This is a genomic window from Phenylobacterium sp. (genome assembly GCF_046291545.1).
Classification (GTDB): Bacteria; Pseudomonadota; Alphaproteobacteria; order Caulobacterales; family Caulobacteraceae; genus Phenylobacterium.
On the sequence record NZ_JBKBSM010000013.1, the window covers coordinates 1 to 53,495 of the forward strand.

At 70.4% G+C, this 53,495-nt stretch carries 58 protein-coding genes and 4 tRNA genes (1 of these 62 running past the window's edge); 43 read left to right on the forward strand and 19 right to left on the reverse strand.

The features are described 5' to 3' along the window. The 7 genes from ACK4YQ_RS17585 to ACK4YQ_RS17615 form a co-directional block, all read right to left on the reverse strand. The coding region (locus ACK4YQ_RS17585) for a hypothetical protein (protein WP_409613144.1) at nucleotides 1-235 on the reverse strand (235 nt) is incomplete at its 3' end. 5 nt (nucleotides 236-240) lie between these two features. Beyond that, nucleotides 241-2,295 carry a TonB-dependent receptor domain-containing protein gene (locus tag ACK4YQ_RS17590; protein WP_409613146.1) on the reverse strand — a complete coding sequence of 685 codons (2,055 nt, stop codon included), beginning with the start codon at nucleotides 2,293-2,295 and terminating at the stop codon, nucleotides 241-243. 166 nt (nucleotides 2,296-2,461) lie between these two features. Then, the gene (locus ACK4YQ_RS17595) at nucleotides 2,462-3,982 is read right to left on the reverse strand and encodes a Ppx/GppA family phosphatase (protein ID WP_409613148.1); all 1,521 of its coding nucleotides are present in this window, start codon (nucleotides 3,980-3,982) and stop codon (nucleotides 2,462-2,464) included. Further along, nucleotides 3,963-6,173 carry an RNA degradosome polyphosphate kinase gene (locus tag ACK4YQ_RS17600; RefSeq protein WP_409613150.1) on the reverse strand — a complete coding sequence of 737 codons (2,211 nt, stop codon included), beginning with the start codon at nucleotides 6,171-6,173 and terminating at the stop codon, nucleotides 3,963-3,965. The genes ACK4YQ_RS17595 and ACK4YQ_RS17600 overlap by 20 nt, the downstream gene beginning before the upstream one ends. A 66-nt stretch (nucleotides 6,174-6,239) precedes the next feature. Then, nucleotides 6,240-6,848 carry a chromosomal replication initiator DnaA gene (locus ACK4YQ_RS17605; RefSeq protein ID WP_409613151.1) on the reverse strand — a complete coding sequence of 203 codons (609 nt, stop codon included), beginning with the start codon at nucleotides 6,846-6,848 and terminating at the stop codon, nucleotides 6,240-6,242. Between the two features lie 186 nt (nucleotides 6,849-7,034). Beyond that, entirely contained in the window at nucleotides 7,035-7,802 is a 768-nt protein-coding gene (locus ACK4YQ_RS17610; RefSeq protein ID WP_409613153.1) for an arginyltransferase, read from the reverse strand. Nucleotides 7,803-7,890: 88 nt separating this feature from the next. After that, complete coding sequence (locus tag ACK4YQ_RS17615; RefSeq protein ID WP_409613155.1) at nucleotides 7,891-8,796, reverse strand: flagellar motor protein MotB; 906 nt, start codon at nucleotides 8,794-8,796, stop codon at nucleotides 7,891-7,893. A gap of 88 nt (nucleotides 8,797-8,884) precedes the next feature. Between ACK4YQ_RS17615 and ACK4YQ_RS17620 the strand changes: the two genes are divergently transcribed. Next, a complete protein-coding gene (locus tag ACK4YQ_RS17620; RefSeq protein WP_409613157.1) occupies nucleotides 8,885-9,742 on the forward strand; it encodes an NAD(P)-dependent oxidoreductase in 858 nt (285 codons plus the stop codon). Beyond that, the gene (locus tag ACK4YQ_RS17625) at nucleotides 9,739-10,263 is read left to right on the forward strand and encodes a GNAT family N-acetyltransferase (protein ID WP_409613158.1); all 525 of its coding nucleotides are present in this window, start codon (nucleotides 9,739-9,741) and stop codon (nucleotides 10,261-10,263) included. Before ACK4YQ_RS17620 ends, ACK4YQ_RS17625 begins: the two co-directional genes overlap by 4 nt. A gap of 5 nt (nucleotides 10,264-10,268) precedes the next feature. Here the strand turns inward: ACK4YQ_RS17625 and ACK4YQ_RS17630 are convergent, their stop codons facing one another. From ACK4YQ_RS17630 to ACK4YQ_RS17640, 3 genes are read right to left on the reverse strand one after another with little or no spacing between them, the layout of a single operon-like run. Continuing rightward, nucleotides 10,269-10,661 (reverse strand): NUDIX hydrolase, encoded by a 393-nt coding sequence (locus ACK4YQ_RS17630; protein ID WP_409613160.1) that lies wholly within the window; start codon nucleotides 10,659-10,661, stop codon nucleotides 10,269-10,271. Between the two features lie 10 nt (nucleotides 10,662-10,671). Beyond that, complete coding sequence (gene hemB / locus ACK4YQ_RS17635) at nucleotides 10,672-11,688, reverse strand: porphobilinogen synthase (protein WP_409613162.1); 1,017 nt, start codon at nucleotides 11,686-11,688, stop codon at nucleotides 10,672-10,674. Further along, nucleotides 11,685-12,164: a DUF4870 family protein gene (locus ACK4YQ_RS17640; protein WP_409613164.1), complete on the reverse strand. Its 480-nt coding sequence runs from the start codon at nucleotides 12,162-12,164 to the stop codon at nucleotides 11,685-11,687. Before ACK4YQ_RS17640 ends, hemB begins: the two co-directional genes overlap by 4 nt. A gap of 110 nt (nucleotides 12,165-12,274) precedes the next feature. On the opposite strand from ACK4YQ_RS17640, the gene ACK4YQ_RS17645 reads away from it, so the two are divergent. From ACK4YQ_RS17645 to hemA, 5 genes are all read left to right on the forward strand, one after another. Then, on the forward strand, nucleotides 12,275-13,414 hold the full coding sequence (locus ACK4YQ_RS17645) for an isobutyryl-CoA dehydrogenase (RefSeq protein WP_409613166.1): 1,140 nt from the start codon (nucleotides 12,275-12,277) through the stop codon (nucleotides 13,412-13,414). Beyond that, complete coding sequence (locus ACK4YQ_RS17650) at nucleotides 13,411-14,460, forward strand: enoyl-CoA hydratase/isomerase family protein (RefSeq protein ID WP_409613168.1); 1,050 nt, start codon at nucleotides 13,411-13,413, stop codon at nucleotides 14,458-14,460. The genes ACK4YQ_RS17645 and ACK4YQ_RS17650 overlap by 4 nt, the downstream gene beginning before the upstream one ends. 52 nt (nucleotides 14,461-14,512) lie before the next feature. After that, a complete protein-coding gene (locus ACK4YQ_RS17655; protein ID WP_409613170.1) occupies nucleotides 14,513-15,274 on the forward strand; it encodes a class I SAM-dependent methyltransferase in 762 nt (253 codons plus the stop codon). A gap of 9 nt (nucleotides 15,275-15,283) precedes the next feature. After that, the gene (mmsB, locus tag ACK4YQ_RS17660; RefSeq protein ID WP_409613172.1) at nucleotides 15,284-16,174 is read left to right on the forward strand and encodes a 3-hydroxyisobutyrate dehydrogenase; all 891 of its coding nucleotides are present in this window, start codon (nucleotides 15,284-15,286) and stop codon (nucleotides 16,172-16,174) included. Nucleotides 16,175-16,317: 143 nt separating this feature from the next. Further along, nucleotides 16,318-17,547, forward strand: coding sequence for a 5-aminolevulinate synthase (gene hemA / locus ACK4YQ_RS17665; protein WP_409613174.1), 1,230 nt, complete (start codon nucleotides 16,318-16,320; stop codon nucleotides 17,545-17,547). A gap of 2 nt (nucleotides 17,548-17,549) precedes the next feature. Here hemA and ACK4YQ_RS17670 read toward each other — a convergent pair whose 3' ends face one another. Then, nucleotides 17,550-17,984 carry a MucR family transcriptional regulator gene (locus tag ACK4YQ_RS17670; RefSeq protein WP_409613175.1) on the reverse strand — a complete coding sequence of 145 codons (435 nt, stop codon included), beginning with the start codon at nucleotides 17,982-17,984 and terminating at the stop codon, nucleotides 17,550-17,552. A 193-nt stretch (nucleotides 17,985-18,177) separates the two neighbouring features. Between ACK4YQ_RS17670 and glyA the strand changes: the two genes are divergently transcribed. From glyA to ACK4YQ_RS17715, 9 genes are all read left to right on the forward strand, one after another. Beyond that, nucleotides 18,178-19,467: a serine hydroxymethyltransferase gene (gene glyA / locus ACK4YQ_RS17675; protein WP_409613252.1), complete on the forward strand. Its 1,290-nt coding sequence runs from the start codon at nucleotides 18,178-18,180 to the stop codon at nucleotides 19,465-19,467. Between the two features lie 31 nt (nucleotides 19,468-19,498). Next, on the forward strand, nucleotides 19,499-19,972 hold the full coding sequence (gene nrdR, locus ACK4YQ_RS17680; RefSeq protein WP_409613177.1) for a transcriptional regulator NrdR: 474 nt from the start codon (nucleotides 19,499-19,501) through the stop codon (nucleotides 19,970-19,972). Continuing rightward, complete coding sequence (locus ACK4YQ_RS17685) at nucleotides 19,962-20,633, forward strand: RibD family protein (protein ID WP_409613179.1); 672 nt, start codon at nucleotides 19,962-19,964, stop codon at nucleotides 20,631-20,633. The genes nrdR and ACK4YQ_RS17685 overlap by 11 nt, the downstream gene beginning before the upstream one ends. After that, entirely contained in the window at nucleotides 20,634-21,224 is a 591-nt protein-coding gene (locus tag ACK4YQ_RS17690; RefSeq protein ID WP_409613181.1) for a riboflavin synthase, read from the forward strand. A gap of 36 nt (nucleotides 21,225-21,260) precedes the next feature. Next, nucleotides 21,261-21,725, forward strand: a complete 465-nt coding sequence (gene ribH / locus ACK4YQ_RS17695) for a 6,7-dimethyl-8-ribityllumazine synthase (protein WP_409613183.1) — start codon at nucleotides 21,261-21,263, stop codon at nucleotides 21,723-21,725. Then, nucleotides 21,722-22,177 (forward strand): transcription antitermination factor NusB, encoded by a 456-nt coding sequence (gene nusB / locus ACK4YQ_RS17700; RefSeq protein WP_409613185.1) that lies wholly within the window; start codon nucleotides 21,722-21,724, stop codon nucleotides 22,175-22,177. Before ribH ends, nusB begins: the two co-directional genes overlap by 4 nt. Continuing rightward, entirely contained in the window at nucleotides 22,164-23,162 is a 999-nt protein-coding gene (thiL, locus tag ACK4YQ_RS17705; protein ID WP_409613186.1) for a thiamine-phosphate kinase, read from the forward strand. The genes nusB and thiL overlap by 14 nt, the downstream gene beginning before the upstream one ends. 44 nt (nucleotides 23,163-23,206) lie before the next feature. After that, nucleotides 23,207-23,647, forward strand: a complete 441-nt coding sequence (locus tag ACK4YQ_RS17710; RefSeq protein WP_409613188.1) for a hypothetical protein — start codon at nucleotides 23,207-23,209, stop codon at nucleotides 23,645-23,647. Between the two features lie 182 nt (nucleotides 23,648-23,829). Then, entirely contained in the window at nucleotides 23,830-25,959 is a 2,130-nt protein-coding gene (locus ACK4YQ_RS17715) for a sodium-translocating pyrophosphatase (RefSeq protein WP_409613190.1), read from the forward strand. 105 nt (nucleotides 25,960-26,064) lie between these two features. Here the strand turns inward: ACK4YQ_RS17715 and ACK4YQ_RS17720 are convergent, their stop codons facing one another. Then, on the reverse strand, nucleotides 26,065-26,553 hold the full coding sequence (locus ACK4YQ_RS17720) for an outer membrane protein assembly factor BamE (RefSeq protein ID WP_409613192.1): 489 nt from the start codon (nucleotides 26,551-26,553) through the stop codon (nucleotides 26,065-26,067). A 143-nt stretch (nucleotides 26,554-26,696) separates the two neighbouring features. Between ACK4YQ_RS17720 and ACK4YQ_RS17725 the strand changes: the two genes are divergently transcribed. From ACK4YQ_RS17725 to ACK4YQ_RS17755, 7 genes are all read left to right on the forward strand, one after another. Then, complete coding sequence (locus ACK4YQ_RS17725) at nucleotides 26,697-27,227, forward strand: ubiquinol-cytochrome C chaperone family protein (protein WP_409613194.1); 531 nt, start codon at nucleotides 26,697-26,699, stop codon at nucleotides 27,225-27,227. Beyond that, a complete protein-coding gene (locus tag ACK4YQ_RS17730; RefSeq protein WP_409613196.1) occupies nucleotides 27,224-27,757 on the forward strand; it encodes a YceD family protein in 534 nt (177 codons plus the stop codon). Before ACK4YQ_RS17725 ends, ACK4YQ_RS17730 begins: the two co-directional genes overlap by 4 nt. Before the next feature lie 119 nt (nucleotides 27,758-27,876). Further along, nucleotides 27,877-28,932, forward strand: coding sequence for a phosphate acyltransferase PlsX (gene plsX / locus ACK4YQ_RS17735; RefSeq protein WP_409613197.1), 1,056 nt, complete (start codon nucleotides 27,877-27,879; stop codon nucleotides 28,930-28,932). Next, complete coding sequence (locus tag ACK4YQ_RS17740; protein ID WP_409613199.1) at nucleotides 28,919-29,914, forward strand: beta-ketoacyl-ACP synthase III; 996 nt, start codon at nucleotides 28,919-28,921, stop codon at nucleotides 29,912-29,914. Before plsX ends, ACK4YQ_RS17740 begins: the two co-directional genes overlap by 14 nt. A 90-nt stretch (nucleotides 29,915-30,004) precedes the next feature. Then, nucleotides 30,005-30,313 carry an integration host factor subunit alpha gene (locus ACK4YQ_RS17745; RefSeq protein WP_409613201.1) on the forward strand — a complete coding sequence of 103 codons (309 nt, stop codon included), beginning with the start codon at nucleotides 30,005-30,007 and terminating at the stop codon, nucleotides 30,311-30,313. Nucleotides 30,314-30,316: 3 nt separating this feature from the next. Then, nucleotides 30,317-30,739 carry a MerR family transcriptional regulator gene (locus tag ACK4YQ_RS17750; RefSeq protein WP_409613203.1) on the forward strand — a complete coding sequence of 141 codons (423 nt, stop codon included), beginning with the start codon at nucleotides 30,317-30,319 and terminating at the stop codon, nucleotides 30,737-30,739. Between the two features lie 63 nt (nucleotides 30,740-30,802). Beyond that, nucleotides 30,803-30,879, forward strand: a tRNA-Pro gene (locus ACK4YQ_RS17755). A gap of 15 nt (nucleotides 30,880-30,894) precedes the next feature. Here ACK4YQ_RS17755 and ACK4YQ_RS17760 read toward each other — a convergent pair. Then, entirely contained in the window at nucleotides 30,895-31,092 is a 198-nt protein-coding gene (locus tag ACK4YQ_RS17760; protein ID WP_409613205.1) for a DUF2842 domain-containing protein, read from the reverse strand. 64 nt (nucleotides 31,093-31,156) lie between these two features. Next, the gene (locus tag ACK4YQ_RS17765; protein ID WP_409613206.1) at nucleotides 31,157-31,405 is read right to left on the reverse strand and encodes a GlsB/YeaQ/YmgE family stress response membrane protein; all 249 of its coding nucleotides are present in this window, start codon (nucleotides 31,403-31,405) and stop codon (nucleotides 31,157-31,159) included. A 141-nt stretch (nucleotides 31,406-31,546) separates the two neighbouring features. On the opposite strand from ACK4YQ_RS17765, the gene ACK4YQ_RS17770 reads away from it, so the two are divergent. Further along, entirely contained in the window at nucleotides 31,547-32,578 is a 1,032-nt protein-coding gene (locus tag ACK4YQ_RS17770; protein WP_409613208.1) for a COX15/CtaA family protein, read from the forward strand. A 6-nt stretch (nucleotides 32,579-32,584) separates the two neighbouring features. Here the strand turns inward: ACK4YQ_RS17770 and ACK4YQ_RS17775 are convergent, their stop codons facing one another. Next, nucleotides 32,585-34,000, reverse strand: coding sequence for an alkaline phosphatase PhoX (locus ACK4YQ_RS17775; RefSeq protein WP_409613210.1), 1,416 nt, complete (start codon nucleotides 33,998-34,000; stop codon nucleotides 32,585-32,587). Nucleotides 34,001-34,236: 236 nt separating this feature from the next. Here ACK4YQ_RS17775 and rplM point away from each other — a divergent pair, with 236 nt between their 5' ends. From rplM to msrB, 5 genes are all read left to right on the forward strand, one after another. Continuing rightward, entirely contained in the window at nucleotides 34,237-34,710 is a 474-nt protein-coding gene (rplM, locus tag ACK4YQ_RS17780; RefSeq protein WP_409613211.1) for a 50S ribosomal protein L13, read from the forward strand. Between the two features lie 3 nt (nucleotides 34,711-34,713). Continuing rightward, nucleotides 34,714-35,184 carry a 30S ribosomal protein S9 gene (gene rpsI / locus ACK4YQ_RS17785; RefSeq protein WP_409613213.1) on the forward strand — a complete coding sequence of 157 codons (471 nt, stop codon included), beginning with the start codon at nucleotides 34,714-34,716 and terminating at the stop codon, nucleotides 35,182-35,184. Nucleotides 35,185-35,274: 90 nt separating this feature from the next. Then, a complete protein-coding gene (gene argC, locus ACK4YQ_RS17790) occupies nucleotides 35,275-36,264 on the forward strand; it encodes an N-acetyl-gamma-glutamyl-phosphate reductase (RefSeq protein ID WP_409613215.1) in 990 nt (329 codons plus the stop codon). Nucleotides 36,265-36,325: 61 nt separating this feature from the next. Then, a complete protein-coding gene (locus tag ACK4YQ_RS17795; RefSeq protein WP_409613217.1) occupies nucleotides 36,326-36,823 on the forward strand; it encodes an N-acetyltransferase family protein in 498 nt (165 codons plus the stop codon). Between the two features lie 36 nt (nucleotides 36,824-36,859). Continuing rightward, nucleotides 36,860-37,357, forward strand: coding sequence for a peptide-methionine (R)-S-oxide reductase MsrB (msrB, locus tag ACK4YQ_RS17800; protein ID WP_409613219.1), 498 nt, complete (start codon nucleotides 36,860-36,862; stop codon nucleotides 37,355-37,357). A 6-nt stretch (nucleotides 37,358-37,363) separates the two neighbouring features. Here the strand turns inward: msrB and phaC are convergent, their stop codons facing one another. Continuing rightward, nucleotides 37,364-39,385, reverse strand: a complete 2,022-nt coding sequence (gene phaC, locus ACK4YQ_RS17805; protein ID WP_409613220.1) for a class I poly(R)-hydroxyalkanoic acid synthase — start codon at nucleotides 39,383-39,385, stop codon at nucleotides 37,364-37,366. A 190-nt stretch (nucleotides 39,386-39,575) separates the two neighbouring features. Here phaC and ACK4YQ_RS17810 point away from each other — a divergent pair, with 190 nt between their 5' ends. The 13 genes from ACK4YQ_RS17810 to ACK4YQ_RS17870 all read left to right on the forward strand — a co-directional run bounded on the left by ACK4YQ_RS17810 (nucleotide 39,576) and on the right by ACK4YQ_RS17870 (nucleotide 49,571). Continuing rightward, on the forward strand, nucleotides 39,576-39,932 hold the full coding sequence (locus ACK4YQ_RS17810) for a hypothetical protein (RefSeq protein WP_409613222.1): 357 nt from the start codon (nucleotides 39,576-39,578) through the stop codon (nucleotides 39,930-39,932). Nucleotides 39,933-40,043: 111 nt separating this feature from the next. Beyond that, the gene (locus ACK4YQ_RS17815; RefSeq protein ID WP_409613224.1) at nucleotides 40,044-41,264 is read left to right on the forward strand and encodes an LL-diaminopimelate aminotransferase; all 1,221 of its coding nucleotides are present in this window, start codon (nucleotides 40,044-40,046) and stop codon (nucleotides 41,262-41,264) included. 8 nt (nucleotides 41,265-41,272) lie between these two features. Beyond that, nucleotides 41,273-42,550: a homoserine dehydrogenase gene (locus tag ACK4YQ_RS17820; RefSeq protein ID WP_409613225.1), complete on the forward strand. Its 1,278-nt coding sequence runs from the start codon at nucleotides 41,273-41,275 to the stop codon at nucleotides 42,548-42,550. Nucleotides 42,551-42,608: 58 nt separating this feature from the next. Further along, nucleotides 42,609-43,562 (forward strand): class II fructose-bisphosphatase, encoded by a 954-nt coding sequence (gene glpX, locus ACK4YQ_RS17825; protein WP_409613227.1) that lies wholly within the window; start codon nucleotides 42,609-42,611, stop codon nucleotides 43,560-43,562. A 43-nt stretch (nucleotides 43,563-43,605) separates the two neighbouring features. Next, on the forward strand, nucleotides 43,606-45,408 hold the full coding sequence (gene recJ / locus ACK4YQ_RS17830) for a single-stranded-DNA-specific exonuclease RecJ (protein ID WP_409613229.1): 1,803 nt from the start codon (nucleotides 43,606-43,608) through the stop codon (nucleotides 45,406-45,408). A gap of 88 nt (nucleotides 45,409-45,496) precedes the next feature. Continuing rightward, nucleotides 45,497-45,571 (forward strand) — tRNA-Glu (locus ACK4YQ_RS17835). Between the two features lie 144 nt (nucleotides 45,572-45,715). Further along, nucleotides 45,716-46,318 carry a cold-shock protein gene (locus ACK4YQ_RS17840; RefSeq protein ID WP_409613231.1) on the forward strand — a complete coding sequence of 201 codons (603 nt, stop codon included), beginning with the start codon at nucleotides 45,716-45,718 and terminating at the stop codon, nucleotides 46,316-46,318. 67 nt (nucleotides 46,319-46,385) lie between these two features. Then, nucleotides 46,386-46,859: a DUF192 domain-containing protein gene (locus ACK4YQ_RS17845; RefSeq protein WP_409613233.1), complete on the forward strand. Its 474-nt coding sequence runs from the start codon at nucleotides 46,386-46,388 to the stop codon at nucleotides 46,857-46,859. Then, the gene (locus ACK4YQ_RS17850) at nucleotides 46,852-47,283 is read left to right on the forward strand and encodes a PaaI family thioesterase (RefSeq protein ID WP_409613235.1); all 432 of its coding nucleotides are present in this window, start codon (nucleotides 46,852-46,854) and stop codon (nucleotides 47,281-47,283) included. The genes ACK4YQ_RS17845 and ACK4YQ_RS17850 overlap by 8 nt, the downstream gene beginning before the upstream one ends. A gap of 74 nt (nucleotides 47,284-47,357) precedes the next feature. Beyond that, nucleotides 47,358-47,434 (forward strand) — tRNA-Pro (locus ACK4YQ_RS17855). A 31-nt stretch (nucleotides 47,435-47,465) separates the two neighbouring features. Next, complete coding sequence (locus tag ACK4YQ_RS17860; protein ID WP_409613237.1) at nucleotides 47,466-47,771, forward strand: ETC complex I subunit; 306 nt, start codon at nucleotides 47,466-47,468, stop codon at nucleotides 47,769-47,771. A gap of 10 nt (nucleotides 47,772-47,781) precedes the next feature. Then, nucleotides 47,782-47,858, forward strand: a tRNA-Arg gene (locus tag ACK4YQ_RS17865). 75 nt (nucleotides 47,859-47,933) lie between these two features. Further along, the gene (locus ACK4YQ_RS17870) at nucleotides 47,934-49,571 is read left to right on the forward strand and encodes an AMP-binding protein (protein ID WP_409613239.1); all 1,638 of its coding nucleotides are present in this window, start codon (nucleotides 47,934-47,936) and stop codon (nucleotides 49,569-49,571) included. A gap of 51 nt (nucleotides 49,572-49,622) precedes the next feature. On the opposite strand, the gene ACK4YQ_RS17875 is transcribed toward ACK4YQ_RS17870, so the two are convergent. From ACK4YQ_RS17875 to metC, 3 genes are read right to left on the reverse strand one after another with little or no spacing between them, the layout of a single operon-like run. After that, nucleotides 49,623-51,029 (reverse strand): aldehyde dehydrogenase family protein, encoded by a 1,407-nt coding sequence (locus ACK4YQ_RS17875; protein ID WP_409613241.1) that lies wholly within the window; start codon nucleotides 51,027-51,029, stop codon nucleotides 49,623-49,625. Between the two features lie 55 nt (nucleotides 51,030-51,084). Then, on the reverse strand, nucleotides 51,085-51,969 hold the full coding sequence (locus ACK4YQ_RS17880) for a kinase (RefSeq protein ID WP_409613243.1): 885 nt from the start codon (nucleotides 51,967-51,969) through the stop codon (nucleotides 51,085-51,087). Nucleotides 51,970-51,979: 10 nt separating this feature from the next. Beyond that, nucleotides 51,980-53,143 (reverse strand): cystathionine beta-lyase, encoded by a 1,164-nt coding sequence (gene metC, locus ACK4YQ_RS17885; RefSeq protein ID WP_409613244.1) that lies wholly within the window; start codon nucleotides 53,141-53,143, stop codon nucleotides 51,980-51,982. 84 nt (nucleotides 53,144-53,227) lie between these two features. Between metC and ACK4YQ_RS17890 the strand changes: the two genes are divergently transcribed. Next, nucleotides 53,228-53,495, forward strand: the beginning of a protein-coding gene (locus tag ACK4YQ_RS17890; RefSeq protein ID WP_409613245.1) for an amino acid ABC transporter substrate-binding protein. It continues 839 nt past the right edge of the window; the window shows 268 of its 1,107 coding nt (coding positions 1-268); the start codon lies at nucleotides 53,228-53,230; its stop codon lies off the right edge, out of view.

Sequence of the window (53,495 nt, forward strand, 5' to 3'; positions counted from 1 at the left end):
GGTGCGGCGGCGGGGCGGGGTCCCGCGGCGGCGTGGAGGGGACCACAGCCGCCGCGGGGAGGCGCGCGGGGAGGTCCGACCCGCGCACCCGAACCAGCGTCGCTGAGACGACGATCTCCTGCGGCGCGACCGCCGGCGACGCCTGGCTCCACCCCTGCAGGGCCAGGCCGATGGCCGCCCCGTTGATCAGGATGGAGGCGCAGGCCGCTCCGAGCGTGCGGGCGGGGACCGTCATGGCCTCTAGAAGGTCTTGGCCAGGGTCAGCTTGAAGGTCCGCCCCTCGGCGTCCAATGCGGCCAGGTGGCGGCGGAAGGCCTTGTCGAACAGGTTGTCCACCGCCGCCCGGACCTCCAGCCCGTCCAGCGCCCCCGCCTGGGGCTTCCAGGTGAGGAAGAAATTATGCACCCCATAGCCCGCCGTGCGTTCGCTGGCCGTCGAGACCTCGTCCTGGTCGGCGGCGAACTCTCCGCGCCAGCCGGCGGTCAGGTTGAGGTCGTCGAAGCGGTAGCCGACGGTCAGGTCCAGCTCGTCGGCGGCGATGGTGTTGAGCGGGACGCCGGTGGTGCGGTTCTCGCCTTCGGGGAAGCTCAGGCCGGCGCGGACGAACAGCCCGCGGGAGGCGTATTCGGCCTCGATCTCGACCCCCTGGAAGCGCGACTCGCCGATGTTGATGAAGTAGGGGCTGGTGGAGGCGCCGCGGACGATCAGGTTGCTGACGTCGTTGCGATAGGCCGTGGTCTTGACCCGCAGCGCATCGCCCCGGGCGATCAGGCCGTCGAACGCCAGGCTGACGCCGAACTCGTAGTTGTCCGACTCCTCGGGCTCCAGGTTCAGGGCGAAGTTGGAGGCCGTGGCGCTGGTGCGGCTGTAGATCTCGTCCAGCACCGGCAAGCGCGCGGTGTGGGCGACCGAGCCGAAGACCGACAGATGGTCGTTGACGGCGAAGATGGCGGCGATCTTCGGCGAGACCGCATCGTCCTCCACCACCTGGGTGGTGGTCACGCCCAGGCCCGGCTCCAGGCGGGTGCGGTCGTAGCGCACGCCTGGGATCACCGTCAGGCGCTCGGTCCACATCAGTTCGAGCTGGGCGAAGGCGCCGTACTTGGTCATGTCGCCTTCGGGGTGGGTCGTGGCGCCGTGGTTGACCGAGCCGCTGGTGGTCACGCGCGGATTGCGCCGCTCCTGGCGGCTGGCCTGGACGCCGACGGTGAGGAAGCCGGTCCAGTCTTCGCCCCAGTCGAACCGGGTGGCGTTCTCCAGCCGGCCCTGCCAGGTCCGGTAGGAGAACTCCGAATAGGTGACGCCGGAGAGGAAGGTGGTCTCGCGCTGCTCGACCGTGGAGTCGACGTAGGAGACCTGGGCCTTGAGGTCGAACAGGTTCGATCCGCCGAAGTCGTTCTCGTAGCCGAAGGTGGCGGTGGTGTCGTCGACCTTGCGGCGCACCGGCGTCGTGCCGAAGCCCTCCGACTGGTCGTAGATCTGGGTGCTGTCGGAGAGCCAGTTCTGGTAGCTGGCCCAGAGGTTGTGGCCCCTGTCGCCCCCCACGTAGTAGCGCGCCTTCAGCAGCCAGGAGCTGGAGGTGACGTTGGAAGGCACGACCTCCTCGCCGTCGCCGTTCTCATAGTGGTCGGCCTCGCGGGCGTTGTAGGCGGCCAGGAGGTCGAGGTTGTCCAGCGGGCGCAGGGCCAGGATGGCCGATCCGAGCCGGCCGTTGGCGTTGGTCTCGTAGCCGGCCTTCAGACGCAGGGCGAAGCGGTCGTCGCCGGCGAGGAAGTCGGAGGCGTCCTTGGTGGTGAAGTTGACTACGCCCGCCAGGGCGCCCGCCCCATAGAGGGTGGAGGAGGCGGGGCCGCGCAGCACCTCGGCGCGCTTGTAGAGCTCCGGCTCGCTGAAGAAGGCGCCCATCCGGTACTGTTCGAAGAACTTGGTCGCCCCGTCGATCTGCATGAGGATGCGGCTGTCGGAGTCGGCGAGGCCGGTGCCAAGGCCGCGGATGTTGAAGCCCTGGCCCAGGGCGCTGACGCCGCCCATGGCGCTGACGCCGGGAACGCCCTCGATGATCTCGGACATGGTGGAGGCCTGGGTCTGGTCGATGTCTTCCTGGTCCAGGACCGTCACCGCCTGGGGCGTGTCGGCGGCCACCTTCTCGGCGCCGGCGGAAACGACGATCCGATCCAGCGAGAGCTGGGCGGCCTGCGCCTGATCGACGCCCTGGGCGGCGGCCGCGCCGGCCGTCGCCAGGAGCGAAGCCCCCGCCAAGAGAGCCGCGCGGCCCGTGGTCCTGAAACGCCCCATGGAAGACTCCAGTGATAAGAGTGCGACGCAGTCGCAATATTGATCCCCAGCTCGCCGCAAGGCCGAGCATGGCGGTTGCATGACGCAGCCCGCGACTAAATGCAAGTGACTCGCAATTGCGATACGTGTGTGCGGCCGAGGCGCCTAGCGGAATCCCGCAGGGGCTTCAGGTCAGACTGAGATCCACGCGCAGGGCCGCCGCCAGGGTGGCCGCGCGCTTGGCCGTCTGTTCCCCCAGCAGCATGTCGGCGAAGCCGGGATCGGCGGTCAGCTTCAGGGTCTCGCCCTCGATCGCCAGGGTGGTCCGCCCCAGCAGGGCGGCGTTGCGGCCGGACAGGTCGCAGCCGAGCCGGATGGCCGAGCCCAGGGCGCGGGCGCGTTGGCGGCGTTCGGCGGAGAGGATCTTGCCGATCGTCTCGGGCTCCGGCGTCGTCAGGGAGCCGGAATGGCGCGCGAAGGCGGCGCTGGCCAGATAGGCGCGCTCGGCGTGGTTCATCCCCGCGATCGGCGCGCGCAGCACCTGGTCGAAGACCAGGGTGGCGCGATGGTCGGGGTGCAGGCGCGAGCCCAGGTCCGCCAGGCGGCAGGCGGCGGCCAGGAGGATCGGGTCGCGCCGGCCGAAGAGCGGAGGCAGGTGCGCGAAAGAGGGCGCCAGCCAGCGCTCGAGGGCCGGCGCCAGCTCCGGCGACAGGCCGCGGCCCCCGTGCAGGGCTTCGCAGCCTTCGAGCAGCGGTTCGCGCTCACGCACCTCCGGGGGCATGGCGTCGAGCAGCAGGCCCTCGCGCAGGCCGTAGGCGCTGACCACGATGCGTTCCAGCCGCAGATGATCGATCAAGGCTTCCAGCGCCAGGGCGGCGTAGGGGAGGGTCTCCATGCGCTTCTTGGAGAGGCCTTCGATGCCTTCCAGCGAGTGGCGCGACTGGCGCGCGACGAAGCGGGCGACGTCGATGGCGTCGGCGCGGCTGATCTCGTACTGGTGAGCGACGCGCAGCGGATAGCCGGCCATCGCCATGTGCAGCAGAGCCAGGTTGCGCCAGGCGCCGCCGACGGCGTGGAACTCGTTGGCGCGGAACCGCTTGGCGACCCGTTCCAGGCGCTCGTCAATGGCGCGGCGCACGCGGTCCACGACCAGCGGCTTGGGGGCGCCCAGGGCGAAGGGGCCGAGCGGCAGGGTCACGCCCTCGCCCGGGCCGAGGGCCTCCAGGCGCACCAGCTCCAGGCTCGCCCCGCCCATGTCGCCCACCACGCCCTGAGCGTCGGGCTGGCCGGCGATGACGCCGAGGGCGGCGAAACGCGCCTCTTCCTTGCCGGAGAGCAGGCGAACGGTCAGGCCGATCTCCTGGCGGACGCGGCGCAGGAAGTCGGGGCCGTCCTTGGCCTCGCGCACGGCCGCGGTGGCGACGACATGCATGTCGGGCGCTGGCCAGCCGTCGAGCACCGCGCGGAACCGGCGCAGGGCGGCGATGGCCACCTCCACGCCCTCCGGCGAGAGCCGTCCGGTCGAGGGCAGGTCGCGGCCCAGACCGGCCAGGGCCTTCTCATTGAAGACGGTCCAGAGCGCTCGGCCGTCGATGCGGTAGATCACCAGGCGCACGGAGTTGGAGCCGATGTCGATGACCGCGGCCTGTCGGTTGCGCTCGACGACGTCCGGCTCGACGGCCGGGGGCCTATCCGCGTGTCGCCACATGGTCGATCGCGCGCGGCATGTCCTTCACCCGCTGTCCCCGTCCCGACAGGCTGGGGTTGGTCATGAAGTATTCGTGCGCCGAGAAGGCGCTGGGATGATCCCAGGAGGGCTCGCGGGTGTAGCGGCCCTCCGCGTCCAGGGTCCAGCTCTGGGCCTCGTCCTTCAGGTTGGCGACCATGATCTGCTGGAGGACCTGCTGGTGGACGGTGGGGTTCTCCACCGGGGTCAGGGCCTCGACCCGGCGGTCCAGGTTGCGCGGCATCCAGTCGGCCGACGAGATGAACACCCGCGCCTCGGACGAGGGCATGGGCGCGCCGTTGGCGAAGGCGACGATGCGCGAGTGCTCCAGGAAGCGGCCGACGATGCTCTTGACCCGGATGTTCTCCGAAAGGCCGGGGATGCCGGGGCGCAGGCAGCAGATGCCGCGGATGACGAGGTCGATGGATACGCCCGTCTGGCTGGCCCGGTAGAGGGCGTCGATGATCACCGGATCGACCAGGGCGTTCAGCTTGGCCCAGATGGCCGCCGGCCTGCCGGCCCTGGCGTTGGCCATTTCGATCTCGATGAGGTTGAGCAGGTCCTGCTTCATCGTCACCGGCGAGAAGGAGAGCTTCTCCAGGGTCTCGGGGCGGGCGTAGCCGGTGATGTAGTTGAAGAGCCGCGCCGAATCGCGGCCAAGGGCCGGGTCCGTGGTGAACAGCGACAGGTCCGTATAGATCCGCGCCGTCACCGGGTGGTAGTTGCCGGTGCCGAAGTGGCAGTAGGTGCGAAGGGCGTCGCCCTCGCGGCGCACGACCATCGAGAGCTTGGCGTGGGTCTTGTACTCCACGAAGCCGAAGACGACGTGGACCCCGGCGCGCTCAAGGTCGCGGGCCCACTTCAGGTTGGCCTCCTCGTCGAAGCGGGCCTTGATCTCGACCAGGGCGGTGACGTTCTTGCCGTTCTCGGCGGCCTCGATGAGGGCCGCCACGATCGGGCTGTCCGAGGAGGTCCGGTAGAGCGTCTGCTTGATCGCCAGGACGTTCGGGTCGCGGGCCGCCTGGCGCAGGAACTGGACCACCACGTCGAAGCTCTCGAACGGGTGATGGACCAGGATGTCCTTCTCGCGGATCGCGGCGAAGCAGTCGCCGGCGTGGTCGCGGATCCGCTCGGGAAAGCGCGGCTGGAACGGTTTGAACTTCAGGTCCGGGCGGTCGGCGGGGATGATCTGGGACAGCTCGTCCAGGCCCAGGAGCCCGTCGATCAGGATCACGTCGGCGGGCTGGGCGTGCAGGTTGCCGACGATGAACGCCCGCAGCTCCTCGGGCATGGCCGCCTCGATCTCGACCCGAACGACCGAGCCCAGCCGCCGCTGCTTCAGGCGGGCTTCGAACTCGCGCACGAGGTCCTCGGCCTCTTCCTCGATCTCCACGTCCGAATCGCGGATCAGCCGGAAGACGCCCTGCGCCTCCACCTGGCAGCCCGGGAACAGGTGGTCCAGGAACAGGGCCACCAGCCCCTCCAGCGACACGAACCGGCGCTCCACCTTGCCTCGCCGACCGGTCCGCACGGCCGGCAGCTCCCAGAAGCGGGCCACCTGCGCAGGGATCGGCACCAGGGCGTAGAGCAGCTTGCCGTCGGACAGGCGCCGCAGCTTCAGGACCAGCGAGAACGCCAGGTTCGGGATGAAGGGGAAGGGGTGAGCCGGGTCGATCGCCAGCGGCGTCAGCACCGGGAACAGCCGGCTGAGGAACGCCTCCTCCAGGGCGGGCCGGGCGGTCTGGGGCACCTCGGCGGCTGGCAGCAGATGCAGGCCCTGGCCGGCGAGTTCGACGCAGATCTCGCGCCAGCGGGTCTGCTGATCGGTCATCAGCAGGGCGGCTTCGGCGTTCACCCGCTCGAGCTGTTCGGCCGGCGTCAGCCCGTCCTGGCTGACCACGCGCACGCCTTCGCGGACCTGGGCCTTAAGCCCCGCCACGCGGACCATGTAGAATTCGTCGAGGTTGTTGGCGCAGATGGACAGGAAGCGCAGGCGCTCCAGCAGCGGATGGCGCGGGTTCTTGCTCTCGTCCAGGACGCGCCGGTTGAACGCCAGCCACGAGAGCTCGCGGTTGAAGAAGCGGTCGGGGGACGCGGCCAGCTCGGCGTCCCACGCCAGTGGCTGGCGCAGGGCCTCGGCCGCCTCGGCGCCGGCGGGCGCAGCATAGGTCATGGGCGCGGGCTCCCGGTCTGACGGCGGGCGTCCGTTCTGGCGCCCGCGTCCAAGGGAGACAAGGCTTCACTCGAAAAGGTCAAGATTCTCCGCCTCATCTTCAAGAATCTGTCGCGCAAGCATCCGTGAAATGGGGCGCTGCTCGTCGTCGGCGGCCTCGTCGATGCGGCGCACGAGGTCGCGGGCGTAGGGGATCGACCGCTGCATGCGGCGCAGCAGAAAGGGATAGACGTCCCGCGGGGGGCGGATGTTCCGCTCGCGGAAGAACTTGCGCAGCACCCCTTCCAGCACTTCGTCGTCCGGCTCCTCGATCTCCACCACCGGCAAGGCGTTGAGGCGCGAGCGCAGGTCGGGCAGGGCGGCGGGCCAGGCGGCCGGGGCGGTGCGTGCGGTGAGCAGGAGGCCCCCGCCTTCGCGCCCGGCCATGTTGATCAGGTGGAACAGGGCCTCTTCGTCGACGCCGCGGTCCACGTCCTCCAGCAGAGCCGGCCGGCCGGCCGCGGCCCCGACATCCGGCGCCTCGCGGTCCAGGACCACCGCGTCGTGGGCGGCGGCCCAGCCCTGCGCCAGATGGGTCTTGCCGACGCCCTCGGGGCCGACCAGGGCGAGGCAGCCCAGGTGCCAGTTGGGCCAGGCGTCGAGGCGCTCGACCGCGTGGGCGTTGGACGGGCCCACCACGAAATCCTCACGCCGGAACGAAGCCGAACGCCTGAGCCTCAGGCGAAGCTGCCGCGCCATGCCTCTGATCCGATGCGTACCATTGAGTTCAGTTTACCACGGCGGCGCTCTTGGTCGACGCGGACAAGCGACGGCCCTGGGGACAGCCGGCGGATGGCGTCGCGCCGGCTGTTGAAAAGGCGCCTACTCGGCGGCGCGGGGCGGCAGGCGGTCGCGATGCGAAAGCAGGCTCCAGCCCTCGGGGCGCAGGAGCTCGATCGGCGAGAAGCGGATCTTGTAGTCCATCTTGTCGCTGCCCCGGACCCAGTAGCCCAGGTAGACGTAGGGCAGGTTCGTCAGGCAGGCCTGGATCACGTGGTCCAGGATGACGAAGGAGCCGAGGCTGCGGCGCGTGGCGGCGGGGTCGTAGAAGCTGTAGACCAGCGACAGGCCGTCGTGCATCAGGTCGACCAGGGCGCAGGCGACCAGGTCGCCCGGGCCGCCGTCCCTGGAGCGCTGGCGGTACTCGATGACGTGGGTGCGGACCGCCGTGTCCTCGACCATGGCGACATAGTCCGGCCAGGTCATCTCGGCCATGCCGCCGTCGGCGTGCCGGGTGAGCAGGTAGCGGCGCAGCAGGTCGAACTGCTCCATCGTCGCCTCGGCCTCCACCAGATGGCGCTCGATGTCCTCGTTGCGCGACAGGGTGCGCCGCTCGGACCGGGAGAAGACGTAGTCCCGGGCGGGGATGCGGGCGGAGATGCAGGCCTGGCAGGATTCGCAGGCCGGCCGGTAGGCGATGTTCTGGGAGCGGCGGAAGCCGACCTGGGTGAGCGAATCGTTCACCGAGGCGCCGTCGGAGAGCGGCAGGTGCGCGAACACCTTGCGCTCATGTCGATCCGGCAGGTACGGACACGGCGCGGGCGCGGTCAGAAAGAACCGGAGCTGTCGCGTCGGAAAGTGTTGCGTCACGGACCTGCGGTCACCCTCGAACCAATGCGCTCTGCCGCGATTAGGCGTCATGCACGCCGGTTGCGCAAGCGCCGTGACGTCACAGGCCTCACAAGCCGTGATCCGGCGGAAGAACAGGCGCCTCGCGCAGCAGCACGATGGCGATGCGCCGGTTGCCCGGCAGGGTCGGGTCGTCCGGATAGAGGGGCTCGGAGTTGGCCTTGCCCGAGACCTGGTAGATCCGATCGGCGTCGACGCCGGCCGCCTGAAGCACCTTGCGCGAGTTGTCCGCCCGGCCGGCCGAGAGCGGCCAGTCCCCGTCGGCGCGCGCGCCGTTCAGGCTGGTGGAGGTATGGCCGGAGATGCTGATCCGGTTGGGCAGCTGATTGATCACCTTGGCGACCGCCCGCAAGAGCAGGCGCGCGCGCTCGTTGGGCTGGCTGGCGCCCTCGGCGAACATCGAGCGGCCCTCCTGGTCGACGAGCTGGATGCGCAGCCCCTCCGGGGTCTGGTCGATCAGGATGTTCTTCGACAGCTCGGCGAGTTCGGGCATGTCCTGCAGCGCCTGGCGCAGGGACTGGGCGGCCGATTCGAACGCCGCCTGCTCGCGCTTCTGAAGGGCTTCGCGCAGGGCGTCGGTGCTGGTCTCGTTGAGGGCCGAGGAGGAGGCGTCCTGGGTCTTGCCCTCGCTGGGATCGACGACCTCGGGCTGCATCTCCTCGATGATGTCCATGGAGCCGGCGGCCTTGGCCCCGTCCTGGCCCAGCGCCGTGCCGGCCAGGATGCCCCCGGCCCCGGAGGTGGTTTCCGACACGCTGGCTGGGGCGAAATAGTCGGCGATGCCGCGCTTCTGTTCGGGGCTGGTGGTGTTGATCAGCCACATCAGCAGGAAGAAGGCCATCATGGCGGTCACGAAGTCGGCGTAGGCGACCTTCCAAGCCCCGCCGTGGTGGCCATGGCCGCCGCCCTTCTTGACCTTCTTGATGACGATCGGGGCTTCGCTGCTGAGCGCCATGCTTGACTCGGTGTTAAGGCTGATGCGCCGCGCAAGTTGCGCGCGGCCTCGTTAAGATGCGGTTGCGGTAGGACGATCGGAGAAGCGTATGAAAGTGGCGTTCGCGGGCCTGGGCGTTATGGGCTTTCCCATGGCCGGCCACCTGGCCAAGGCCGGGCACGACATGGCGGTGTTCAACCGCAGTCCGCAGAAGGCCGAGCGGTGGGCGGCGGCCCACGGCGGGCGGGCTGGGCGCACCGCCGCCGAGGCGGCCGAGGGCGCGCAGATGCTGATCCTCTGCGTCGGGAACGACGAGGACGTGCGCGCGGTGGTCGCCGCGGCGCTGCCGGTGCTGGCCCCCGGGGCGGTGATCGTCGACCACACGACCACCTCCGCGCGGCTGGCGCGGGAGATGGCCGCGTTGGCGGCGCAGTCCGGATGCGCCTTCGTGGACGCGCCGGTCTCCGGCGGCCAGGCCGGGGCGGAGAACGGCCAGCTCACCATCATGTGCGGCGGCGAGGCCGAGGCCTTCGACCAGGCGGCGGGGGTGATCGGCGCCTACGCCAAGGCGATCCGGCGGATGGGCGAGGCCGGCGCCGGCCAGCTCACCAAGATGGTCAACCAGATCTGCATCGCCGGCCTGGTCCAGGGCCTGGCCGAAGCCCTGCACTTCGCTCGGCGCGCCGGGCTCGATCCCGCCGAGGTCTATGAGGCGATCTCCAAGGGCGCGGCCCAGTCCTGGCAGATGGACAACCGCTGGAAGACCATGGCCGAGGGCAAGTTCGACTTCGGCTTCGCCGTGGACTGGATGCGCAAGGACCTTGGCCTGGTGCTGGAAGAGGCCCAGGCGAACGGCGCCAGGCTCGACGTGACCGCGATGGTCGACGGCTTCTACGCCGAGGTGCAGGCGATGGGCGGGAACCGCTGGGACACCTCCAGCCTCGTCGCACGCCTGGAGCGGCCATGATCGAGGTCCGTCCCGTCCGCCTGCCCGGGGACATCGACGCCGTCGAGGCGTTGGACGCCGGCGTCGAGACCGACGCCGTGCTGGCCGCCATCCCGGGGGAGAACGGCTTCGAGTTCATCCTGATGGGCGACCGCGTCACCAAGCGCTTCCCGCTGGAGGCGGTGTTCGCCGAGGACCGCCGGTGGGACACCGCCTGGGTGGCGATCGAGGACGACGCGATCTGCGGCTTCGCCGCCTGCGCGTTCGAGCCGTGGAACCGGCGCCTGGTGCTCTGGCACATGTACGTCGACGCCCCCTCGCGCCGCCGCGGCGTTGGCTGGCGGCTGATGGAGCAGGTGCAGGCCGAAGCCAACCAGCGCGGGGCGCTGCACATCTGGCTGGAGACCAGCAACCGCAACCTGCCGGGCATCGAGGCCTACAAGGCCATGGGCTTCATGATCACCGGGCTCGACCTGACGATCTACGACGGCACCGACGCCGAGGGCGAGTTCGCGGTGTTCCTGTCGAAGATGCTGGACTGACCGCCTCAGCCGAGCGCCAGCAGCGCCGGCAGGATTCGGGTCTCCAGCAGCGGGGCGAGGGCGACCGGATAGGGCGGCGCAGGGTCGATCCACCGCATGTCGGCGATCTCGGCGGCCGCGCGCGGCGCGCCGGCGATCTCGGCGAGGTGGACGTGGCCCACCACCCGGCGGCCGGGCTCGTTGGCGGCCTCCGCCTCGAAGCGCCCGAAGGGCGTGGCGGCGGCGAGACGCACCCCCAGCTCCTCGCCAAGTTCGCGGGACAAGGCCTGCAGGTCGTCTTCACCGGGCTCGCGCTTGCCGCCGGGCAGCATGAAGCGGCCGGTTCCGGCCTTGCGCACGGCGAGAATCCGGCCATCGCCGTCGCGGATCAGGGCGGTGACGACCTCGATCGGGGCCACGGCCGCCGCGTCAGGCGCCCAGCAGGCGGGCCGCCCGGGGCGCGAAATAGGTGATGATCCCGGCCGCGCCGGCGCGCTTGAAGGCGCCGAGGCTCTCCAGGATCGAGCGTTCCTCGTCCAGCCAGCCGTTCTGAGCGGCGGCCATGATCATCGCGTACTCGCCGGAGACCTGGAAGGCGAAGGTCGGCATGGAGAACGTCTCGACCACGCGGCGGACGATGTCGAGGTAGGGCATGCCCGGCTTGACCATGACCATGTCCGCGCCCTCGGCGATGTCGAGGGCCACCTCGCGCAGGGCCTCCTCGGAGTTGGCCGGGTCCATCTGATAGGTCTTCTTGTCGCCGGGATTGTCGACCGAGCCGGTCCCGAGCTTGCCCGAGCCGATCGCCTCGCGGTACGGCCCGTAGAAGGCCGAGGCGTATTTGGCCGCGTAGGACATGATCATAACGTCTTGAAGTCCGGCGCTTTCCAGCTCGCGCCGCAGGACGCCGCAGCGGCCGTCCATCATGTCCGAGGGAGCCAGGATGTCGGCGCCGGCCCGGGCCTGCATCAGGCCCTGTTCGACCAGCCGCTCGATGGTGGCGTCGTTGAGGATCCGGCCCTCTTCCAGCACGCCGTCGTGGCCATGGTCGGTGAAGGGGTCGAGGGCCACGTCGCACATGACGCCGACCTCGGGGGCGGCGTCCTTCATGGCCTTGACGGCGCGGGCGACGAGGCCGTCCGGATCGGCGGCGGCCGAACCGAGGGCGTCCTTCCTGGCGCCGTCGATGTGGGGGAAGACCGCGATGGCGGGGATGCCGAGGGACCTGGCCTCGACCGCGGCCTTGGCGGCCTCGGCCACCGACAGGCGCTCGACGCCGGGCATGGAGCCCACCGGCACGCGGCCCTCGCCTTCGTGGACCACCATCGACCAGATCAGATCGCCCGGGGTCAGGACGGTCTCGCGGACGAGGCGGCGGATCCAGTCGGCCTGGCGCAGGCGGCGCAGGCGCAGGGCGGGGTAGGCGGCGAGGGGCGGCTGGCTCATGGCCGCGGGTGGTGGCCGATCCCTCGCTCCGATGCAAGCCTGATGAAGCCGAACGCCGGGGCCGCGATCAGCCACACGGCGGTCAGGAACGACAGCACCAGCGAGGCCACGACGAAGCCCACGATGGTCCCGTCGATCGACAGGCGCGACAGGTCGATCTGGATCGTGTCGAAGCTGTCCCAGCCGTTGGCCCGGGTGAACTCCATCAAGGCGGCCAGGCCGTTGACCAGAGCGGCCAGGAAGCAGATCCCCGCCGCCAGGGTCATGGCGAAGGCCACCCAGAAGATTCGGATCTGGAAGTCGTGGTGGCTTCGCAGGGTGGGCGTGGCCTCGTCGCGCTGGGCGTAGGCGATGATCACGGCGATCAGCGCCGGGACGCCGGCGAAGAACACCGCCGCGAACAGCAGGCCGTAGTTGACGAGGGCCAGATTGCGGGCGGTGTCGCTCGCGCGGTCGTCGCTAGAGGCCAAGGTCATTCGTCCTGCTCCGTGCGACCTGTCGTGGTTGACATGGTGCGCCAGCAAAGACAGTTCCTCAAGATGTGTCGGCAAGTCCCTGAAACGGGCGAGCCAAGGACGGGAGCTTCATGGACTTCACGCTCAGCGACGACCAGCGGGCCATCGCCGACGCCGCCAGCGCTTTCGCCGCGGCCGAGCTCGCCCCGCATTCGGCCCGGTGGGACGAGGAAAAGCACTTTCCGGTCGAGGTGCTGCGCAAGGCCGCCGAGCTGGGATTCGCCGGCATCTACGTGGGCGAGGACGTGGGCGGCTCGGGCCTGGGCCGGCTCGACGCGGCGATCATCTTCGAGGCCCTGTCGCACGGCGACGTGGCGACGGCGGCCTTCCTGTCGATCCACAACATGGCCTCCTGGATGATCGACCGGTTCGGCTCGGACCAGCTTCGCCGGCGCTATCTGCCGCGGCTGACCAGCATGGAGCTGGTCGCCAGCTACTGCCTGACAGAGCCGGGCTCGGGCTCCGACGCGGCGGCCCTGCGGACGACGGCGCGCCGGGACGGCGACGCCTATGTCGTCAACGGCTCCAAGGCCTTCATTTCCGGGGCCGGGACCTCGGACGTCTATGTCGTCATGGTCCGCACCGGCGGGGAGGGCGCCAAGGGCGTCTCGGCCCTGGTGGTCGAGAAGGACTCCCCCGGCCTGTCGTTCGGCGCCCAGGAGCGCAAGATGGGCTGGAACGCCCAGCCGACGGCCCAGGTCAACTTCGACAACGTCCGCGTGCCGGTCGCCAACCGCATCGGCGAGGAGGGCGAGGGCTTCCGCTTCGCCATGATGGGGCTCGACGGCGGGCGGCTGAACATCGCGGCCTGCTCCCTGGGCGGGGCGGCCTTCGCCCTGGAGACGGCGCAGGCCTATCTGGGCGAGCGTCGGCAGTTCGGCCGCCCGCTGGCCGACTTCCAGGCCCTGCAGTTCAAGATCGCCGACATGGCCACCGAGCTCGAGGCCGCGCGGCTGATGGTGCGGCGGGGCGCCGACGCCCTGGACCGGCGCGATCCCCAGGCGACCCGGCTCTGCGCCATGGCCAAGCGCTTCGCCACCGACGCCGGCTTCTTCGTCGCCAACGAGGCGCTGCAGCTTCACGGCGGCTACGGCTATCTGCGGGACTACCCATTGGAGCGGATCGTGCGCGACCTGCGCGTGCACCAGATCCTGGAAGGAACGAACGAGATCATGCGAGTCATCATCGCCCGCGAGCTCTTGCGCCCATGAGCGAGGGCGACGTCCTGACCGGCGTGGAGGGCCGCGTCGGCCGCATCACGCTGAACCGGCCCAAGGCGCTGCACGCCCTGACCACCGGCATGTGCATGGCGATGACCGAGGCGCTGCTGGCCTGGCGCGACGATGCGCAGGTCGAGCTGGTGCTGCTGGACCACGCCGGCGAGCGCGGCTTCTGCGCCGGGGGCGACATCCGCATGCTGGCCGAAAGCGGCGCGGGCGACGGCTACCTGGCGCGCCAGTTCTTCTTCATCGAGTACCGGCTGAACCACCTGCTCTTCGAGTACCCGAAGCCGGTCGTGGCGATCATGGACGGGGTGACCATGGGCGGCGGCGTGGGCCTGTCGGCGCCCGCGCGCTACCGGGTCGCCACAGAGCGGACCACCTACGCCATGCCGGAGACGGGGATCGGCCTGTTCCCGGACGTGGGCGGCGGCTGGTTCCTGCCGCGGATGCCCGGCCATGCGGGCCTGTGGCTGGCGCTGACCGGCGCGCGGATCAAGGCCGCCGACTGCGAACTGCTGGGGATCGCCACCGACTATGTGGAGAGCGCGCGCATCGAGGCGCTGAAGGCGGCGATCATCGCCGATCCGGGCGCGGTGGAGACCCTGCTCACCGAGTTCGAGGGCGACGCCGGCCGGCCGCCCTTCGCCGAGCACCAGGACCAGGTGGACCACCTGTTCGGCAAGGACAGCGTCGAGGCGATCGTGGCCGCGCTGAAGGCGGACGGCACGGACTGGGCCAAGGCGCAGCTCGAGGTGCTCGCCACCAAGTCTCCGCAGACCCTGAAGGTCGCCTTCCGGCAACTGAAGCTCGGCGGCGCGGCCAAGACCTTCGCCGAGAACATGAAGATGGAATACCGCATCGGCGCGCGGGTGGTGCAGATGCCCGATTTCCTGGAAGGTGTCCGGGCTGTCATTGTCGACAAGGACAACAGCCCTAAATGGAATCCGCCGACCCTGTCCGGAGTCGGCGAGGCGATGCTCGACACCATCTTCGCCCCGCTGCCCGCGGCCGAGGAATGGTCGCCTCTGGTTTGACGGACGCGAACAAGGGGCCGGCGGAGTCCGCGCCTCATCTGGGAGGTAGACCATGTCCAAGAGCCTGATGCTTGCCGCAGCGGTGCTTGCGCTTTCCGCCGGCGGCGCGTTCGCCCAGCACGATCACCACGCCGCGGCCGGCGACGCCGTCGCCAGGGCCGTCGCCGACGAGCACCGTCCCGCCGAGGACAAAGCCCGCGACGCCGACCGCAAGCCGGCCGAAATGCTGGCCTTCGCCGAGGTGCATCCCGGCGAGGTGGTGGGCGACTTCCTGCCCGGCGGCGGCTATTTCACCCGCATCTTCTCCAAGGCCGTGGGCGCCGACGGCAAGGTCTACGCCATCATCAGCGAGGCCCAGGCCAAGGCCGAGAAGCCGCCGGCCGTCAACGCCATCGCCGCCGATCCCGCCTACGGCAACGTCGAGGTGGTGGCCGCCCAGTTCCAGAGCCTCAGCCTGCCGCAGAAGGCGGACCTGATCTGGACCTCGCAGAACTATCACGACCTGCACCTGTCGCGCCTGAACCTTGACGTGGCGGCGGTGAACAAGGCGGTGTTCGAGGCGCTGAAGCCCGGCGGCTACTACGTGGTGCTCGACCATGCCGCGGCGCCGGGCTCGCCGGTCGGCGTGGCCGACACCCTGCACCGGATCGACCCGGCCATCGTGCGCAAGGAACTGGAGGCGGCGGGCTTCGTCTTCGTCGCCGAGGACCACGCCCTGCGCAATCCGCAGGACGACCACAGCAAGGGGGTGTTCGACCCTTCGATCCGCGGCCGCACGGACCAGTTCATCTACAAGTTCAAGAAGCCCGAGTGAGCTGAGCCCATGACCAGGATCGCCTTCATCGGTCTCGGCAACATGGGCGGCGGCATGGCCGCCAACCAGGCCAAGGCCGGCCACGCCGTCGCCGCCTTCGACCTGTCCGCGGCGGCCCTGGAGAAGGCGAGGGCGGCCGGCTGCACGCCGGCCGCCTCGGTCGCCGAGGCCGTCGCCGACGCCGAGGCGGTGATCACCATGCTGCCGGCCGGCCCCCACGTGCGCCAGGTCTACGGCGAGCAGGTGCTGGCCGCCGCCCCCAGGAGCGCGCTCCTGATCGACTGCTCGACCATCGACGTGGACAGCGCCCGGGCGGTCGCCGCCCAGGCCAAGGCCGCGGGGTTCCGCTTCGCCGACGCCCCGGTCTCCGGCGGCACGGCCGCGGCCGACGCCGGCGCGCTGGCCTTCATGGTGGGCTGCGACGAAGCCGACTTCGGCGCCGTGGAGGCGGTGATCCAGCCGATGGCGCGGGTGGTGTTCCGCGCCGGCGACCACGGCGCGGGCCAGGCGGCCAAGATCTGCAACAACATGCTGCTGGGCATCTCCATGATCGGCACGTGCGAGGCGATCGCCCTGGCCGAGAAGCTGGGCCTGGATCCGGCGCGCTTCTTCGAGATCTCGGCCCAGTCCTCGGGCCAGTGCTGGAGCCTGACGAGCTATTGCCCCTGGCCCGGGCCGGTGCCGGCGGCGCCGTCCAACCGCGGCTACGAGGGCGGCTTTGCGACGGCGATGATGCTGAAGGACCTCAAGCTCGCCCAGGAGGCGGCGGCCAAGGCGGGCGCGGCCACGCCGATGGGCGCCCAGGCCGAGGGGCTCTACGCCCTGTTCGAGCGGATGGGCGGCGGAGGCCGCGACTTTTCGGCGATTCTGCAAATGCTTCGCGGGAACCCGCAGGGGTAGGCGCGCGCCGTGTCGCACCCAGATTAAGTTTGATGCAGATCAAGCATCCGCGGCGAGGCGTCTTGTAGACAAGACCTGACGAGGGCGCCAAAAAGCCGTCGCAGACAAAGGGGCCCGCCGCTTTGCGGCCGGGATTTGGTTCGATGGATTATAAGGCCGCCTTCCGCAACGCCTTGGACAAGGTTCATGCCGAGGGCCGCTATCGCGTCTTCGCCGATCTGAAGCGTCATCGCGGGGCCTTCCCCCGCGCGACCTGGACGCAGGCCGACGGCAGCCAGAGCGAAGTGGTTGTCTGGTGCTCCAACGACTACCTCGGCCAGGGGCAGAACCCCGTCGTCCTGGACGCCATGCACCAGGCCATCGAAGAGGCCGGCGCCGGTTCGGGCGGCACCCGCAACATCTCGGGCACCACGCACTATCACGTCGAACTCGAGCGCGAGCTGGCCGACCTGCACGGCAAGCCCTCGGCGCTGCTGTTCACCTCGGGCTATGTGTCGAACGAGGCGTCGCTGTCGACGCTCTACAAGATCCTGCCCGGCCTGATCATCTTCTCGGACGAGCTGAACCATAACTCGATGATCTCCGGCATCCGCGCCGGGGGCCGCGAGCAGCGCCGCGTGTTCCGCCACAACGACCTGGAACACCTGGAAAGCCTGCTGGCGGCCGCCCCGGCCGATGCGCCCAAGCTGATCGCCTTCGAAAGCGTCTATTCCATGGACGGCGACATCGCCGACATGAAGGGCACCGTGGCGCTGGCCAAGAAGTACGGCGCCATGACCTACCTCGACGAGGTGCACGCCGTCGGCATGTACGGCCCCCGCGGCGCGGGCGTGGCCGAGCGCGACGGGGTGATGGACCAGATCGACATCATCGAAGGAACGCTGGGCAAGGCGTTCGGCGTCATGGGCGGCTACATCGCCGCCGACCCGCTGATCATCGACGCCATCCGCAGCTACGCCGACGGCTTCATCTTCACCACCTCGCTGCCGCCGGCCCTGGCCGCGGGCGCGGTGGCCTCGATCCGCTGGCTCAAGGCGCACAACGAGGTTCGCATCGCCCACCAGGAACGCGCCGCGGCGCTGAAGGCGCGGCTGATCCGCGCCGGCCTGCCGGTGATGCCGTCGGTCAGCCACATCGTGCCGGTGCTCGTGGGCGACCCGGTCCACTGCAAGATGATCTCGGACATCCTGCTGAGCGACTACGGGGTCTATGTGCAGCCGATCAACTATCCGACGGTGCCCCGCGGCACCGAGCGGCTGCGGTTCACGCCCTCGCCGGCGCACACCGACGCAATGATGGACGATCTGGCCGACGCGCTGGAAACGCTCTGGGCCCACTGCAACATCAAGCGCGTGGGCGGCTACGCGGCCTGAGTTCAGCTGCGGCGGCGAACGCCGCGGCCCAGGCCGATCTTCTTGGCGAAGTCCGAGCGGCGGGCCGCGTAGGCGGGCGCCACCATCGGATAGTCGGGCGGCAGGTTCCAGCGCCTGCGGTACTCCTCGGGGCTCATGTCGTAGCGCGAGCGCAGGTAGCGCTTGAGCATCTTCAGCCGCTTACCGTCCTCCAGGCAGACGATATAGTCGTGCTGCACCGAGCGGCTGATCGGCACGGCCGGGCGGGGCCTTTCCTCCGGCGGAGGCGGCGCGACGCTGCTGTTCAGGCCCGACAAGGTGTCGTGCACGGAGCGGATCAGTTCGGGAAGCGATTCGGGGGCGACCGCGTTGCGGCTGACGTAGGCGGCCACGATCTCGGAGACGAGACGAAGCTGCTCCTCGCCCGAAGGCCCTTCGGGTTCGGCGTCAGCACCCATGCAATCCCCCTTTGGACCAGACTCGACAGCAACTCGCCCGATGCGAACGCCCGGGCGCGGCGCCAAGCTTCAACGCAATCGGCGCGGCATCGTTCCCACCGATTAGTCGGCGGATTGGATCGCGCGGCCGTTGGGGGTAAAGAGCCGGCCACTGAGCCCGTCCCTCGACCGTCCGAAAGGCCCGCCCGTGACCATCCACACCTCCGCCGCGCCGTCGCCCGACGCCTTCTTCTCCGCCGGCCTGGCCGATACGGACCGCGAACTGGCCGACGTGCTGGCCCGCGAACTGTCCCGCCAGCAGGACCAGATCGAGCTGATCGCCTCCGAGAACATCGTCTCGCGCGCCGTGCTGGAGGCGCAGGGCTCGGTGCTGACCAACAAGTACGCCGAGGGCTATCCGGGCAAGCGCTACTACGGCGGCTGCGAGGTGGTGGACGTGGCCGAGACGCTCGCCATCGAACGGGCCAAGCAGCTCTTCGGCTGCGAGTTCGCCAACGTGCAGCCGCACTCGGGCAGCCAGGCCAACCAGGCGGTGTTCATGGCCACCATGCAGCCCGGCGACACCTTCATGGGCATGAACCTGGCGGCCGGCGGCCACCTGACCCACGGCATGGCGCTCAACCAGTCCGGCAAGTGGTTCCGCCCCGTGGCCTACACCGTGCGCACCCAGGATCACCTGATCGACTATGATCAGGCCGCAGAAATCGCCCTTGCCGAAAAGCCCAAGGTGATCATCGCCGGCGGCTCGGCCTACAGCCGCCACATCGACTTCGCCCGCTTCCGCGAGATCGCCGACAGCGTCGGCGCCATCCTGATGGCCGACGTGGCGCATTACGCCGGCCTCATCGTGGCCGGCGTCTACCCCAGCCCGTTCCCGCACGCGGACGTGGTCACCACCACCACCCACAAGACCCTGCGCGGGCCCCGCGGCGGCATGGTGCTGACCAACTCCAAGAAGCTCGCCAAGAAGATTGACTCGGCGGTCTTCCCCGGCCTGCAGGGCGGGCCGCTGATGCACGTCATCGCCGCCAAGGCCGTGGCCTTCGGCGAGGCCCTTCGCCCCGAATTCAAGGTCTATGCGCGCCAGGTGGCGGAGAACGCCAAGGTGCTCGCCGAGGCCCTGGCCGCGGGCGGGCTGAAGATCGTCTCGGGCGGCACCGACAGCCACCTGATGCTGGTGGACCTGACGCCCAAGGGCGTCACCGGCGCCGACGCCGAAGCCGCGCTGGAGCGCGCCCACATCACCTGCAACAAGAACGGCATCCCGTTCGACCCGCTGCCGCCGATGCAGACTTCGGGGCTGCGGGTCGGCACGCCGGCCGGCACCACCCGGGGCTTCGGCGCGGCCGAGTTCAAGCGGATCGGCGAACTCATCGCCGAGGTGGTCGACGGCCTGGCCAAGGGTGGCGACAATTCGTCCGTCGAGGCCAAGGTGCGCGAGGAAGTCCTGGCGCTCACCAAACGCTTCCCCATCTACAGCTAATCGTAGATCGTAGGCCGCAGGGGGCTACATCATGCGCTGCCCGTTCTGCGGCCACGCCGAAAGCCAGGTGAAGGACAGCCGCCCGTCGGAGGACGGGGCGGCGATCCGCAGGCGTCGCCTGTGCCCTGAATGCGGGGGCCGCTTCACCACCTTCGAGCGTGTTCAGCTGCGCGAGCTCACCATCGTCAAGCGCTCGGGCCGGCGCACGCCGTTCGACCGCGAGAAGCTCGCCCGCTCCATCGCCATCGCCATCCGCAAGCGCGCCATCGAGCCGGAGCGTGTGGAGCGGATGATCTCCTCGATCGTGCGCCAGCTCGAGAGCATGGGCGAGACCGAGCTGCCGTCCAGCGCGGTCGGCGAGATGGTGATGAAGCAGCTCAAGGCGCTCGATGACGTGGCCTATGTCCGCTACGCCTCGGTCTACCGCGACTTCAAGGAAACCCGCGACTTCGCCCGCTTCCTGGGCCAGGAGGGGCTGAGCGAGGGTGCGGAGGATGACGACTGAGGCCGCGGGGGCGGGCGCGAGCGTCACCCTGAAGCTCGCCACATCGCTGGATGGCCGCATCGCCACGGCCGCGGGCGAAAGCCGCTGGATCACGGGCTCCCAGGCGCGCGAGGCGGTCCACCGCCTTCGCGCCGAGCACGACGCGGTGCTGGTGGGCGTGGAGACGGCGCTCGCCGACGACCCCGAGCTGACGGTGCGCCTTGAGGACTACACGGGGCCGCAGCCGGCCCGGGTGGTGCTGGACAGCCGTCAGCGGCTGGCCGAGACCTGCCGCCTGGCCGCGAGCGCCCGGGAGATTCCCACCTATGTGGTGAGCGTGGAGCCGCCCCAGGCGCGGCTGACCGCTGCGGGCGTGCGCGTGGTCGAGGTCGAGGCGACCGAAGGCGGGCGGGCCGACCTGGAATCGGTGGTCGCCGCCCTGGCCGCGCTGGGCCTCAGGCGGCTGTTCGTCGAGGGCGGCGGGCAGGTGGCGGCGAGCTTCCTGCGCTGCGGCCTGGTGGACCGGCTGGAGTGGTTCCGCGCGCCGGTGGTGATCGGCGGGGAGGGGCGCCCGGCCGTCGGCGCCCTGGCGCTGTCCGCCCTGGCCGAGGCGCCGCGCTTCGCAAGGCTTGACGTCCGCAGCGTCGGCGACGACCTGTGGGAACGCTACGAGAGGATCTGAATGTTCACCGGCATCGTCACCGACGTGGGGCGCGTCCGCGCCGTGCGCGACACCAACCGCGACCGGCGTTTCGAGATCGAGACGCGCTTCGACCTGTCCACCGTCGACCTGGGCGCGTCCATCGCCCACGCCGGCTGCTGTCTGACCGTGGTGGAAAAGGGCGAGGGCTGGTTCGCCGTGGAGGTGTCGGGCGAGACCCTGTCGAAGACCACCCTGGGCCATTGGGAGGAGGGCCGCCCGGTCAACCTCGAGCGCGCGGCGCGGGTCGGCGACGAGCTTGGCGGCCACATCGTCTCCGGCCATGTGGACGGGGTGGGCGAGGTGATCTCGGTGGAGAGCGAGGGCGGCTCGCACCGGGTGCAGATCCGCGCGCCGCGTCCGCTGCACCGCTTCATAGCGCCCAAGGGTTCGATCGCCGTGGAGGGCGTGTCCCTGACGGTCAACGAGGTCGAGGACGACGTCTTTGGCGTGAACCTCATCCCGCACACCTGGGACGTCACCACCCTGGGGACGCTGAAGGCCGGTTCAAAGGTGAACCTGGAGATCGACATGCTGGCGCGCTATCTCGCCCGCTGGCGCGAAACGGCCTAAAGCGGTGCGCTCAACCGCGGCCAGAGGACCCTTGCGATGCTAGAAGACAAGATCCGCATCCTGATCGTGGAGGCGCGGTTCTATTCCGGCCTGGCCGACGAGCTGCTGGCCGGCGCGTCCGAGGCCATCGAAGCCTTCGACGCCGAATACGACGTGATCAGCGTGCCCGGCGCCCTGGAGATTCCGGCGGCCATCGCCCTCGCCGACGAGGGCGGCCATCGCCCGGCCGGCCAGCGCTACGACGGCTATGTCGCCCTGGGCACGGTGATCCGCGGGGAGACCTACCATTTCGAGGTGGTGTCCAACGAGTCCGCCCGCGGGCTCATGGACCTGTCGATCGGCAAGCGCCTGGCGATCGGCAACGGCATCCTGACCGTCGAGGACGAGGCCCAGGCCTGGGCCCGCGCCCGGCGCAGCGAGGGCGACAAGGGCGGCGGCGCGGCCCGTGCGGCCCTGGAGATGGTGGCGATGAAGCGGCGGCTGCTGGGCGGGGCGCGATGAGCTCCAAGGCCGCCCGTTCCGTCGCGCGCCTGGCCGCCGTTCAGGCCCTCTACCAGATGGAGGTCTCGAGCGCCGGCGTTGAGGCGGTGATCCGCGAGTTCTCCGAGCACCGCTTCGACCGCGCGGTCGAGGGCGACGGGGAGGGGGAGACCCTGGCCCAGGCCGACGAGGGCTTCTTCGCCGAGCTCGTGCGCGGCGTGGTCGCCCACCAGCGCGAGGTCGACGAGGCGGTGGTCAAGCGGCTGGCGACGGGCTGGCGGCTGGAGCGGCTGGACGCCACGGTGCGGGCGATCCTGCGCGCCGGCGCCTTCGAGCTGGAGCATCGGCCGGACGTCCCCACCGAAGTGGTGATCAACGAGTACGTGGAACTGGCCAAGTCCTTCTTCGAGGGGCCGGAGCCCGGCTTCGTGAACGGCGCCCTGGACGGCGTGGCGCAGGATGTCCGGGCCTGAGGACACGCCCCCGGCGGCCGGCGGCGGGCCGGCCGAGGACGCGCCGCCCGACGAATTCGAGCAGATCGCCCGGCTCTATCGGCCTCTGACCCGCGGCGCGCCCGAAGCGCTGGACCTGCTGGACGACGCCGCGGTCATCCCGCAGCGGCCGGGCTACGACCTGGTGGTGACCAAGGACGCGGTGGTCGAGGGCGTCCACTTCCCCCGCGGAGAAGGACCGGACCTCATCGCGCGCAAGCTCCTGCGGGTGAACCTGTCGGACCTGGCGGCCAAGGGCGCCGAGCCCTGGGGCTACTTCCTGTCGATCAGCTGGCCGCGCGGGACCGGCTGGAGCGCCCGCCAGGCCTTCGCCCGCGGCCTCGCCGAGGACGGCGAGGCCTTTGGCCTGTCGCTCCTGGGCGGCGACACCACCAGCACCGACGGGCCCCTGAGCGCCAGCGCCACGCTGCTGGGATGGGTCCCGGCCGGCCGCATGGTCCGCCGCGGCGGGGCCCGGCCGGGGGACCTGCTGATGGCGTCCGGCCCGATCGGCGACGGCTGGCTGGGCCTGAAGGCGGCGCTCGGCGAGATCGCCGACCGCGAAGGGCTCCTGGCGGCGCGTTATCGGCTGCCCACGCCACGGATCGACCTGCGCGCGGCGCTGCTTGCGCACGCGAGCGCCGCCGCCGACGTTTCCGACGGGCTGATCGCCGACGCCGGCCACATCGCCCGCGCCAGCGGCGTGGGGCTGAGGATCGACCTCGACCGCGTGCCGCTGTCGAAGCCCGCCCGCGCCTGGCTCGCCGACCAGCCCGACCGGGCGCGCGCGCTGGCGCAGCTGGCCAGCGGCGGCGACGACTACCAGGTGGTCTGCACCGCGCCGCCGGCGGCCGCGGGGGCCCTCGGACTTCCCGTCATCGGCGAGGTGGTGGCCGAACCGGGCGTCTTGGTCCTCGCCGACGGGCGGGCGGTTGCGGTCGGCGCGGGCGGATGGCGCCACGGCTGAACCTGCGCAAGGTTGCGGAAACCCTGTGGCGCTATGAGAGGGGCATGAACCGCCGCGCCGTGCTCCTGTCCGCCGCCTTCACCCTCGTCGCAGGCGATGCGCTCGCCTCGGGCAAGCCCAAGGAAGAGAAGGCGGCGCCGGCCGCCCAGTATGTCGAACTGCTGCCGGTGGCCCTGCCGATCGTCGCCTATGGCGAGGTGGTCAACTACATCTTCGTCTACGTCCGCATCGACCTGGCGGCCAATGTCGACGCCACGCGGATGCGCGCCAAGGAGCCGGTCTTCCGCGACGCCCTGGTGCGGGCCGGCCATCGGACGCCGTTCAACTCGGCCACGAGCTACACCGCCATCGACGAGGCCAAGCTGAAGGCGGCCATGCTGCGCGAAGCCGGCGCCATCGCCGGCAAGGGCGCGGTCAAGGGCGTGACGGTGATCTCGCAGTCGCCCAAGCGGCGCACCGGCTTTCCCAAGCCCAAGCCGGCCTGAACGGCCGAGCCCCCCCCTCGCATCGCGGGCCGTTGCGTGGTCCCGCCGTATTTGGCAAGGTCTCGCGGCATTAGGGGGGCGCTGATCCCAGCGTCCCATTGGGGAAACCTGGGATTGGAACGCCGCAATAAAGTCAGAACGGCGCTGATCCCTGTGCGCAGTCGCAAAGGGGCGCTTCAAACATGGGTCTTTCGTCGCTTACGCTGGTGATCCTCGCCGGCCTGCTGGCGGTGGTGTACGGCGTCGTACAATCCGCCTCCCTCTTGAGGGCTTCGGCAGGCAACGCGCGGATGCAGGAAATCGCCGCGGCCATCCAGGAAGGCGCTCAGGCCTACCTGAACAAGCAATACACAGCCATCGGGATCGTCGGCGCGGTCATTCTGGTCGCCGTCTTCTTCCTGATCGGTCTCAACGCGGCGATCGGCTTCGCCATCGGGGCGACGCTTTCAGGCCTGGCCGGCTTCGCCGGCATGCTGATCTCGGTGCGGGCCAACGTGCGCACCGCCCAGGCGGCGTCCGAAGGCCTGGCCAAGGGCCTGTCGATGGCGTTCCGCGCTGGCGCGGTCACCGGCATGCTGGTGGCGGGTTTCGCGCTGCTGGGCGTGGCCGGTTACTACGCGGTGCTGACCGGGCCGATGGGTTTTGAGAACACCAGCCGCGACGTGGTCGACTCCATGGTCGCCCTGGGCTTCGGCGCCTCGCTGATCTCGATTTTCGCCCGCCTGGGCGGGGGCATCTTCACCAAGGGCGCCGACGTGGGCGGCGACATGGTCGGCAAGGTCGAGGCCGGCATTCCCGAGGACGACCCGCGCAACGCCGCCACCATCGCCGACAACGTCGGCGACAACGTGGGCGACTGCGCCGGCATGGCCGCCGACCTGTTCGAGACCTACGCGGTGACCACGGTGGCCACCATGGTGCTGGCGGCGATCTTCTTCCGCGGCCTTCCGATCGTGGACTCCATGATGCTGCTGCCGCTGGCGATCTGCGGCGTGTGCATCATCACCTCGATCATCGGCACCTTCTTCGTGCGCCTGGGCAAGTCCAACAACATCATGGGCGCGCTCTACCAGGGCCTGATCGTCACCGGCGTGCTGTCGATCGGCGCCATCTACTGGGTGGTCAACGCCCTGGTGACCGAGCCGCTCACCGTCAACGGCCGCACCTTCGACGCCATAAGCCTGTTCTACTGCGGCGTGGCGGGCCTGGTCGTGACGGCCCTGATCGTGGTCATCACCGAGTACTACACCGGCACCGGCTTCCGGCCGGTGAAGTCGGTGGCCAAGGCCTCGGTCTCCGGCCACGGCACCAACGTCATCCAGGGCCTGGCCATGTCCCTGGAATCGACGGCGGCCCCGGCGCTGGTGATCATCGCCGGCATCATCGTCACCTACGGCCTGGCGGGCCTGTTCGGCATCGCCATCGCCACCACCGCCATGCTGTCGCTGGCCGGGGTGATCGTCGCCCTGGACGCCTTCGGCCCGGTCACGGACAACGCCGGCGGCATCGCCGAGATGGCCGGCCTTCCGCCCGAGGTCCGCGTCTCCACCGACGCCCTCGACGCGGTCGGCAACACCACCAAGGCGGTGACCAAGGGCTACGCCATCGGCTCGGCGGGCCTGGGCGCCCTGGTGCTGTTCGCCGCCTACACCGAGGACCTGAAGTTCTTCTCGGCCAACGCCGCGCCCGGCTCGTTCTTCGAGGGCCTGGGCACGGTCGCCTTCGACCTGTCGAACCCCTACGTGGTGGTCGGCCTGCTGTTCGGCGGCCTGCTGCCGTTCCTGTTCGGCGGCATGTCGATGACCGCCGTGGGCCGCGCCGCCGAATCGGTGGTGGCCGAGGTGCGTCGCCAGTTCAAGGAGAACCCCGGCATCATGACCGGCGAGGTCAAGCCGGAGTACGGCCGGGCGGTCAGCATCCTGACCGGCGCGGCGATCCGCGAGATGATCGTGCCGAGCCTGCTGCCGGTGGCCTCCCCCGTGGTGCTGTTCTTCGTGATCAACGCCATCGCCGGCAAGGTGAACGCCTTCGCCTCCCTGGGCGCCATGCTGATGGGGGTGATCGTGACGGGCCTGTTCGTCGCCATCTCGATGACCTCGGGCGGCGGCGCCTGGGACAACGCCAAGAAGCTGATCGAAGAGGGCCACTACGGCGGCAAGGGCTCCGACGCCCACAAGGCCGCTGTGACCGGCGACACCGTCGGCGACCCCTACAAGGACACGGCCGGTCCCGCCGTGAACCCGATGATCAAGATCACCAACATCGTGGCCCTGCTGCTGCTGGCGGTCCTGGCCCACGGCGCGGTCGGCTGATCGCCCGCCAAGGCGGAATGCAGAACGCCCCGGAGAGCGATCTCCGGGGCGTTTTTCTGTGCGCGGGCGACAGGTCCGCCGGGGCCCGGCGGAAGGCCCGGAACGTCAGCGACGGTCGCCGGGCCGGTTGCCGGGAACGGTCTCGTCCTCGTCGCGGGGCAGCAGGCCGCCGCGGCCGACGTTGCCGAGCAGCTGCTCCAGGATCGTCATCTCGCGGCCGCGGGTCGGGGTCTCGCGCCCGTTGAAGGCGATGACCTTGCCGTCCTGCAGGGTCAGGATGTCGACGTTGGTTACGGCCTCGCTCTCCTTGTCGAAGGTGATGGCGGTCACGTCGCGGCTGGCGACCTGCGGGCGGCGGAACGCCACGCGCTCCTTCACCTGGCTGACGTAGAACCAGACGTTGGGATCGAAGGTCGAGGTCGCCGAGGGCGAGCCCAGGCGCGAGCGCACCGTGGACTTGGTGTCGGTCCCGACCTTGACGTCGTGGGGGCTCGCCTCGATCGCCTGGAAGCCGGAATAGCTGGTGATCGGAGCGCACGCGCCCGCGGACAGCAGGCCCGCGGTCAGAGCGGCGAAGGCGACGCGACGAAACATTGGCGATCCGGACCCGTTCAAACTTGCAGTCTTTGACCTATCGCCCGCGGCCCCTTAGTTCAATGGCGTGCATCGATGCGGACGCGGCGCGCGGCGACGGCCGCCGCCGTCTAGTAGGGCAGCAGGGCGAAAACGAGGCCAAGATGATCCTGGAGCGACTGTTCCGCCCCCGTCCGGCCCAGGCGGCCGCCAAGGCGCTCTACGCCTCTGCCGTGGCCCAGGCGCGGGATCCGGCCCTCTACGGCCCCCTGGGCGCCCCCGACACGGTGGAAGGGCGATTCGAACTCTACACCCTGCACGTCATGCTGCTGCTGGACCGCCTGCGCGGCCAGGGCGAGGCGGCGGCGGAGACGGCTCAGGCCCTGTTCGACGCCTACGTGCGCGCCCTGGACGACGCCCTGCGGGAAATGGGCGTGGGGGACCTCTCCGTCGGCAAGAAGATGCGCAAGCTGGGCGAGGCCTTCTACGGCCGGGCCAGGTCCTATGAGGCCGCCTTCGCCGCCCTTCCGGACGGCGAGCCGCTGACCGCGCTGATGCAGCGCACCGTCTATGCGGACGCCGATGCGACGCGGGCGCCGGATCTGGCCGCCTATGTCGTGCGCCAGCGCGCGCACCTTGCGGACGAGCCGCTGGAGAAGGTGCGCGCGGGCGAGGTGCGGTGGGCGCGGCCGTGAGCGATCATCCCTGGGGCCGGCCGCTGCCCCTGAGCGCGCTGGCGCGCGGGCCGCTGCGCCTGCGCCTGGCTCCCGATGCGGCGACGCGGGCGGCGCTCGCGCGCGACCTTGGGCTGGAGAGCCTGCCGGAGCTGGTCGCCGAGCTGAACGTGCGTCCCTGGCTGGACGGCGCGGAGCTCAAGGGGCGGATCGAAGCCCGGGTCGAGCAGCTCTGCAGCGTCACCCTGGAGGCTTTCGAACAGCCGCTGGCGGCGAACTTCGAGGTGCGCGTGCTGCCCGCCTCCAGCCCCAATGCGGTCGACGACCAGGCCGAGGGCGGCGGCGAGCTGACGCTCGATCCCGACGCCCCCGACCCGCCGGACCTGCTGGAGGGCGAGGACATCGATCTGACGGCCTATGTGGTCGAACACCTGGCGCTGGAAATCGACCCGTTCCCGCGCAAGCCTGGGGCGCAGTTCGACTATGTTCCGCCCACGGAGGAGGTCTCGCCCTTCGCCGTGCTGAAGCAGCTCAAGGACAAGAAGGACTAGGCCCGCCTCGCCTGCGAGAGGGGGCCGGACCGCCATGCTTTGCATCGCCGGGGCTGGGCTGTATCGTCCGCGGACTCAGGCGGCGGGCTGAAGGTTTGGGGGGCTTTTTGGACGACGCCGTGAACAAGACCGTTGTCATTTCCGTAGATGCGATGGGCGGCGACCACGGGCCGCCGGTGGTCGTGCCGGGCGTCGCCCTGGCCGCCAGCCGCGCGCAGAACGGCCTGAGGTTCATCCTCCATGGCGACCAGGCCCAGCTCGCGCCGGCGCTGGAGCGGACGCCGGGGCTGAAGGGGCGCGTCGAGGTCCGGCACACCGACACCGTCGTGGCCATGGACGAGAAGCCCGCTCAGGCGCTGCGCCGCTCCCGCGGGACCAGCATGTGGAACGCCGTCGAATCCGTGAAGTCCGGCGAGGCCCACGCCGCGATCTCCGCCGGCAACACCGGCGCGCTGATGGCGATCTCCAAGCTTCAGCTGCGGATGAGCGTCGACATCGAACGCCCGCCCCTGGTGGCCACCTGGCCCACGGCCAAGGGCGTCAGCACGGTGCTGGACGTGGGCGCGAACGTCGATTGCGACGCCGAGCGTCTTCTGGAGTTCGCGATCCTGGGGGAGGCTTTCCACCGGGCGGCGCACGGGGTGGCGCGGCCGAGCGTGGGCCTGCTCAATGTCGGCTCCGAGGACATGAAGGGACACGAGGAGGTCCGCCAGGCGCACCGAATCCTGCGCGAGGGCCGGTTCGACATCAACTACCACGGCTTCGTCGAGGGCGACGACCTGACCTCCGGCGTGGTCGATGTGGTGGTCACCGACGGCTTCACCGGCAATGTGGCCCTGAAGACGGCCGAAGGCGTGGCCCGGTTCATCACCGCCGAACTGCGCGCGGCCCTGACCTCCACGCCCCTGGCGACGGCGGGCGCGTTCCTGGCGCAGGGCGCGCTGCGGGCCTTCCGCGAGAAGATGAGCCCGGACCCGGCGGCGCCGCTTTTGGGCCTCAATGGCGTGGTGGTGAAGAGCCACGGCGGCGCCACCGACAAGGACTTCGCCGCGGCGATCCGCGTGGCCTGCACTCTGGCGAGAAGCGACTACGCAGCCGAGATCGAACGCAATATGAGGAAGCTGGTCGCCGCGGTGGGCGAGTCGTGCCCGCCAGCCGCCGATGGAGCCGGATGAAGTGAGCCAGGTTTTGCGTAGCGTCGTCACGGGGGTCGGCGGCCATCTCCCGGCGAACGTGGTCACCAATGACGATCTCGCCAAGGTCGTAGACACCAGCGACGAGTGGATCGTCGAGCGGACCGGCATCCGCAAGCGCCACAAGGTCGCCGACGACGAACCGGTGTCCGATCTGGCCGTGGTCGCCGCCCAGAAGGCCCTGGCGGCCGCCGGCCGCACGGCTGCGGACGTGGACATGATCATCGTCGCCACCACGACCGGCGACCTGACCTTCCCGGCCACCGCCGCGATCGTGCAGCGCAAGCTGGGCGCGCCGGTGGGCGTCGCTTTCGACGTGCAGGCGGTGTGCTCGGGCTTCGTCTACGCCCTGTCGGTGGCCGACGGCTTCGTCGCCCGCGGCCGTTCCAAGTGCGCCCTGGTGATCGGGGCCGAGGCCATGACGCGGCTGATGGACTGGACCGACCGGGGCACCTGCGTGCTGTTCGGCGACGGCGCCGGGGCGGTGGTGCTGGAGCCGATGGCGGGGGAGGGCTCCACCGCCGACCGCGGCCTGCTCGGCTTCGCCCTGCGCGCCGACGGCGCCAAACAGGACCTGCTCTATGTCGACGGCGGCGTGTCGACCACCGGCGAGGTGGGCAAGCTGCGCATGCAGGGCAACCAGGTGTTCCGCCATGCGGTGGTGAACATCTCCGAGGCGGTGACGGCCGCCGCCGCCGACGCCGGCGTCGAGGTCGCCAGCGTCGACTGGTTCATTCCGCACCAGGCCAACCAGCGCATCCTGGAGGGCGTCGCGCGCCGTCTGGGCATCGACGAGGCCAAGGTGATCTCCACGGTGGCCGAGCACGCCAACACCTCGGCCGCGTCCATTCCCCTGGCGCTCGCCAAGGGGATCGAGGATGGCCGCGTCAAACCGGGACAGCTTCTTCTGCTCGAAGCCATGGGCGGCGGCCTGACCTGGGGCGCCTGCGTGCTGCGCCTTTGAGCTTGCGCCTAATTCAGGGCTAGAAGGCTTTGACCTGACGCAATTATCGCGTCATGACGGATTGCCGACAAAATCCGGGGCAGGGGGATGATGAAAGGCGCTACCGTTACCAGGGCCGACCTGTGCGAGGCGGTCCACGAAGAAGTTGGACTGACCCGTCAGGACTGTGCGGAGTTGGTCGAACGAACGCTCGAACTGATGGCCTTGGCGCTGGAGAAGGGGGAGCAGGTGAAGCTGTCGGGCTTCGGCGTCTTCCAGGTTCGCTCCAAGCGCGCACGCATGGGCCGCAATCCCAAGACCGGCGAGACGGCGGCGATCGACCCCAGGCGGGTGATCGGCTTCCGCGCCTCCCAGGTCATGAAGGCGCGCGTCGACCGCGCGCTGTCCGGCGAGGACTAGGGCGTGGCGAAGGGCCCGGAAGCCTTTCGCACGATTTCGGAAGCGGCCGACGAACTTGACGTGCCGCAGCATGTGCTGCGGTTCTGGGAGACCAAGTTCTCGTTCATCCGGCCGATGAAGCGCGCCGGCGGGCGCCGGTTCTACCGCCCGCAGGACATTGCGGTCCTGCGCGGCGTGCGCCGGCTGCTGCACGACGAAGGTTACACCATCAAGGGCGTGCAGAAGCTGCACCGCGAGCAGGGGATCAGGCGTCTGCTGGCCGCCGGGCAGGAGGACGGCCCGGCCGCGCCGGAACGTCAGGCCGCCACGATCCTGGGCATGCCGGCCGGCGATCTGGACGCCGACGGGCGCCTGCGTCTCACCGCCGCGCTGGAGGATCTGGAGGCCGCCAAGCGGCGCCTGGACGCGCTTCTGCGGCGGGACTGAAGCCGGGTTTTTTGCGATTGCCCGTGCGCGGGGCGCCGCCTATAAGGCGCGCCTTGCCGATGTCGGAGCGTAGCGCAGCCTGGTAGCGCACTTGACTGGGGGTCAAGGGGTCGTGGGTTCGAATCCCGCCGCTCCGACCATCGGCGGAAGCGGCCTCAGCGGCCCCGGTTCATCCACTTGAGCAGCGGCACGAGCGGGATGAACCAGCAGGTTCCCACCACCACGAAATAGACGAGCTGCAGGGCCCGGTTCTGCGGCACCAGGTCGGCGACCGAGATCGCGGCGATCACGTAGGCGAACAGGAACGCCAGGATCGCGATCATGCCGAACAGCTTGCGGATGCGCGCGCTCACGTAAGGCTCCCCTGCGCCCCCGAGGCGGGGCGAGGGGGCTCTATAGCGGCCGGCGGCCGGGCCGTCACCGTCGGCGCACGGCTCCCAGGATCGCCAGCAGCAGGATCGCGCCGATCGTGGAGATGACCAGACTGCCCAGGAAGCCGCCGAAGCGGATGCCGAGGAGCCCGGCCAGGAACCCGCCCAGCAGGGCCCCGACCAGCCCGACGATCAGGTTGGTCCAAAGGCCGTGATCCCGCTTCATGATCTTCTCCGCGATCCATCCGGCCAGCAGACCGATGATGATCGCGCCGATGAGTCCGACGCCGCTCATGATTCCCGCCCTCCAGCTGCAATCGGAAGATGAATGCGGCCAAGGTTTGCGGGTTCCGCGCCGGCCGGCGGTGGACCTTCGGGGCGGATTGGGCTAGCCCACGCCAAACTTAGGCCGCGAAGAGGCGCGATTGCCGGCGCGATGACCTCATTCCTGCGTTCCGACCGGTCCCGACCGGTCGCGGTCTGGCTTTTCGCCGTGGCCGCCCTTGTCCTGGCCATGGTGGTGGTGGGCGGTGCGACACGCCTGACCGACTCCGGCCTTTCGATCACCGAGTGGAAGCCGGTGACCGGTGCGATTCCGCCCATGTCCCAGGACGACTGGGCGGCCGAGTTCGCTCGCTACAAGGAGATCCCGCAGTACCAGCTCCTGAACCGCGGCATGAGCCTTGCGGAGTTCAAGACCATCTACTGGTGGGAGTGGTCGCACCGGCTGCTCGGGCGGCTGGTGGGGCTGGCCTTCGCCGCTCCGTTCGCCTGGTTCCTGATCCGGCGGGAGATACCGCGCCGCCTGGTCGGGCGCTGCGTGGTCCTCTTCCTGCTCGGCGGGCTGCAGGGCGCGGTCGGCTGGTGGATGGTGGCGAGCGGCCTGTCGGAGCGGGTCTCGGTGGCGCCGGAACGTCTGGCGATCCACCTGGGCCTGGCCTTCGCCCTGCTGGCGGCGCTGGTGTGGACGGCCCTCGACGCCTGGAGCGGACAGGCGCGCCAGACCCTGCCGAGCCCGTGGATGCGGCGCTCGGCCTTGCTGATCGTGCTGGTCTATCTGCAGATCCTGCTGGGCGCCCTGGTGGCGGGGAACGACGCGGGCCTGGTCTATCGCGACTGGCCGCTGATGAACGGGGCGCTCTTCCCCCGCGACTACGGCGGCGAGACCCTCTGGGCGACCCTCGCCCACAGCCAGGCCGCCGTGCAGTTGCACCACCGGATCCTGGCCTATGTCCTGACCGTCGTGGCCGTGGTCATGGCGGCGGGCGCCCGGCGGGCGACCTATCTGGCGCCGGACGCCAAGGCGCTGGCCCAGGCCACCGGAGGCGCGGTCGTCTTCCAGGCCGTGCTCGGGATCGCCACCCTGATGCTGGGCGTGCCGATCTGGCTGGGCGTCCTGCACCAGTTGACGGCCGCCCTGGTCCTGGCCCTGGCGGTGGCCTTCGCCTGGCGGGTCCGTCGGGTCTGACGCAGGCTAGGCCCTGAAGCTCGCCCAGGGGCCGGTGATCGCCACGGTGATCCCCGGCCAGTAGATGTTCACGAACACGGTCTGGCCGTCGGGGCTGAAGCAGACGCCGGCCAGCTCCGAATTGCCGGTGAAGACGTTGCGCGCGATCGTGTAGACGCGCCCCTCCGGCGTGATCCCCTTCAGGTGGTTGCGCTTCACGTCGGAGTAGCGGTCCTCGCAGGCGAAGATGTGGCCCCAGGGGCTGATCGCGAGGTTGTCGGCGTAGTCCATCACCCGCTCGTCCGACGGTTCGACGAAGAGCTGCAGGCGCCCCGGCGCGTCCGCCTCGCCGGCCTGGCCTTCGTGCGGGCTGGGCGCGTAGCGCAGGATCTGGCCATGGCCCTGCGGGCCGCTGGACGTGCAGGTGAAATAGATGCCGTCCTTGCCGAGGAACACGCCTTCGCCGCGGCCGACGAAGGCCGCCCCGGCCTTCTGCCCGCGCAGGCGCAGGTCGTCCTGTCCGGGAGTGTCGATCCCCTCGAGGTCGATCCAGACCACGTCCTTCCACTGGCCCGGGGTCCAGGCCACCGGCGCGCCCTTGAAGTTGCGTGCATCGCCGCCCTCGGGCGCGTCCCTGAAGCCCAGGGCCTGGAGCCGTCCGCCCTTGGCCAGGTTGCGCCGGTCGTCGGGCAGGTAGCGGTAGAAGAGCCCGCGCTGGTCGAAGGCGTCCTCGGTCAGATAGACCACGCCGCTGGACGGGTCGACGCAGGCGGCCTCGTGCTGGAAGCGGCCCATGCCCTTCAGCGGGACCGGCTGGACCAGGCCCTTCGCGCGGGAGGGCACCTCGAACACATAGCCGTGGTCCCGGTTGGAGCCCTGGCCGACGCCGAGGGTGGTCTCCTCGCAGGACAGCCACGAGCCCCAGGGCGTCGGCCCGCCTGCGCAGTTGATCGCCGTGCCCATCAGGCTGAGGTGCTGATCGACGAGCCGATGCGCGGCGGTGTCGTAGACCAGGGTGGTGGTCCCGCCGGGCAGGGGAAAGCCGTCGTCGTCCAGGGCGTAGGCGAGCCGGCGGTCGACCTTGTCGGCGAAGCGGCGGCCGAGCCCGAAGGCGCCGTAGTGCTTGTCGCCGATCTTGAGCTCGTGGTTGCGGACCAGGGCCACGCGCGAGCCGCCGAGCGGGAAGCAGGCCATGCCGTCGGCCTTGTAGGGCGCCACCAGGCCGTCGCTCATCGTCTCGCCGGCCTGGGAGACGATGCGGTAGGAGAAGCCCTCCGGCAGGTCGAGCATGCCGAGGGGATCCTCCTTCAGGGGGCCGTAGCCATGGACTTCGTTGTGGTAGGTCTGCGGCTCGGCGGACTGTCCGCGGGCCTTGAGGGCGTAGCCGGCGAAGGCGGCGCTGACGGCGGCGCCGGCGAGAAAGGTGCGACGGGAGGAAATCATCGGGCGGAGCCTTGCCGGAGGGGAACGAAGCTGTCGAGGCTTAGAGCACTCCTCCGTGACGGCGAAATGTCGCGGTATCCAGATACCACAACGCGCAATCCCTTTGCCGGCAAGGCTTTGGCGGCGCCTGTGAGGAATTTCGGTTGACAGCTCGCCGTGCCGGCCTTAACAGCCGCGCCTCACGCCGGATCACGGGCGCCCGCCTTTTGATCCGCCAAGTTTACGGACCCGCTCCCATGATGAAGACCACGGCTTCCCTGAAGCCCGCCGAGGTCGAGAAGAAGTGGATCGTGATCGACGCCAAGGACGCCGTCGTCGGCCGCCTCGCGTCGTTCATCGCCATGCGTCTTCGCGGCAAGCATCGGCCCGACTACACGCCCCACGTGGACTGCGGCGACTTCGTCGTCGTCGTGAACGCCGACAAGGTGAAGTTCACCGGCCGCAAGCTGCAGCAGAAGACCTACTACTGGCACACCGGCTATCCGGGCGGCATCAAGGAGCGGACCGCGGACAAGATCCTCGGCGGCCGTTTCCCCGAGCGCGTCTTGGAAAAGGCCGTCGAACGCATGCTGCCCAAGGAAAGCCCGCTGGCCCGCAAGCAGATGACGCACCTGCGCATCTACGCCAGCGCCGAGCACCCGCACGAGGCGCAGAACCCCGAGACCATCGCGTTCGCCGACATGAACGCCAAGAACGTGCGGAGCGCCTAAGGCATGTCTGAAGCTCAAGGTTTTGAGGCCCTGCAAAGCCTCTCCTCGAACCCGGAAGCCGCGCCCGCGGAGCCGAAGATCGACCAGTACGGCCGCGCCTACGCCACCGGCAAGCGCAAGAACGCGGTGGCCCGCGTGTGGATCAAGCCCGGCAAGGGCCAGATCACCATCAACGGCCGGGACCAGGAGGTCTACTTCGCCCGCCCGGTGCTGCGCATGATGATCGCCCAGCCGCTGCAGGTGACCGACCGCCTGGGCCAGTTCGACGTCATCGTCTCGGTGGAGGGCTCGGGCCTCTCCGGCCAGGCCGGCGCCATCCGCCACGGCCTGTCCAAGGCCCTGACCTACTATGAGCCGGCCCTGCGCCCGGTCCTGAAGCCGCACGGCTTCCTGACCCGCGACAGCCGCGTGGTCGAGCGGAAGAAGTACGGCAAGGCCAAGGCCCGACGCAGCTTCCAGTTCTCGAAGCGCTGATCGCGCGCGAGACATCGCGTGTTCGAAAGGGCGCTTCGGGCAACCGAGGCGCCCTTTCTCTTTTCCGCTCCTGCATCTTGGACGCTTTCCATGGCTCACACGGTATTCATCGACGGCGAGGCGGGCACCACGGGCCTGCAGATCCGCGACCGGCTGGCCGGCCGCACCGACCTTGAGATCCTGTCGATCGACCCGGAGCGGCGTAAGGACGCCGAGGCCCGGCGCGAGCTCTTGAACGCCGCCGACGCGGTGGTGCTCTGCCTGCCCGACGACGCCTCGCGCGAGGCGGTGTCGATGATCTCGTCGAACGCCGTGAAGGTGGTGGACGCCTCCACCGCCTTCCGCACCGCGCCGGGCTGGACCTACGGGTTCGCCGAGATGTCGCGGACCCAGCGCCGGGACATCGCCGCCGCCACCCGGGTCGCCAATCCGGGGTGCTATCCCACCGGCTTCATCGCCCTGGTGCGGCCGCTGGTGGACGCCGGGCTGCTGCCGGCCGACTTCCCGGTCACCGTGAACGCCGTCTCGGGCTATTCGGGCGGCGGCAAGGGGCTGATCGCCGAGTTCGAGCAGGGGCCGCCTGCGGGCACGCAGGACGCCTTCCGCGCCTATGGCCTGACCCTGGCGCACAAGCACCTGCCCGAGATGCAGATCCACACGGGCCTGGCCCATCCGCCGCTGTTCGCCCCCGCCGTCGGCCGCTACGCCCAGGGGATGCTGGTGGAGGTTCCGCTGCAGCTGTGGGCGCTTCCCGGCAGGCCGGCCCCGGCGGACCTGCACGCGGCGCTGGAGGCGGCCTACGCCGGCGAACGGTTCGTGGAGGTGGCCAGCGCCGCCGAATGCGCCGACCTGCAGAAGGCCCGCGCAGGGGCCGCCGGCTATGTCGCAGCCCTCGATCCGGAGGCGCTGAACGGGAGCAACCGCATGCGGCTGTTCGTGTTCTCCGGGGCCGACGGCGCCCAGGCGCGGCTGGTGGCGCTGCTGGACAATCTCGGCAAGGGCGCCTCGGGCGCGGCGGTCCAGAACCTCAACATCATGCTGGGCCTGGACGAAGCCGCCGGGGTCGAGCTTCAGGCTTGAAGCGGCTTGATGCGGCGCGCCCGCGGCGGGACAGTCCGCCCATGGCCAAGGCGCGCCCCCGATGCGAACCGCCCGCCGCCGCTCGGAAAGGGGCGGCGTGATCGTGCGGCGCGCCCTGCCTGGCGACGCCGAGGCGCTGGCGCGGCTGCACCGGCTGACGGTGCGGCGCAGCCTGGCCTTCCTGCCGGACCTGCACACGCCGCAGGAGGACCTCTGGTTCTTCGCCCACGAACTCCTGCCCAAGCGGGACGTGCGCGTCGCCGAGATCGACGGCGAGGCGCGCGCCTATGTCGCCTTCCGCCCAGGCTGGATCGACCACCTGTTCGTCCATCCCGATCATCAGGGGCGGGGCCTCGGGCCCCGGCTCCTGCGGCTGGCCCTGGCGGACGGGACCGAGCGGCGGCTCTGGACCTTCCAGAAGAACCTGCGCGCCCGGGCCTTCTACGAAGCCAGGGGCTTCGTGCTGGAAGCGCTCACCGACGGCGCCGGCAACGAGGAGCGCGAGCCCGACGCCCTCTATGTCTGGCGCGCCCCGGCGGGGGAAAATTCGCCCCGGTGATGTAACCGCAGGGCCGCCGGCGCCGTATCTAGGGGCATGAACGCCACGACGGACCGTCTCGACCGCCGCCGGTTCCTGATGGGATCGGCCCTCGCCATCGCCGGCGCCCCCGGCTTCGCCCGCGCCGCGGGACCCTACGAGGATAGTCCCTGGCGGCGCCTGTCCGATGCGGAGTGGAAGAAGCGCCTGTCGGGGCCCGCCTATCAGGTGCTGCGCCATGAAGCCACCGAGCGGCCCTTCACCAGCCCGCTCCTGAAGGAGCATCGCAAGGGCGTCTTCGCCTGCGCCGGATGCGACCTGCCGCTCTTCCGGTCGGACTGGAAGTTCGAAAGCGGCACCGGCTGGCCGAGCTTCTACACGGCGATCAAGGGAGCGCTCGGCAAGAAGACCGACTTCAAGATCGGCGTGCCGCGCACCGAGTATCACTGCGCCCGCTGCCTGGGCCACCAGGGGCACGTCTTCGAAGACGGCCCCCGGCCCACGGGCCTGCGCTACTGCAACAACGGCGTGGCGCTGAAGTTCGCGCCGGCCTGACGGGGCTCAGGACTTCACCTTCACATAGCTGCCTGGCGCGTCCTCGATCGGGTTGAACTTGCCATGGGCGGGATCGCGGGCCGGGACCATCTTGCCCGAGCGGGACTTCAGCCACTCGGCCCAGTGCGGCCACCATGAGCCCGGGGTCTCCACCGCGCCGGCCTGCCATTCCTCGAGGGTGGGGGGCAGCTCCGAATTGGTCCAGTGCTGGTACTTCTTCGCGGCCGGCGCGTTGATGACGCCGGCGATGTGGCCCGAGCCCGACATGGTGAAGGTGACCGGACCGCCGAACAGGCGCGCGCCCTTGTAGACCGAACGGGCCGGGGCGATGTGGTCTTCCTTCGACGACTGCACGTAGATCGGCGTCTTGACCTTTGAGAGGTCCAGCTTGACGCCGCCGAGCTCCAGCTCGCCCTTCGCCAGGGCGTTCTCCCCGTAGAACTTGCGCAGATAGAACAGGTGCAGGGTCTTGGGCATCCGCGTCTGGTCGGAGTTCCAGAACAGAAGGTCGAACGGCCGTGGCTCCTTGCCCATCAGGTAGTTGGAGACGAAGAACGACCAGATCAGGTCGTTGGAGCGCAGCACGTTGAAGGTGTCGGCCATGGCCTGGCCGGAGAGCACCCCGCCGCCCTCGTCCATCTTGCCTTCAAGCGTCTTCAGCCAGTCCTCGTTGGTGAAGAGCAGGAGGTCGCCGGCCTCGGTGAAATCCTGCTGGGCGGCGAAGAAGGTCGCCGATCCGATCCGCTTGTCGCCGATGGCGGCCATGTGGGCGAGGGTGGACGACAACAGGGTGCCGCCGATGCAGTAGCCGACGGTGTTCACCGTCTCCACGTCGCACTGCTTCATCACCGCGGTCGAGGCCGCGTAGATGCCCTCGACCATGTAGTCCTCGAAGGTCTTGGTCGCGAGCGCCGCGTCCGGGTTGACCCAGGAGACGACGAAGACCGTGATCCCCTGGCTGGTGAGCCAGCGGATCATCGAGTTTTCCGGGCGCAGGTCGAGGATGTAGAACTTGTTGATCCAGGGCGGGAAGATCAGCAGCGGAATCTCGTGCACCTGCTCGGTGGTCGGATCGAACTGCAGGAGCTGGATGATGTCGTTCTGGAAGATCACCTTGCCCGGCGCCGTGGCGACGTTCTCGCCGATCCTGAACATCTCGTAGTCGGTCTGGCTGATCGCCAGTTGCCCGCCGCCGCGTTCCAGGTCGGCGGCGAAGTTCTCCATGCCGCGCACCAGGCTCTCGCCGTGGCTGTCCATCACCGCCTTCAGGGCGGCGGGATTGGAGACCAGGAAGTTCGACGGCGAGAACGCGTCGGTCAGCATCTTCATGAAGAACTCGACCCGCCGCTTGGCCATGGGATCGACGTCCTGCACGTCGGCCACCAGGCCGTTCAGCCAGTTGGCCGTCAGCAGGTAGGACTGCTTGATGGTGTCGAAGATCGGGTTCTCGGCCCATTCGGGATCGTTGAAGCGCTTGTCGCCCTTTTCGGGGCGCACCACCGGATCGACCGTCTCGCCGTCCATCGCCCGGCGGGCGGCGGACTGCCACAGTTCCATGTAGCGGCTGAACAGGTCGGCCTGGGCGCGCATCAGCCGGTCCGGCTGGGCGGCCAGCCGGCCCATCACCTCGGTCAGCGCCGGGGCGACGTGGAAGGGATCCGGCGACAGGCCCGAGGGGCGGTCGGCCTGGCGTAGGGCCGCCTCGGCGATCGCGCCCTGGGCGGTCAGGGCCGCCCGCGCCAGATTGGCGCTGAGCTTTTCGATGACCTCGCGCTGGGGACCGGAGAGCGGCGAGGCCGCCGCCGCGCCTGGTGCGCCGGGCGCCGCTGGCGCCGGCTCGGCCCGGGCGGGTTCGGCGACCGCAGGGGCAGGGGGCGCCGCCGCGGCGGCCGCCTTGTCCTTGGTCTTGGCCTTGCCGGCGGCCTTGGCGGACTTCTTGCCGTCCTTCGCCTTGCCGGACTTGGCCTTTTCGCCCCCGGCGGACGCCGGCGAGGGCGCCTTCATCGGCCGCGACGGCTGCTCACTCATACGACCTTCCTCCCGGGACAAGACGTCACGCTCTTTCGTTGGCGGCGATCATCGCATAAGAGCCGTTGTAATGAACGCCCGGCGAGACCGATTTGTGAAGCCTTCACGGCGCCTTGGGGGCCGACAGCCGAACCTGCGCGCCGGCGCGGCCGTCGGCGCGGCGGCTTTGCTGGCCGGGTGCGCGGGCGGCGTGTCCAATCCGTTCGCCGCCGCGCCGGTCGATCCGGCCTCGCCGATCGCCGCCGAAGTGGCCCGGACCGCCACGACCGAAAAGACCTATCCCTCCTTCCAGGACATCCCCAAGCGGCCGACCGACCAGCGGCCCCTGAAGGCCTGGGGCCAGGCGGCCGCCGAGGTGGTCGCCGCCCGCGAGAAGCTCGAACGCGAGACCGCGCCCGGCAACTGGAGCCTGGGCGGCACCGAAGCCTTCGCCGACCAGGCCGCCGCGGCGGCCGGGCGCGAGCGCGCGCCCAACGCCGGCGCAGACACCGAAGCCTTCGCCCGAGCCGCCCGCGAGCGAGCTACACCGCCTCCGTCGCCGAGATAACGGCCCGCGGAGGCGCAAAATCCCAGGAACCTGCTTGGCGGACTCCGAGGCGGAGTCTATCCATGCGCGACTTCAGCTCCCTTTCGCCGCCAGGCGCGGCCAGAGCTCCACATGACCCCCGAATTCCACCGTATCCGACGCCTTCCCCCCTACGTCCTCGAGGAGGTGAACCGCATCAAGGCGCGCATGCGCGCCGAGGGCGTCGACATCATCGACTTCGGCATGGGCAACCCCGACATGCCGACGCCCAAGCACATCGTCGACAAGCTGATCGAGACCGCCCGCGATCCCAAGGCCGGACGCTATTCCGCCTCCAAGGGCATCATCGGCCTGCGCCGGGCGATGGCCGGCTACTACGAGCGGCGCTTCGGCGTGAAGCTGAACCCGGACACCGAGGTGATCGCCACCCTCGGCTCGAAGGAAGGCTTCGCCAATCTGGCCCAGGCCCTGACGGCGCCGGGCGACGTGATCATCTGCCCGAACCCGGCCTATCCGATCCACGCCTACGGCTTCATCATGGCCGGCGGGGTCATCCGCCATGTGCCGGCCCTGTCGCCGGAGGAGTACCTGTCGGGCATCAGCCGGGCGGTGAAGCACTCGGCCCCGCCGCCGAGCGTGCTGATCGTCTCCTATCCGTCGAACCCGACGGCCCAGTGCGTCGACCTGGACTTCTACCGCGAAGTGCTGTCGCTGGCGCGCAAGCACGACCTTCTGGTGATCTCCGACATCGCCTATTCGGAGATCTACTTCGACGACAACCCGCCGCCCTCGATCCTGCAGATCGAAGGCGCCAAGGACATCGCGGTCGAGGTCAATTCGCTGTCGAAGACCTACGCCATGGCCGGCTGGCGCGTCGGCATGGTGGTCGGCAACGAGCGGATGTGCTCGGCGCTGGCGCGGGTGAAGTCCTATCTGGACTACGGCGCCTACACGCCGATCCAGGTGGCCGCGGCCGCCGCGCTGAACGGCCCGCAGGACTGCGTCGCCGAGATCCGTAGCATCTACAAGGCCCGGCGCGACACTCTGGTCGGCGCCATGAAGCGCGCGGGCTGGGACATCCCCGCGCCGCCGGCCTCGATGTTCGCCTGGGCCCCCGTGCCCGAGCAGTTCAAGGAAGCCGGCTCGATGCTGTTCGCCAAGCTGCTGGTCGAGGAGGCGGGCGTGGCCGTCGCCCCGGGCGTCGGCTTCGGCGAGTATGGCGAAGGCTATGTCCGCGTCGGCCTGGTGGAGAACGAGCACCGGATCCGCCAGGCGGCGCGCAACGTGAAGAAGTTCCTGGCCAACGCCGACGAGATCCTCGGGCGGGCCCACAACACCCTGGCGGCGCAATGAGCGGAGACGTGTTTCGGATCGGCGTGGCGGGCCTTGGCACCGTCGGCGCCGGGCTTCTCAACTTCCTGGCCGAGAATCCAGATTTCGCCCCGGCCGGAGGCCGGGCCGTAGTGTCTGGGGTGTCCGCGCGCTCGCGCTCGCGCCCGCGGCCGTTCGACATCTCCAACCTGCCGTGGTTCGACGATCCGGTGGCGCTGGCGATCTCGCCGGACACCGACGTCTTCGTCGAGCTGATCGGCGGCTCGGACGGTCCGGCCAAGGCCGCGGTCGAGGCGGCCCTGCGGGCGGGAAAGCCGGTGGTGACGGCGAACAAGGCGCTGATCGCCGAGCACGGCGCCGAACTCGCCGCCCTGGCCGAGGCCAAGGGCGCGCCGCTACTGTTCGAGGCGGCCGTGATGGGCGGCACCCCGGCGGTGAAGATGCTGCGCGAGGCGATGGTCGGCGACCGGGTGCGCTCGGTGGCCGGCATCCTCAACGGCACCTGCAACTACATCCTGACCGAGATGGAGGCCGGCGAGCGGGCTTTCGCCGACGTCCTCGCCGAGGCCCAGCGGCTGGGCTACGCCGAGGCCGAGCCGACCATGGACGTGGGCGGCTTCGACGCGGCCCACAAGATCTCGATCCTGGCGGCCCTGGCCTTCGGCTGCGCGCCCAACTACGCCGCCGCCGAGATCGAGGGCATCGACCAGGTCGAACTCCTGGACATCAAGCTCGCCAAGGACCTGGGCTACCGGATCAAGCTGGTGGCCTCCGCCGACCGCTCCGAGGACGGGGTGCTGGTGCGGGTGCATCCGTCCCTGGCCCCGCTCAGCCATCCGCTGGCCCAGGCGGGCGGGGCGCTGAACGCCCTGTTCATCGAGGGCGAGCGCATCGGCCGCATCTTCATCCAGGGGCCCGGCGCGGGCTCGGGCCCGACCGCCGCGGCCGTGGCCGCCGACATCGCCGACGTGATGACGCGGGCCGTGCGGCCGGTGTTCCAGCGGCCGGCCCAGAAGCTGCAGCCGTTCGTGCCGGTGGATCCCAGCAAGAGCCAGACCCGCGCCTACCTGCGCCTGATGGTCAAGGACGAGCCGGGCGTGATCGCCGCGGTGTCCGAGACCCTGGCCGAGGCGGGGGTCTCGATCGAGAGCTTCCTGCAGAAGCCGGTGGAGAACGCCGACGGGGTGCCGATCGTCCTGACCACCCATGCGGTGGCCGAGTCCGTGCTGATGGCGGCGATCTTGCAGATCGAGAAGCTGCCGGCGGTGATCGCCCCGCCGCGGCTGTTGCGCATCGCGCGTATCTGAGAATCCTTCGATAATCCCGCGCTTGGGCGGCGCGGACGACAACGTTCGGGAGAGGTTGATGAGTGGAGAGGTGTTGGACCGCGGTCTGGTGCTGGACGCGGTTCGGGTGACGGAGATCGCCGCCATCGCCGCCTGGAGCCTTGTGGGACGCGGCGACGAGAAGGCGGCGGACCAGGCGGCCGTCGACGCCATGCGCACGGCGCTCAACGACCTGGCCATCGACGGCGAGATCGTCATCGGCGAGGGCGAGCGCGACGAGGCGCCCATGCTCTACATCGGCGAGAAGGTCGGCACGGGCAAGGGCCCCAAGATCGACATCGCCCTGGACCCCCTGGAAGGCACGACGCTGACGGCCAAGGCGATGGCCAACGCCCTGGCGGTGATGGCCTGGGCGCCCAAGGGCACGCTGCTCAACGCCCCCGACACCTACATGGACAAGATCGCCTGCGGACCGGGCTATCCGGCCGGGGTGATCGACCTGGACGCCTCGCCCGCCGACAACGTCAAGGCGATGGCCAAGGCCAAGGGCGTCCCGCCCGAGGAGATCACGGTCTGCGTGCTGGACCGGCCGCGCCACGCCGACATCATCGCCAGCGTCCGTTCGGTGGGCGCGCGGGTCTATCTGATCACCGACGGCGACGTGGCCGGCGTGATCAACACCGCCGATCCCGAGACCGGCGTCGACCTCTACATCGGCCAGGGCGGCGCGCCCGAGGGCGTGCTGGCCTGCGCCGCGCTCAAGTGCGTGGGCGGCCAGTTCCAGGGCCGCCTCGTGTTCCGCAACGCCGACGAGCGCGCCCGCGCAAAGCGGGTGGGCATCACCGACCTCGACAAGAAGTACGACCTGCACGAGATGGTCCGGGCGGACGCGATCTTCGCGGCCACCGGCGTCACCAAGGGCGCGCTGCTCGACGGGGTGCGGCTGTCGGGCGGCTTCGTCCACACCCACACCCTGGTGATGAATTCGTCCACAGGGACGGTCCGCGAAGTGCGGATGCGTCGCAAGGCCTGAGGATGGCGCCGGCCGTCGCCAGGCGCGGGCAGGGGGCCTAAGCATGGCCGACGGCTCGTCCCTGGCCGGCTATCTGGGCGTGACGCGCTCGCTCACCGGCCGCCGCTGGCGCGAGCGGGCGGCCGATCCGGACGTCGTCCGCCGCCACCGCCTGTCGCTGGGCCTGTCCGAGCCGCTGGCCCGCGCCCTGGCCGCGCGCGGCGTCGGCCCCGACGCGGGCGAATCCTATCTGAACCCGACGCTCAAGGCGCAGTTTCCCGACCCGTCGAGCTTTCTCGACATGGACCGGGCCGCCGAGATTCTGGTCGACGCCGTCGAGCGCGGGCGGCCGATGAGCGTCTTCGCCGACTATGACGTCGACGGGGCCTCCAGCGCCGCCCAGCTCGTGCGCTGGTTCCGGGCCATGGGCCGCGACCTGCCGATCTACGTGCCGGACCGGATCACCGAGGGGTACGGGCCGTCGCCCGCCGCCTTCCGCCGCCTGAAGGAGGCCGGGGCCGAACTGGTCGTGACGGTGGACTGCGGCGCCGCCGCCTGCGAGGCCCTGGAGTACGCGGCCCAGATCGGGCTGGAGGTGGTGGTCATCGACCATCACCTGATGCGCGACGACGTGCCGCCGGCCGCGGCGCTGGTCAATCCCAACCGCCCCGGGTGCGCCTCGGGGCAGGGCTGCCTGGCCGCGGCCGGGGTGACCTTCGTGCTCCTGGCGGCCCTGAACCGCGAAGCCCGCCGCCGGGGGCTGTTCGCCGACCGCGCCGAGCCGGACCTGCGCCAGTGGCTGGACCTGGCCGCCCTCGGCGCCATCTGCGACGTGACCCAGCTCGTCGGCTTCAACCGAGCGCTCACCGCCCAGGGGCTGCGCGTGATGTCGTCCTGGCGCAATCCGGGCCTGAAGGCGCTGCTGGAGGTGGCCGCGAGCCAGGGGCCGGCCTCGACCTTCCATGCCGGCTTCATCCTGGGGCCGCGCATCAACGCCGGCGGGCGGATCGGCCGCGCCGATCTCGGCGCCCGCCTTCTGTCCACCGACGATCCACAGGAAGCCCACAAGCTGGCCCTGGAGCTCGACGCCCTCAACGCCTCGCGCAAGGAGGTGGAGCGGGAGGTCTTCGAAGAGGCCGTGCGCCGCATCGAGCACCAGAGCAACCGCGCCGAGGCCCCGCTGACCCTGGTCTCGGCCGACGACTGGCATCCCGGCGTCATCGGCATCGTCGCCGGGCGGCTGCGCGAGCGCTACCGCAAGCCGGCCATCGTGGTGGGGATCGACCGGGCGGCGAACGTGGCCAAGGGGTCGGGCCGCTCGCAGCCGGGGGTGAACCTGGGCCGCGCCGTGCAGGGCGCCTTCGAGGCCGGCCTGCTGCTGGCCGGCGGCGGCCACGCCATGGCCGCCGGCCTGACTGCGCGGCCCGACGCCCTGACCGAGCTCGACGCCTTCCTGTGCGAGGCCCTGGCCCAGGAGACCGAGAGCGCGGCGGCCGAGGACGCCTTGGACATCGACGCCCTGATCACCGCCCGCGGCGCCGACCGCGTCCTGCTGACGGACTTCCAGCGCCTGGCGCCCTTCGGCCCCGGCAACCCCGAGCCGCTGTTCGCCGCCGCCGACGTGCGCGTGGAACGCCCGATGGCCCTGCGCGGGGGGCATGTCCGCCTGACCCTGGCGGACGCCTCGGGCGGCAGGCTGAAGGCGGTGGCCTGGCGCTGCGAGGACACCGAGCTCGGCCGCAGACTGCTTTCGGAGGGCGGCGCCGTCCACGTGGCCGGCCGCCTGAAGGCCGACGACTGGAAGGGCCGCGAGGGCGTGGAGTTCGAGATCGAGGACGTCGCCGACCCCCGGCGGCAGGCCGTCTAGCTTCATCCCCAGGAAGCGTCGCATTTCTGACGTTTCGCGGGGTTGCGCCCCAGGGGGAAGGCGGATATAGAGCCGCCCTCGCGTCCGCGGTCCCTTCGTCTATCGGTTAGGACGTCAGGTTTTCAACCTGAAAAGAGGGGTTCGACTCCCCTAGGGACTGCCACGCAGACCTCGCCCAAGGCGCGAGAAAATGCGGCAAACGCCTGCCTGCATTGAAAAACCCCCATTGACGCACGTTAACTTACGAGAACAGTGTTATAGCTGGCCCGGGTCTATCGGATCGGGGGAGGCCGGGCCAGAGGGGCAGATGTCTGGTTACGACTTTGATGGGGCTGGCATGCACGGAGAATCCGTGCGGATCAGCGGGCGCGTTAAGTGGTTCGACGCTGGGAAGGGCTACGGCTTCATCGTTCCCGATGACCCCAGCCAGACCGACTTGAAGGACGTGCTCTTGCATGTCACGTCCCTGCGCAACGCCGGGCGTGAGAGCGCGCTCGAAGGGGCGATCATCGTCTGCGACGTGATCCGCCGACCCAAGGGCTGGCAGGTCGCCGAGGTCGTCGACCTCGACGAGAGCGCCGCCCCGCCGCCCAGCGAGCGGCGACGACAGGACGACCATGGCGGATTCCGGCGCGAGCGGGACGGCTTCGACCGCGGATTCCAGGCGCGCCCGCCGCGCCGGCCGATGACCCCCCGCGGGCCGCTGGAGCGGGCCAAGGTCAAGTGGTTCAACCGGGCCAAGGGCTACGGCTTCGTCGTGCGCGACGGCGAGCCCGGGGACATCTTCGTTCACATCGAGACCCTGCGGCGCTCGGGCATCGAGGACCTGCAGCCGGGCGACGACGTGATGGTGCGCTTCGCCGAAGGCCCCAAGGGCCTGGTGGTGGCCGAGATCGAAGCCAACGCCTGAAGGGGCTCGCTCGGCGGCGCGCTCGCGGCTAAGAGGGGGCATGGCTGATCGGCCCCCGGAAAGACCCATGCGTGGACCCCTGTTCCCCCGCCGCGCCGTGCTGGCGCTCGGCGCCGCCGCGGCGCTGGCCTCCGGCGCCTGCGCCTCGGCCGCGCCGGCCAAGCTTGAGCCGCTCGAGGTCGTCACCGACAAGGGGCGCACCCGGTTCATGGTCGAGGTGGTCGACAACGACGCCACCCGCGCCCGGGGGCTGATGTATCGCACCTCGCTCGCGCCGGACCGCGGCATGCTGTTCGACTTCAAGACGCCGCGCGACGCCGCGTTCTGGATGCGCAACACCTACATCCCGCTCGACATCGTCTACATCAAGGCCGACGGCCGCGTGCTTTCCATCGTGCGCAACGCCCGTCCCAAGGACGAGACGCCGCTGCCCTCCGGCGGTCCCGTCCTGGGGGTGCTGGAGATCCCCGGCGGCCGGGCGGCCGAGATCGGGCTGTTGCCCGGCGACCGCGTGCTGCATCGGATCTTCCCGCGTGACTGACGACGAAACGATTCCCCCGCCGCCCGAGGGCTATGTGATGACCCGCGAGCGGGGGCCGTACTCCACCCACAACGGGCCGCAGTTCCACAGGCGCAGCGCCGACGACGAGCCGGTGAGCCACGCCTTCTACGCCCTGAAGCGCCACACCAACGGCCTGGGCCTGGTGCACGGCGGCATGCTGAGCTCGTTCATCGACGGGCTGTTCGGCGCGGCGGTGTGGCGCGCCTCGGGCAAGAAGGGCGTGACCATCAACCTGTCGGTCAATTTCCTGCACATGGCGCGGGCCGGCGAATGGGTGATGGGGGAGGCCAGGGTCACCCGCGTGACCCGCGAGGTCGCCTTCGTGGAGGGGCGCGCCTATGTCGGCGGCCGCGACGTCGTGCGCGCCACCGGCGTGTTCAAGCTGATGCACCAGCGCGCCTGAGCGCGGGGGCGGCAAGCCGCGCGTTGCGGCGCGGGCGCTTGCGTGGCAAGAGACGGCCTCCGCTGGCGCTCGATCGGGGCGTAGCGCAGCCTGGTAGCGCATCTGCTTTGGGAGCAGAGGGTCGCGTGTTCGAATCACGCCGCCCCGACCAGCGCGCCAGCGAGGTCTTAAGGGATCAAGGCATGCTCGCGCGCATCTATCGTCCGTCCAAGAACGCCATGCAGTCCGGCAAGGCGAAGACCCACGACTGGGTTCTGGAGTTCGAACCCAGATCGGCGCGCGCGCCCGACGCCCTGATGGGCTGGACGGTGACGAACGACACCGACGGCCAGATCCGCCTGTCCTTCGAGACCAAGGAGGAGGCGATCGCCTACGCCCAGCACCACGGGATCTCCTTCCAGCTCCAGGACCCCAAGCCCGCCAAGCGCATCATCAAGGCCTATGCGGACAACTTCGCCTTCGGCCGCAAGATCCCCTGGACGCACTGACGTCCACGCCGCGCCCGTAGCTCAACCGGATAGAGCATCCGCCTTCTAAGCGGACGGTTGCAGGTTCGAGTCCTGCCGGGCGCGCCAGGGGCGCGTCCCCGTTGACTTCCGTAGCGCCTAGCGCCTCAACTCCTTTCATAACGCGTTATAAGGGAGGAGCGCATGAGCGCCTGGACGTTTGCGGACGTATGGGAGGCGATCGCCGCCCGCCAGCCGGACCGGCCGGCGCAGATCCAGGGCGGGCGGGTGCTCACCTGGGGCCAGTTCGACGCCCGCGCCGACGCCCTGGCGGCGGCCCTGGTGGAGGCCGGGCTCGGACGCCAGGCCAAGGTGGCGGCGTACCTCTACAACGGGCCGGAGTACCTGGAAGCCTACTACGCGGCCTTCAAGGCGGGGCTGGCGCCGGTCAACACCAACTATCGCTACGGGCCCGAAGAGCTCTTCTACCTGTTCGACAACGCCGACGCCGAGGCTGTGGTCTTCCACGCCAGCTTCGCCGAGACCCTGGCGCCGATCCGCCCGCGCCTGTCCAGGGTGAAGGCGTGGGTGGCGGTCGCCGAGCCCGGCTGCGCCGCGCCGGACTGGGCCTTGGACTACGAGACCCTCGTCGCCCGCCCCGCGCCCAGCCGTCCCTTCCGCGCCCCCTGGGGCCGCTCGCCCGACGATCTGCTGCTGCTCTACACCGGCGGCACCACGGGGATGCCCAAAGGGGTGATGTGGCGCCAGGACGACCTGTTCAACGTCATCGGCGCCGGCGGCTATGCGGCGTTCGGCGTCGAGCCGATCACCAGCGTCGAGGCGGCGGCCGACCGGCTCGATCCGGCGGGGCCGAGCCCCTGGACCTCCCTCGTGGCGCCGCCGCTGATGCACGGCACCGGCCAGTTCTCGGCCTTCATCACCCTGAACCTCGGCGGCACGGTGGCCACGCTGCCCTCCCGCCAGTTCAGCGCCATCGAGCTGTGGAACGAGGCCGAGCGCCTGCGCGCCGACGGGATCGTCATCGTGGGCCTCGCCTTCTCCGCGCCGATGCTCGAAGCGCTGGAGGCCAATCCGGGGCGCTGGGACCTGTCGTGCGTGCGCTCGATGAGCTCGTCCGGCTCGATGTGGAGCCAGGACAACAAGAAGGGGCTCCTGTCCTACTGCGCCAACGCCATGATCTTCGACAGCCTGGGCTCGTCGGAAGCGGTCGGGCTGGGCGCCTCGGCCTCGGCGCCGGGGGCGGAGGCCCAGACCGCGGCCTTCATGCTCGGCCCGACCTGCGCGGTCTTCACCGAGGACGGCCGGCGCGTGGAGCCCGGCTCGGGCGAGCGGGGGCAGGTGGCGGTCTCCGGCTTTCTGCCGGTGGGCTACTACAAGGACCCGGAAAAGAGCGCCAAGACCTTCAGGGAGATCGAGGGCGTGCGCTGGTCGATCCCGGGCGACTGGGCGGAGGTCAATCCCGACGGCTCGCTCAAGCTCCTCGGCCGCGGGTCCCAGTGCATCAACACCGGCGGCGAGAAGGTCTTCCCCGAGGAGGTGGAGGAGGCGCTGAAGACCCATCCCGCGGTGCGCGACGCCGTGGTCGTCGGCGTGCCCGACAAGCGCTTCGGCGAGCGGATCTGCGCGGTGGTGGAGCTGCAGGCCGGCGCCGAGGGCCTCGAGCTCTCCGAAGCCGCCGAGCACGTCAAGGCGCACCTGGCCCACTACAAGGCGCCGCGCGAACTGGTGGTGGTCGACGCGGTCGGCCGCGCGCCCAATGGCAAGGTCGACTACAAGGCGGTCAAGGCGCGGGCCCTGGAGGCGCTGGGAACCCCGGCCTGACGAGCAGGACGTTCGCCGCCGAACCGGGCTGCGGTTCGGCGGCGCTCGGCGTCAGGCGCGGGCCATGTTGATGACGTGCGCCTGGGTGAATTCGGCCAGGCCCGCTTCCCCGAGCTCGGTCCCGATGCCCGACATCTTCGCCCCGCCGAACGGCACGTTGGGGGCGAGGTCGGCGTGCTTGTTGATCCAGACCGTGCCGGTGTCCATCCGGGTGGCCAGCTCGTAGGCGGCGTCCAGGTCGTTGGACCAGATCGAGCCGCCCAGGCCGTAGGACGAATTGTTGGCCCGGCGCAGGGCGTCCTCGCCGTCCTTGATCTTGATGAGCGGCAGGACCGGGCCGAACTGCTCCTCGTCGACCAGGCGCGAGCCGTCGTCGATGTCGCGCACGATGGTCGGGCGGATGAAGTAGCCCTTGCCCTCGTGGGGGACGCCGCCGGCGATGATCTTGCCGTCCTTGCGGCCCGCCTCGATGTAGCCGAGCACCTTTTCGTACTGGGCCTTGTTCTGCAGCGGCCCCATCTGCACGCCTTGCTGCAGACCCTCGCCGACCACGGCGGCCTCGGCCAGCTTGGCCAGCTCGTCGCACATGGCGTCGTAGATGCTCTCGTGGACGTAGACCCGCTTCATGGCGATGCAGACCTGGCCCGAGTTCTGGAAGGCGGCGTTGAAGATCTTCGGCGCGGTCTCGACCGGGTTCACGTCGCCCAGGACGATGCCGGCGTCATTGCCGCCGAGCTCCAGGGTGATGCGCTTCAGGGCCTCGGCGGCGCCGGCCATCACCTTCTTGCCGGTCTCGGTGGAGCCGGTGAAGGAGACCTTGCGGATGTCCGGATGCTTGGTGATCTCCCCGCCCAGGTCGTTGGCGTCGGCGATCACGTTAAGCACGCCGGGGGGCAAGAGGTCCTTGACCAGCTCGGCGATCTTCAGGGTGGACAGAGGCGTGGTGGCGGCCGGCTTCAGCACCACCGTGTTGCCGGCCAGGAGGGCCGCCGGCACCTTGAAGGCCATCAGGATCAGCGGGAAGTTCCAGGGCACGATCGCGCCGACCACGCCGAGCGGGCGGCGGCGCACCTCCACCTTCTTCTGCGGGCTGTCCTCGATCACCTGCGCGGGCAGGTCGAGGCTGGCGAAGTAGCGGAAGAAGGCCGAGGCGCCGAAGGCTTCGCCCATGGCGTCCTGCAGGGGCTTGCCCTGCTCCTGGGTGAGGATGCGGCCGAGGTCCGCGACATTGGCCTGGATCACGTCGGCGATGGCCACCAGGGCCTTGCGGCGCTCGTCGATCGGGGTGGCGGCCCAGGCGGGGAAGGCGGCCTTGGCCGCGGCGACCGCCTGGTCGAGCTGGGCCTTGGAGGCGCGGGGACAGGCGCTCAGCACCTCTTCCGTCGCCGGATTGAGGACGTCCATGGTGGCGTCGCCGTCGACCAGTTGGCCGTTGATCAAAAGCTTGAAAGGACCCATCGCGCTCGCTCCCGAATGATTTGAGCGCAACAAGGCTCGCCTGACGTGACGGTGGTCAAGGGGAAAGCGGCCGCCGCTCGGCGTCCAGGCGGACCACCTCGTCGGCGCGCGCCGGCATTTCGGCCAGGATGTGCCGGGTAAGGCGCTCGTAGTGGGCGATGAACTCGGCGACCTGGTCGTCGTCCATCGAGAGCGCGAGATCCCGGCCTTCGCGGGCCAGGCGCTCGCGCAGCTTACGCTCCTGCTCGCGCCGCCAGGCCAGCACCGTCTCGAATCCCGGCGGCGCCAGGAGGATCAGCAGCCCGATGCGGTCGAACAGGGCGCGGTAGGGGCCCTCGAGCTGGGCGTTGGCGTAGGCGCGCCAGACCCCTTGCGGGTCGCGCTCGCGCTCCAGCGCATTGACGGGCCGGCGCAAGGCCTCGGGCGCCTGGGGGCGGGCGCCGACGCACCAGCCTTCGAAGAGGACGACGTCGACGGGCGCGCGCACCTCGTCCCATTCGGCCTCGGGCCGGCGCGTGTCGGCGGCCTTGTCGAAGCGGGGGAGGGCCACGGCGCCTGGGCGGGCCAGGGCCTCCATCAGGCGCACGCCCAGATCCACGTCGTGCGTGCCGGGAGGCCCGCGGACGGCGAACAGCGGGTGCGTCCGCTCGGCCAGGCGACGGCGCTCCTCCCGGGTCAGATAGAGGTCGTCGATCGACAGGCAGGCGGCGGACAGGCCGTGGTCGGCCAGCAGACGGGCGAGCACCGCCGTGGCGGTGGACTTGCCGCTGGCCTGGGGACCGCAGATCCCGACCACAAAGCCGGGTCCCCGGCCCCGGGCCGCCGCCGCGATCCGTCCGGCGAGGGGACGCCAGACGCGCTCCACGGTCTCGGCGAAGGCCGGCGGCAGGCGCTCGGCGGCAATGAAGGCGGCGAGCCAGTCGGGCGGCGGCCGGCTCATCGGCCCGGCCTCATCGGGCGGCGTCGAAGGCGGCGATGCCGCCGCGCAGGTCGGCGATCAGGTCGTCGGGATCTTCCAGCCCGACGTGCAGGCGCACGAGCGGCCCGCCATGGTCGCGCCGGAACGCCCGCGCGCCGAGTTGCGGCTCGCAGGAGATGGCCAGGCTTTCGAAGCCGCCCCAGGAGAACCCCAGGCCGAAGAGCTGCAGCGCGTCCAGCAGGGCGTCGACGGCCCGCTGCGGGGCCGGGTCGGCCAGGGCGAAGGCGAACAGTCCGCAGGCCCCTGTGAAGTCGCGCGTCCAGATCGCGTGCCCCGGATCGCCGGGCAGGGCCGGATGCAGGAGGCGGGCGACCTGCGGCTGGGCGGCGAGCCAGCCAGCCACCTTCAGGCCGCTTGCGCCGTGGCGCGCCAGGCGCGTGGGCAGGGTCCGCAGGCCCCGCAGCATCTGGTAGGCCTCCTCGCCGCTCACCGCCCAGCCCAGGTCGAGCACGCCGTCGTCGAGCCGGGCCGCGACCTTGGGGTCGGCGGTGGCGGCCGAGCCCATGAAGACGTCGGAATGGCCGCCGACGTACTTGGTCAGCGCCTGGACGCTGATGTCGACGCCATGGGCCAGCGGCTTGAACAGATATCCCGCGCCCCAGGTGTTGTCGGCCAGGGTGAGGACGTCCCGCTCACGGGCCAGGCGCGCGATCGCCGGGACGTCCTGCATCTCGAAGGTCAGGGAGCCGGGCGATTCGAGGACGATCAGCCGGGTGGCGGGGTTCGCCATGCGAAGCAGGTCCTCGGCGCACAGGCGGGGGTCGTAGTAGCGGACGGCGACGCCGTACCGGGCCAGCACGCGGTCGCAGAAGCGGCGGGTGGGCTTGTAGACGCTGTCCACCACCAGCACCTCGTCGCCGGCCTTCAGCACGGCCAGCATGGCGCCGGCGAGGGCGGCGAGGCCGGAGGGATAGAGGGTCGTGGCCCGCGCGCCCTCCAGCTCGTTCAACGCCTCGACCAGGGCGGCCTGGGCCGAGAGGCCCTGGCGGCCGTAGGTGACGTGGTTGGCGTCGTCGTAGAGCGCCGCCGCATTGGGCAGCAGCACGGTCGAGCCCTTCTGAACGGCGGGGCCGACGGTCTTCACCAGGGGGCGTTCGGTCGATCCGGCGTGGATCAGGCGGGTTTCTTCTGACATGCGGGTTGCGGGCCGGAGCGAACGGGGGCGAAACTGTGCTTCACAGTTAGACCCTCCCCAACCCCGGCGATCAAGGAGCCCGGCATGATCAGACGCCTCGCGGCGGTTCTGCCCCTCGCGCTTTCCCTCAGCGCCTGCGGCGACCGGACCGAGAAGGCGGCCGATCCTGCGCCGGCCGCCCCGCCGCCGGTGGCGGCCACCACCACCACGCCCGAGTACAAGGCCACGCCCAGCCCCACCCTCGAGGCCGTGAAGTCGCGGGGATACCTGACCTGCGGAGTCCACCCGGGCCTGCCGGGCTTCGCCTATCCGGACGTGAAGGGCGTCTGGCAGGGGTTCGACGTCGACATCT

Bases quoted from the DNA above. Each gene is read 5' to 3' on its own strand.
- ACK4YQ_RS17590 (WP_409613146.1), bottom strand. From the start codon at position 2,295: ATGGGGCGTTTCAGGACCACGGGCCGCGCGGCTCTCTTGGCGGGGGCT.
- ACK4YQ_RS17595 (WP_409613148.1), bottom strand. From the start codon at position 3,982: ATGTGGCGACACGCGGATAGGCCCCCGGCCGTCGAGCCGGACGTCGTC.
- ACK4YQ_RS17600 (WP_409613150.1), bottom strand. From the start codon at position 6,173: ATGACCTATGCTGCGCCCGCCGGCGCCGAGGCGGCCGAGGCCCTGCGC.
- ACK4YQ_RS17615 (WP_409613155.1), bottom strand. From the start codon at position 8,796: ATGGCGCTCAGCAGCGAAGCCCCGATCGTCATCAAGAAGGTCAAGAAG.
- ACK4YQ_RS17620 (WP_409613157.1), top strand. From the start codon at position 8,885: ATGAAAGTGGCGTTCGCGGGCCTGGGCGTTATGGGCTTTCCCATGGCC.
- ACK4YQ_RS17625 (WP_409613158.1), top strand. From the start codon at position 9,739: ATGATCGAGGTCCGTCCCGTCCGCCTGCCCGGGGACATCGACGCCGTC.
- hemB (WP_409613162.1), bottom strand. From the start codon at position 11,688: ATGAGCCAGCCGCCCCTCGCCGCCTACCCCGCCCTGCGCCTGCGCCGC.
- ACK4YQ_RS17640 (WP_409613164.1), bottom strand. From the start codon at position 12,164: ATGACCTTGGCCTCTAGCGACGACCGCGCGAGCGACACCGCCCGCAAT.
- ACK4YQ_RS17645 (WP_409613166.1), top strand. From the start codon at position 12,275: ATGGACTTCACGCTCAGCGACGACCAGCGGGCCATCGCCGACGCCGCC.
- ACK4YQ_RS17650 (WP_409613168.1), top strand. From the start codon at position 13,411: ATGAGCGAGGGCGACGTCCTGACCGGCGTGGAGGGCCGCGTCGGCCGC.
- ACK4YQ_RS17655 (WP_409613170.1), top strand. From the start codon at position 14,513: ATGTCCAAGAGCCTGATGCTTGCCGCAGCGGTGCTTGCGCTTTCCGCC.
- mmsB (WP_409613172.1), top strand. From the start codon at position 15,284: ATGACCAGGATCGCCTTCATCGGTCTCGGCAACATGGGCGGCGGCATG.
- hemA (WP_409613174.1), top strand. From the start codon at position 16,318: ATGGATTATAAGGCCGCCTTCCGCAACGCCTTGGACAAGGTTCATGCC.
- ACK4YQ_RS17670 (WP_409613175.1), bottom strand. From the start codon at position 17,984: ATGGGTGCTGACGCCGAACCCGAAGGGCCTTCGGGCGAGGAGCAGCTT.
- nrdR (WP_409613177.1), top strand. From the start codon at position 19,499: ATGCGCTGCCCGTTCTGCGGCCACGCCGAAAGCCAGGTGAAGGACAGC.
- ACK4YQ_RS17685 (WP_409613179.1), top strand. From the start codon at position 19,962: ATGACGACTGAGGCCGCGGGGGCGGGCGCGAGCGTCACCCTGAAGCTC.
- ACK4YQ_RS17690 (WP_409613181.1), top strand. From the start codon at position 20,634: ATGTTCACCGGCATCGTCACCGACGTGGGGCGCGTCCGCGCCGTGCGC.
- ribH (WP_409613183.1), top strand. From the start codon at position 21,261: ATGCTAGAAGACAAGATCCGCATCCTGATCGTGGAGGCGCGGTTCTAT.
- nusB (WP_409613185.1), top strand. From the start codon at position 21,722: ATGAGCTCCAAGGCCGCCCGTTCCGTCGCGCGCCTGGCCGCCGTTCAG.
- thiL (WP_409613186.1), top strand. From the start codon at position 22,164: ATGTCCGGGCCTGAGGACACGCCCCCGGCGGCCGGCGGCGGGCCGGCC.
- ACK4YQ_RS17710 (WP_409613188.1), top strand. From the start codon at position 23,207: ATGAACCGCCGCGCCGTGCTCCTGTCCGCCGCCTTCACCCTCGTCGCA.
- ACK4YQ_RS17715 (WP_409613190.1), top strand. From the start codon at position 23,830: ATGGGTCTTTCGTCGCTTACGCTGGTGATCCTCGCCGGCCTGCTGGCG.
- ACK4YQ_RS17720 (WP_409613192.1), bottom strand. From the start codon at position 26,553: ATGTTTCGTCGCGTCGCCTTCGCCGCTCTGACCGCGGGCCTGCTGTCC.
- ACK4YQ_RS17725 (WP_409613194.1), top strand. From the start codon at position 26,697: ATGATCCTGGAGCGACTGTTCCGCCCCCGTCCGGCCCAGGCGGCCGCC.
- ACK4YQ_RS17740 (WP_409613199.1), top strand. From the start codon at position 28,919: ATGGAGCCGGATGAAGTGAGCCAGGTTTTGCGTAGCGTCGTCACGGGG.
- ACK4YQ_RS17745 (WP_409613201.1), top strand. From the start codon at position 30,005: ATGAAAGGCGCTACCGTTACCAGGGCCGACCTGTGCGAGGCGGTCCAC.
- ACK4YQ_RS17765 (WP_409613206.1), bottom strand. From the start codon at position 31,405: ATGAGCGGCGTCGGACTCATCGGCGCGATCATCATCGGTCTGCTGGCC.
- ACK4YQ_RS17770 (WP_409613208.1), top strand. From the start codon at position 31,547: ATGACCTCATTCCTGCGTTCCGACCGGTCCCGACCGGTCGCGGTCTGG.
- ACK4YQ_RS17775 (WP_409613210.1), bottom strand. From the start codon at position 34,000: ATGATTTCCTCCCGTCGCACCTTTCTCGCCGGCGCCGCCGTCAGCGCC.
- rplM (WP_409613211.1), top strand. From the start codon at position 34,237: ATGATGAAGACCACGGCTTCCCTGAAGCCCGCCGAGGTCGAGAAGAAG.
- rpsI (WP_409613213.1), top strand. From the start codon at position 34,714: ATGTCTGAAGCTCAAGGTTTTGAGGCCCTGCAAAGCCTCTCCTCGAAC.
- argC (WP_409613215.1), top strand. From the start codon at position 35,275: ATGGCTCACACGGTATTCATCGACGGCGAGGCGGGCACCACGGGCCTG.
- ACK4YQ_RS17795 (WP_409613217.1), top strand. From the start codon at position 36,326: ATGCGAACCGCCCGCCGCCGCTCGGAAAGGGGCGGCGTGATCGTGCGG.
- msrB (WP_409613219.1), top strand. From the start codon at position 36,860: ATGAACGCCACGACGGACCGTCTCGACCGCCGCCGGTTCCTGATGGGA.
- phaC (WP_409613220.1), bottom strand. From the start codon at position 39,385: ATGAGTGAGCAGCCGTCGCGGCCGATGAAGGCGCCCTCGCCGGCGTCC.
- ACK4YQ_RS17815 (WP_409613224.1), top strand. From the start codon at position 40,044: ATGACCCCCGAATTCCACCGTATCCGACGCCTTCCCCCCTACGTCCTC.
- glpX (WP_409613227.1), top strand. From the start codon at position 42,609: ATGAGTGGAGAGGTGTTGGACCGCGGTCTGGTGCTGGACGCGGTTCGG.
- recJ (WP_409613229.1), top strand. From the start codon at position 43,606: ATGGCCGACGGCTCGTCCCTGGCCGGCTATCTGGGCGTGACGCGCTCG.
- ACK4YQ_RS17840 (WP_409613231.1), top strand. From the start codon at position 45,716: ATGTCTGGTTACGACTTTGATGGGGCTGGCATGCACGGAGAATCCGTG.
- ACK4YQ_RS17845 (WP_409613233.1), top strand. From the start codon at position 46,386: ATGCGTGGACCCCTGTTCCCCCGCCGCGCCGTGCTGGCGCTCGGCGCC.
- ACK4YQ_RS17860 (WP_409613237.1), top strand. From the start codon at position 47,466: ATGCTCGCGCGCATCTATCGTCCGTCCAAGAACGCCATGCAGTCCGGC.
- ACK4YQ_RS17870 (WP_409613239.1), top strand. From the start codon at position 47,934: ATGAGCGCCTGGACGTTTGCGGACGTATGGGAGGCGATCGCCGCCCGC.
- ACK4YQ_RS17875 (WP_409613241.1), bottom strand. From the start codon at position 51,029: ATGGGTCCTTTCAAGCTTTTGATCAACGGCCAACTGGTCGACGGCGAC.
- ACK4YQ_RS17880 (WP_409613243.1), bottom strand. From the start codon at position 51,969: ATGAGCCGGCCGCCGCCCGACTGGCTCGCCGCCTTCATTGCCGCCGAG.
- metC (WP_409613244.1), bottom strand. From the start codon at position 53,143: ATGTCAGAAGAAACCCGCCTGATCCACGCCGGATCGACCGAACGCCCC.